A 57,671-nucleotide genomic window follows, 5' to 3' on the forward strand; every position below is an offset into this window, starting at 1 on the left:
GGTGGGCTTGATTGATACCCTATGGGGGTATAGCGTATTTCCCATGGAGGGAGACCTGATGAACCACCACGTGACCCCACAGCCCGAGTACACCTGCCCGATGCATCCGCAGGTGCGCCAACCAGGCCCCGGACGATGCCCGGAGTGCGAGATGTTCCTCGTGCCGGCCGATGGACCGGGCTCCGCCGGTCACCACGAACACAGCCACTGCGCGGAGCCGGCCCATGCCGGCCATGAGTCCGCCGACGCCTCGGGGAACCGCGAGCAGGCACGGGAAGCCGCCGCTGCTGGCGAAGCCGTGGACTACACCTGCCCGATGCACCCGGAGATCCGACAGGACCACCCGGGCAGCTGCCCCCTGTGCGGCATGGCCCTGGAACCGGTCCGGATCACCAAGGACTCCGGCCCCAACCCGGAGCTGGCCGACATGACCCGCCGGACATGGATCTCAGCCGCGCTGGCGCTGCCGGTCCTGCTCCTCTCGATGGTGGTCCCGCTCGTCCCAGCACTGGAGCGAGCCATCCCGATGGGGCTTTCCCAGTGGGTGCAGTTCCTCTTGGCCACCCCCATCGTCTGGTGGGCAGCCAAGCCCTTCTTCGAGCGAGGGTGGGCCTCCTTGAGGCGCCGGTCGTTGAACATGTTCACGTTGGTGTCGATGGGGGTTGGCGCCGCCTACCTGTACAGCTTGGTCGCGCTGTTCGCGCCCAGCCTGTTCCCGGCCTCGATGCGGGTGGATGGTCGCGTCGAGGTCTACTTCGAGGCCGCAGCGGTGATCGTGGCGCTGGTGGCGCTGGGGCAGGTCCTGGAACTGCGCGCCCGCGAGAACACCTCGGGTGCGATTCGGGCGCTGATGGACCTCGCTCCGGCCACGGCCCGCCGGATCGAGACCAACGGCAGCGAGTCCGAAGTGCCTGTGGCCCAGCTGCAGGCGGGGGACCTGGTGCGAGTGCGCCCGGGGGACAAGATGCCGGTGGACGGCCAGATCGTGGAAGGGCGTTCCGCCGTGGACGAGTCCATGGTCACCGGGGAATCGATGCCGGTCACCAAGGAGGCTGGTGACCGGGCAGTGGGTGGCACGGTCAACCAGTCTGGCTCGCTCGTCGTACGTGCCGACAAGCTCGGCTCCGATTCCGTGCTCGCACGCATCGTCGAGCTGGTCACCAATGCCCAGCGCTCCCGCGCCCCGATCCAGAGCCTCGTCGACAAGGTCTCGGGCATCTTCGTCCCCGTCGTCATCGGCATCGCCCTGGTGGCCTTCGTCGTCTGGATGCTGCTCGGTCCTGCGCCTCGCCTGCCACACGCACTCGTGGTCCTGGTCAGCGTGTTGATCATCGCCTGCCCTTGCGCGCTCGGCCTGGCCACGCCCATGTCGATCATGGTCGGTGTGGGGCGCGGGGCCAATGCGGGCGTGCTGGTGAAGGATGCGGAAGCCCTGGAGCAGCTGGAGAAGGTCGACACCATCGTGGTCGACAAGACCGGAACCCTCACCGAGGGGCATCCGTCGCTTGCCCGTGTCATCACCATCGGGCAGCTCGACGAGCAGGAGGTGGTGCGGCTGGCTGCCGGTGTGGAGCGCAACTCCGAGCATCCGCTCGGCCAGGCCGTGGTGACCGCAGCCCAGTCGCGTGGCCTGGACATCCCAGCCTCCAAGGACTTCACCAGCGAGGCAGGAGGCGGCGTCCGCGCCGTCGTCGAGGGCCGGGACGTGAGGATCGGCAATGCAGGCCACGTGCTGGACAGCCAGCACAAGGACCTGCAGGAGCAGGCCGATGCCCTGCGCGCGGACGGTGCCACGGTGGTCTTCCTGTCCGTCGATGACAGCCCGTCGGCGATCCTGGCCATCGAGGACTCCATCAAGCAGACCACCCCACAGGCCCTGGCCGAACTGCGGCAGATGGGCATCGACGTCGTGATGCTCACGGGTGACACCCACGCCACCGCCCAGGCCGTGGCCCATCACCTGGGCATCGAACAGGTGCGAGCCGACGTGCAGCCCGAGGACAAGGCGGCGGTGGTCGACGAACTCACTCGTCAGGGGCACGTGGTTGCCATGGCGGGCGATGGCGTCAATGACGCTCCGGCCCTGGCTGCTGCTGCGGTCGGCATCGCGATGGGCACCGGCACCGACGTCGCGATGGAGAGCGCTGGCATCACCCTGCTGGGAGGAGACCTGACCGGCATTGCCCGGGCACGTCGCCTGTCGCGTGCCACGATGTCCAACATCCGCCAGAACCTGCTGTTCGCCTTCCTCTACAACGCCATCGGCATCCCCATCGCCGCCGGCTTGTTGTACCCGGTGTGGGGCGTGCTGCTCTCGCCGATGCTGGCGGCCCTGGCCATGGCCCTGTCCAGTGTCAGCGTCATCACCAATGCCTCACGTCTGCGCCTGGCGACGGTGTAGCCCACCAGGTCTGCCTCCTGCTCCAGTGCCACCCTCGACGTGGTTGTCGCCAACGACTGACTGAAGCGCCGTCAACCGTTCCACGTGGAACGAGCCCGGCACCTCCGCCCAGTAGGGGCGGGGTGCCGGATGATCGCGAACGCGGCAGTCTCGAGGCGCTTCAGGTCGTAGACGCCTCACAGCTGCCTGTTTCCGGGGCGAACCGCCGTCGTACTAGGGTCAATGCCCCGACCGCCAGTCCCGTGGCACTCTGTGGCGGTCCGACCCAGGACAGGAGCTTCATGACGACGCTGCCCTCGAACCAACCCACCTGGGCGCTGGGCGAAGGCCCCGCCCGTCTGCTTGGCGACGACGGACCGGCACGGCTGCGCATCGAACTCATGGGCACGCTCGAGCTGCGCGATGGGTGGCTGGCCTGCGTCGACCCCTACACGCTGGCTTCGCAGGTCGAGCTGGAGGTCCCCGCGGGGGAGCACGAGGTCTACGTCACCGTCGCCGACGTCTCCGAGGAGCAGGACGGCAGCCACTGCCGCAATTCCGCGCTCAGTCTGCTGCTGGCGCCCCTGGAGGAGGTCCGGACCTCGACGGCGAGCCTGGACGCCCTGCTCGACGAGGACGGGGACGTACAGGCCGTCGGGGTGGATGCCGGGGTGGCCGCGATGATGGACCGCAGCACCTTCCGCAGCCTCCACGAGATGGGCGACCAGCTCGAGCAGGTCAATGATCGCTGGCTCGAGTTGGCCGAGTCCCGGCACGCCACGGTCGACGGCTTCGTCGACGACGTCAATGCTGCCGGACGGGTGGTGGCAGTCGACGCCGGCTGGGGCGACGGGGGTTATGCCGTCGTGCGCGCCTTCGACGCCGACGGACGCCTGCTCGCGGTCCACCTCGACTTCGAGGTGATCGACGGCCCCCGGCCCAAGGAATTGCTGGAGGATGGAGACGACGTCGACGACGAGTTCGACGACGAAGACCAGACCCAACCAACCACCGCCGACAAGCCGAAGACGCCCATGTCAGCGCCCATTCGCGCCTTCGGCGCCGTACTGCTCATCACCCTGTTCACCATCCCCGGCCTGGTGCTCTGGAGCCACCTCCACGGGCGTTCCCCTGGCGCCCTCGCCTGGGCGGCCCTCCTGCCGCCGATCGCGCTGAGCGTCGTGTTGGCCATGGGCCGTCGTCGTCGGGGTGACGACGGGCAGGAGGATGATGACGCCGCCTCCACCATGTTCTGGTTCGCCGGGATCTTCTTGCTGGGCGGAATCCTCCTGCTGAAGGTGTCCTGGCCGGTTCCGGTGCTGCTGCACCTGCTGGCCGGTGGCGCGGCCGGCATGGTGGTGAGCTTCCTGCTGGGGAGCCGGGACGGCACGAGGACCAATGTGCCCCTCTGGGCGCACGGCCCGTTGGCACTGGCAGGCTCGTCGCTGCTGCACCTGGCCGCTGCAGGTCGGTTGTCGTGGAGTCCGCAGCTGGGTGCATGGGCGGCGATCCTGCTCGGACAGGCCTTGCTGCCGGCGTGGCTTGCCCTGAAGCCGCTGACCGTCTTCCCCGAGTTCCGGGAGGAGCTGGGGGAGCACTGGGGAACGGTGGACGGGGTGCATCCCCATGACGCCCTGGTCTGGCACGTCGAGGAGGGACGGCGCGAACCCATGGGCATGTGTTCCCTGGTCCTGGCGCTGGTGGGGGCGCTGGTCGTGGTGCCGCTCAGCATGTCCTGGCCGTGGATCGCCTGGGGATTCCTGGCGGTGGTGCTGGTGGTGACGGTGCGTGATCGCCTCCGACTGGGCACTGCCGAGCGGGCGCTCGGGGAGCGACGCGCAGCCGTCAGGCAGCAGCTTGATCGGCTCTACCCGAACTTGCGGGCGCAATCCCTGGCCACGGCCGTCGCACAGGTGCTCCTAGTGGTGGGCGCGTGCCTGTGCCCCGTCGCACCCTTGGCGACGCTGGGTCTGTACGCCTTGGCCGCGGCCCAGTGGGTGGCCATCTTCCTGCGCGGTGGCCGGAGGGTGTGACCTGACAGGCGCATCGCGGGGGACGTCGTTGCCCCGCTGGCCGGTGATGGTCAGCGGCAACTGTGTGCGTCCCACTCCGGGCGTATTGTGTACACATCGGTACACATGGGAGGTGTCATGACCGCGAGCGTCGGTATTCGTGAGTTCCGGGCGGGGCTGGCGGATTACGTGGCCGGTTCGGAGCCGGTGGCGGTCACCCGTCATGGGGTGACGGTCGGGTGGTTCATCCCGACTCCGGTGGATCGTGTGGCGCAGGTGGAGTCGCTCCGTCTGGCCGGGCAGCGGCTGGACGCGCTGCTGGCTGCTCAGGGAGTCGACGTCGACGAAGTCGTGGACGCCTTCAAGGCCGCTCGCGCCACTCGGTGATGGACCAGTCGAAGAGCATCGTGCTGGATGCCAACATCCTGATCCGCCTGGTACTTGGTCGCCGAGTGCGGGCGTTGGTGCTCGACCACGTCGACCAGGTGGAGTTCTTCACGCCTGGCGTGTGTTTCGACGACGCCCGCAAGTACCTGCCCTCGATCCTGGACCGCCGGGGCGTCGCATCGGATGGGATCCAGGATGCGCTCGAGGTGTTGGACGGCTTCGAGGGCGTGGTGCGTCCACTGGATGAGTCGGTGTACGGCTCGGCGAGGGTGGATGCCTTGGCGCGGATCGCGTCGCGTGACGCGGCTGATTGGCCGATCTTGGCAGTTGAGGATGCTCACACACGCCCGCGCAGCCCTTGGCGTGGACGTTCCCGCCAGCGCCCGGCTGGATACGGAGGCCCGTCGACAGCTGTCGAGATGCAGCGAACTTTGAACGCCGGCCCGCTGCGTACGTTGGACAACCGCCCCGTTCGGCGCGGGCCGTTCAAAGTAGAATGCTGAGAAGACCTCCGGGTTCGGGTGGCCAAAGGATGCACCAAGGGCAACCCTGCCGGCAGCTTGTCCCGCGGACCTGTGGCCGCCTTCGGGGCGCTTTGCGCAGTCAGGGACGCTCGGTCGACGATGAGACGACTGCGGCGGCTGGTGCCGGCGTGGGGTGCCACAGGGGCAGGTCCTGCCAGCCATCCGGGAAGCCTGCAGCGTGTTTCAAACTGACCCGGTCAATGTTGGGGAAGGTGGCCATCACCTCTCGGAATTCGGCTGGCCAGCTAGTTGCAGGGTTTGCGCGGCGGAGTAGGTAGGCGGTCAGAGCGGCCAGGAAGTAGATCTTGTCTGAGTCTGCTGCACGCAGGTGGTGGAGGTCTGTCTGCACCATGCGCGTGTTGATCTTGTCTGGCGGGTAGACGGTGCTCCGGTTCCACAGGCGGGCGTTGTGCGCGCAGTGGTTGCGGGTCACGTTGAGGGCTCGCAGCCAGCCCTCGAACACCTCGGGGCTCTTGACTCCGAACTCCTTGGCCACACGGCGGCGGTCGACCGGGGCCATGAGCCCGAAGAGCGAGATGAGGCAGCCCATGGTCATGAACTCGCAGGCTGCCCAGATGGGAACCTGGCCGTCGTACTTGTGGGTGAAGTGCTTGACGTACTCCTCATTCCTGGCCTTGCTCTGGAGGGCGTCATACTCCGCTCGCCACACGTCGTACGCCGTGCGCGCTCGGTCGTGTCGGCGGCGGGGCGGTCGGCTGCAGGCGGTGGCATCCAGTGAGGTGCGGTCGAGGTGGCCGGTGGGGCTATGTGTGCTCAGGCGGTAGGCGATTCGCGCGCGGAGAGCGACTTCGAGTGATTCGAGACCGGCGAAGATGGTGCACCGCAGCCGCTCGTCGAAGTCGTGCAGGGCAAGGATGGCGTCGAAGGTGGTTCCTTTACGGAATGTGTCCAAGCGCTGGGGCTTCGTGGACGACTTGTCCGCGTCGTCGCCGGCAGAGGCCATCTGCCGGAAAGGGTAGCTGTATCCGGACAAGCGGTAGTAGCCGATGCGTTGCAGCGCTGCGACGGCCGCGGCATCGTCGGGGACGACCATGCCGCGGGACTTGAGCAGCTTCACCTGTTCGTCCCACGGAAGGTGTGGCTTGGTGTACCCCATCGGCAGCCCCCCAGAAAAAGAAAACCGACCCATGCACGACTGGTGGCCTTCGCCGGTAGCCGAGAGAGGGGTCGGTGTTTGTGGAGCTAGTTTCGCACATCCGGGTGCCAGAACCAAGAGCGACGGGCGTGGCTATGTCAACTCCATCCGGCCCCGGGATGACGGGGAGTCACAGCGGGGCCAAACCAAGCTGTCACAGCCATTCCCCAGAGCTGGCGCGTCAATCAGTCTCAGTTGGCCGCGATGAGGTCTTCAGCGACCGTCGTGCGTTCGTAGAGCACGTACCGACCGAAACGTGACGTCTGCAGCAGTCCTGCCGCAGCAAGGGCGCGGAGGTGCTGGTTCGCGGCCGGTGTGGTGACGCCCATGAACAGTGCCACAGCGGTGGATGACGCGGGTTCTTCGAGGCTGAGGAGGAGTTCAGTGCGGGTCCGGCCGAGGATGCCGACGAGGCCTGGCGCCGTGTCCGAATGGTTGTCACTGAGTCGACCTCGTCCGCGGGCCCGGTAGCTGAACACGGCGTCGGCTGCGCTCGAGTTGGGCAGGTTCATGCCCCACTTCACCAGCGTGGGGAGCATCGTGAAGCCGCTGCCTGCCGTGTCCCTCTCGTAGGGGTCCCAGGGCGCGTTGCCCAGTGGCATGAGGATGTCGTGGCCGTCGATGACGAAGTGTGGCTGGACCTCGGCCAGGGCGGCGGCTGGCCCCAGCGCAGCCAGGGTCTGGGCGCGGTAGGTGATGTCGGCGTCCAGCACCTGTCGAAAGCGTGGCCAGTAGCCCTCGAAGCACTCCCGCCAGAAGTCGTCCAGGATGGCCAGCAGGTTCTGTTTCACCTGCGCGTCCGTGCGACCGAGCACATCGGGGATGTCACGCCCCCAGACCTGCTCCACGTCGTGCCGGTAGCGGGCCGCCGGAATGTCGTCGAGGACGCGACGTTCCGATGCGAAGGTCGCGGCCCGCCGGCTCGCCGGACGCATGAACACGTCCACCAGGCTCTTCTCCCGGTTGAGCAGCGCCAGGATGCGCTCCTCGCCCACGACGGCCCTGCCAGCGGCCGTCTCCTCGTACCACTTCGCATGGAAGGGGTGCCGGTGGGGATAGCGCACGATCATCGAGGCGAGGGCACACTCACTGACCGGGTTCGGCGCGAAACGAAGGTTCGCCAGACCGTTCCGGAAGACATGCGCGCGGAGTTCCATGTAGCAAAACGCTACATCCATGGACGTGTCCACAGGAGCCCGGTCAGAGTGCTCGCATGAGCACCGCCATCCGTCTCGACGCCCTCACCCGCACGTTCGGGAGGGGCCAGAACCAGGTGACCGCACTGGACAGGATCAGCCTCGAGGTTCCCGAAGGACAGCTCATTGCCGTCCTCGGCGAGAACGGTGCAGGCAAGACCACGCTCACCAAGATCCTGTCCACCATGCTCTACCCGAGCAGCGGTACCGCCCAGGTCTTCGGCCATGACGTCGTGCAGGCCGCCCGGCAGGTCCGACAGGACACCACCGTCATCTTCGGAGGCGACCGCGGCCTCTACGAGATGCTCACCGTCCGCGACAACCTGGCCTACTTCGGCGCCCTCCATGGTGTTCGCCGACGTGACCTGAGAAGCAGGATCCCCGCCCTGCTGGAACAAGTGGGGCTGGCCGACGCCGGTACCCGCAAGGTACAGACCTACTCCAAGGGCATGCGGCAGCGACTCCACATCGCCGTGGGCCTGCTCACCCGGCCCAGGCTCCTGCTGCTCGACGAGCCCACTGTCGGCCTTGACCCCAACGAGTCTGAACGCCTGCGCGGCGTCATCGCCCAGATGCATGCCGACGGCACGACGGTGCTTTTGACCTCGCACAACCTCCTTGACGTGGAACGGCTGGCCGAGCGGGTCGTCATGGTCAGCCGCGGCGCGATCACGCACGACCTGGGCCTCGCCGAGTTCCGACGTCTGACCGGGCTCGACGCCGTCGTCACCGCGCAGCTCCGCACGCCGGACGGCGCCAGCGAGGTCGTCGTCCCAGTGGAGCGGTGGAGCGCAGACACTCTGGCCGCGCTCGCCAGACGGTTCCAGGACGAGGAACTCGTCGCGCTCGATGTGCGGCCTTCGTCGCTGGAGGATGCCTTCGCGCTCGCCTCCGGCCAGTCCGTCGGCGGGGACGCGCGATGACCGGCTTCTGGGCGATGGCCGAGTCGCAGCTGCGGGTGGTCATGTCGAGACCGATGAACCTGGTCACCGGGGTGGTCAACCCGCTGATGTGGCTGGTGCTCGTGATGGTCCCTCGTCTCGACACCCTGTCACCGGACCAGGCAACACGGGCCTTCACGGGCGTGCTCCTCGCCTCGTTCTGGGGCTCCTCGCTGTGGTCCGGCGCCGGAATCATCCGTCGCGAACGACAGTCGGGAACGCTCGCGGTCTCCTTCACCGGACGGCTCTCGCCGCTGAGCGTGCTCGTGGGCAAGACCTTGGGCGGCGTGGTCTACGACACCGGCCTCATCCTTGCGACCAACACCGTCTTCGTCCTCGCCATGGGTATCCAGCTCAGCGTCGCCTCGCCTGCGGCGCTTGCGGTCGGACTTGCCACCGTGGTGGCCGGTGGTGTCGCGTCCAGCCTGATGATCGGCGCCTGCCTGATGCTCACCAAGCACGCCTTCCAGCTCACCACCGCCGTCGGGGCGCCGGTGCTGCTGTTCGCCGGCACGATCATCCCCTACGACCAACTGCCGCAGTGGATCGAGTGGATCGGCTCGGTCCTCAACATCTCGTGGCTTCAACGGTTCCTGGCCAGCACGGCCACCCATCCCGACTGGACCTGTTGGTTGATCGCCGTCGCCATCTCCCTCGCGTATGCCGCACTGGGCGCCTGGGCCCTCGACGTGCTGCTGCGTCGCGCACGAAAGGACGCCACCCTTGAACTCGGCTGAGATCCTCACCGCGAACACCCAGCTGTGGCGCCGCGTCCAGTCCGACGAACTCCCGCCACGGTTCTGGCTCATGGGAGTCCTGGTGCCACTGCTCTTCCGCAGCCTCGTGTACGTCCTGCTCGGACGCATGATCGGCGGCGCAGACGGGCTGACCTGGACCTACGTCGGCGTGGTCTTCCTTGCCGTCACCGGCTCGACCATCTCCCACACCTCCGACATCCCGATCTACGACGTGTGGATGCGCACCTACCCGGCCGTGAGCCGGGCCTACGCACCCGTCGTGCTGCAGTACCTGTCCCGTAGCGTGGTCCTCATGGGAAGAGCCCTCGTCGAGGCAATAGTCGTCGGCGTCGCCATCGGGCTGGTCACCTCCAACACGTCCCTGATGCTCCCCGTCCTCGAACGAGCATGGATCCTGCTCCCCGCGATCGTCTCGTGCACCGTGTTCGGGCTCGCGATCATCGCCCCCGCCATCGGCAACGGCTCTCAGGACCTCATCCACAACACCGCAGGAACCCTGCTCGTCCTCACCTCCGGCGCACTCCTCACCCCAGGCCTGGCCCCATGGCTGCACACCCTCGGCCACGTGCTGCCCCTGACTCACGCCATCGCCGCCATGCGCGCCAGCCTCGACGGGCGCAGCCCGTGGCCCGGAACCGGCCGAGAACTCCTCGTCGCGGCTGGCTGGCTCTTGGTCGCGACCCTGGCCTACTGGCTCGTCGACCGTCGCACCAAGACAACCGGACGAGGTGCCATGCAGGGATAGACCTACGCCCCGCGCAGGTGTTGCCTGCTGGTCCCTGCTCAGAGGTTCGTTCCACTTCCCCTCGAGTGGGCGTCAGACTGTGACGGTGGCCTCTGTCGTGTGTTCACCGGAGCTGTCGGACCAGTGGACCAGACACTGTGCTTGGCTCTGAGAACCCATGACGAACAGGAGACTGAAGCGGGTCTCTCCATTGGGTGGCATTGTGGCGATGGTTCGCTCGCTGCTTCGATCATGTGCGTCGAACATCTGGCCGGGCGGAAGGTGGAATTCGTACCTGACGTTGTGGACCGGCCCCCCAGTCTGATTGGAGAGCACCAGGTGATGCCGGCGCCGAGTCTTGAGCCGCCCCTTGCTGTCGGTCTCTATATGTTCGGAACTCTCGATACGTGGCCAAACGCCCTTGGAGGGATCTTCAGCTGTCAAAGGGGCAATCGCCCGGTTCTCCTTCTCGATGTCCGCGGAACGTTGGGCCTGGCTTGTGAAGCGCGTGAGGAACGCATCCACATGGTTCTGCAAGGCAGCCATGTCAGCGAACGACAGCACCAGCGCTTGGGGGAAGACATCTGATTCGAAGTGCTTCTGCAGGCGGAGCGACTCAGCAGCTGCATCGCTTCCTTGGAGTGCGGGGCGAGGTGTCAAATCGCGCAGAATCCCCACGGGGCGTCCCCCGCCCGCCAAGCGCTCGATCTCTTCCCACGTTCCCGAGGCTGCATGCCCAGTGGGACTGCCGAGCTTGTCCCGGAAGATGGCCAGACACGCGTCGGCCTCATCGGTGAGTTGTTCATTGATGAGGGCTTGGGGACGGTCGCCGAATGCCGCCACTGCACTGTCAGTCCAAGCCATGGGGATGATGACGGCACTGAAAGCAGCACCGTGCTGGACGTTCCATCGGGCGATGGCCTCGCGAATCTTGGCGAGAGTCTCGTGCGGAACATCGCTGGGGCATGAGATCAGCAGCCTGAAAGCCATGCACTGGTAACTCACGCCGCACCGCCCTGGTCGATGGTGGTGTCGGGGTGGTGCTGGGCGGTGGTCTGCGTCACAAACCGTCCGGTTGGTGCGCTTCCTGCGGCCATGGTGGCCTCCTGTCTCCTCGCGGGCGCGGGGTCTGGTCGAAGCACTGCGTGGCGGGGTACCGTCGGTGGCCTACCTGGCCCGTAGAGCCAGCCCCGGATCCCGTCACCCCGGCGGGTTGCCGGGGTTTGGCGCTTCTGCCGAACACCATAGATGAGCCCTCTGACAGTTTTTCGGGCCATTCGCTAGGGGTAGTGGTCGAGCTGTGCAGTGGCGTCTACATGTTGTAGTCATTGGGCGCGGGTGCTTCTCCGGTTCGGGACACTACTGGGGCGGCGGGACGGGGACGGGTACGCCGTGCGTGGCGGCGAGTGAGGTGTAGCGACGGCAGGGCTGGAGTGCGGGGCATGCGAGGCATAGTTCGGCGAGTCGGTCGAGATGTTGCGCGCGTTGTCGGCGGCCGGCCAGTGAGCTGGGCAGGCGTTCCCAGTCCTGGAAGAGGCCGGGGTCGGTGGTGCAGGGGATGAGGTGCCCGTCGTCCTGGTGGTCTTGGATGGCGTCGGCGAGGGAGTGCCAGGCCTGGGTGACGACCACGGCGATGTCGCGTTTGCGGATGCGGGCTTGGCTATTGGAGGTCATGGCCGGCTTCCGGGGCTGGTGTTGGCGAGTTGTCGGGCGAGGGTTGCGAGGCCGTGGGTGAAGGTGTCGTGGTGTGTGCGCATGGCGGCGGAGCAGAGCCGCGCGGTGCGGATGCCGCTGTCGCCGGGCAGGCCGAGGGCCTCGGCTGCTTGGGCCCAGGTGGTGACGTCGGGTAGGTGTCGGGCGAGGCAGAGGGCGGCGTAGGCGTTGCGGGTGCGGTTGGTGACGCCGGGTAGTGCGGGCAGGTGTCGGGCGGCGAGGGTTTCGGGGATGATCCACGGGATCTGCTCGGCGCTCAGCTCGGGCAGTGCGAGGGCGGTGATACGTCGGCCGGGGCGCCGGCGTACGAGGGCGGCCGCGTTGACCAGGGCGGTGACGTGGTGGTTGGTGGGCAGCCGGTCGCGGGTCCAGGTGGTGAGGGCTTCGGTGCTGCTGGGGATGCGCAGGATCCATGCCTGGAGGGCGTGGGCGGCGCTGTCGGGGTCGGGTCTGGTGAGGATGCTGTGGGCTTCGGCCAGCGCATGGCCACGGATCCATGGGCTGGCAGGTGGGGTGATGCCCCAGCGGGGTCCGCGCACGTCGGTGCGGCGGGTGGCTTCGTCGAGCAGCGCGGTCTGCCAGGGCTGGGTGCGGTCGGGGTTGTGGGTGGTGATGTGGCAGATGAGGCTCGCGAGGGCGCGGTGTTCGGACAGCCAGGTGGCGCCTTGGGCGGGTTGTCCGAGCAGGCGGGGTCGGTGACCGGCCAGGACGTGGTCGAGGGCGTGTTGGTAGGCGCTGGTCTCGGTTGTCATGGCGGGGGTGGTGATGGTGGCGAGGTTGTGCAGGCAGTGTTGCCCGCGCACGTCTTGGGGGTTCTGGCAGGCGGTGCTGGCGCCGTGGGGGCGCAGCGGGCTGTGGCGGGAGTCGCGTAGCGGGCGCTGGCAGCGCGGGCAGGTGGCGGTGAGTGTGCGGTGGTGGCGGGTGCAGCCGATGCTGGCGTAGAGCATCCAGCTGGTTTGCCAGGTGCCGTGCGCGGCGAGGCAGTCGGGGCAGGCCTGGGTGCCGTGGCCCATGACCCAGCCGGTGGCGGCGATGGCCCGGTAAGAGGCTGCGGGGCGGGCGGGTTCGAGGCGGGAGAAGTCTGCGGGGGCGAGCGGTCCGTAGCCGGCCTGGGTGGCGGCGTGCAGCGCGCCGACGTCCTGGCCGGACAGGTCGCTGATGGCTCGGAGGGCTGTCGGGCTGGGTGCGAGGGTGAGGTAGCGCAGTTCTTCGCGGCTCAGGGTGGATTGCAGCACGTTGAGCAGGTCGAAGGGTTCGAGGTGGTTGGCCTCGGCGAGGTGCTCGAGGTAGCAGTCGAGGGCTTGGCCCGGCTGCAGGGGCGGCCGGGTGGGGAGCCTCATGCGAGAAGGCCGTCGGCAGTGACGTGGGCTGCGGCTCGGGTGATTTCGAGGTGGGGGTTGAGGAGGTCTTTGGCGGCGTCGGCCATGTCGAGCAAGGTGGTGGCGTCGAGGCTGTAATGGAAGTCCCAGATGGCGCGGGTGGGGAACCAGCCGGCGGGTTTGGCCCATGGGGGTGCGCTGCGCAGGTCGTCGCCGGTGAGGTAGCACCAGAACCAGCCGTGGCTGAGTGCGGGGTCGGTGCGCGTGGGCAGGAAGTGGTGCCGCTGGACGGGTAGGGCTTTGTTGGCGCGCAGCAGGTGGCGGCGGTGGGCGAGGTCGGGGTTGCTGGCGAGCAGGGGCAGGGCGTCGCGGATAGCGGCGTCGGTGGCGGGGGTGATCTGGCGTCGGGCGAGGTCACGCAGGAGCAGGCTGGGGGCGGTGTCGGGTTCGCCGAAGTGGCAGTGCGCGTCGCACAGCAGGCCGGGGCGTCCTGTGTCTTCGGTGTGTAGCAGCATGTCGACGGCCAGGGCGAGGTCGTGACGCAGCGGCCACTGGTCGGGCGGCGGCATGAATCCGTCCCCGGCAAGGCGCAGCAGGCCGGGGATCTGCCCGGCTGTGACGGTGGCCTGGACGTCGCGCGACAGGTGCCAGAACAGTCGTTCTTGCTGGCTGGTGCGGGGGCTGACGGGTGGGGTGTAGATGCCGCTGCCCGGGTAGTGGGCTTCGGGGCTGGCTCCTGCTTCCCATGCGGTGCGGTACTGGCGTCGGCGGATGGGGCGTTGGCCGCGGCTGGGCGGCGTGGTGGTGTGCGTGGCGAGGCGTCGGGTGCCGTCGATCTGGAGCCAGCGCTCGTAGCTGGGACTGCGGTCGCTGAGGGTGGCGATGAGGACCTCGGCGACCGCGGCCGGGTCTGCCGGGGGCCGATCTGCCCAGGTGCGGCAGGCGGTGTAGTCGTCGAGCAGCCCCGTCGCGGGGCGTGGCGGCCAGCGGGCGTCGATGGTGGCGGCCACCAGGCAACACATGCGGTGCATGCGCCGGAACCGGTACATGACACTGCTGCTGGATCTGGAGCGTTCGAGGCGCCGCAGCAGTGAGTAGCTGAGGTTGAGCAGTTCGGGCGGTGCTTCCACGGGGTCGCCGGCTGGCTGGCCGGGGTGGGTGAGGAGGACTTCGCAGTCGAGGCAGCAGGGGCACAGCCCCGTCTCCCAGGCCTTCTGCCAGGTGCGTCGTCGGGGTTGGCAGACGGGGCAGGTCCACGGGGTGTTGACCAGCCAGCGTTGGCGGCGTCGGGTGCCGACGCCAACGGCCGGGTAGTCGCTCCAGGTCATGGCGCGCAGGGCTTCGGGGCCAGTTCCGGACAGGCGTGACAGTGCTTCCAGCTGGGCTGGGGTGATGGGTGTTGTCGGGGACGACGGCAGCCATGCCGCGAGGGGGAATCCGGCGAGGTCTTGTTGGCGGGTGGCCCAGGAGCCGAAGGCTTCCCCCGGTAGGGGCACCGCCCGCGCCGGCAAGACCTGCTGTGCTGGTCGGGTGGTCATGTTCCGATGGTCATGTCGGCTTCGCGTTGCATGGCCCGGTCGGACAGGGTGATGGCGTTGAGGTGGTCGGTGGTCACTTCGTCCAGGTGGCGCGTGGCGACGTCGAGGATGACGTCAGCGAGCAGTTGGGTGACGTCGCCGGGGAATCCTTGGGTGCGGTCCCAGATGGTCTTGGCATGGGTCGCGGAGAAGGTGCCGGGCGTGATCCAGGGCACCACCGGCAACAGGATCTGCTCGGCGCCGTGCAGGAACCGCTGCCAGGCCTTCGCGCTGGAGGCGTTCTCGATGCGGAACGGGTCGAGGTGGAAGGTGCGCAGTCGTGCCTGGATCTGCGGGTCGGTGGTGATGTCGCTCTCGCGCAGGTCTGCGCCGACGAGCACGAGGGTGCCGTTGCGTTCACCCAGCACGGTGTTGAGGAATTTCAGGTAGTCAAGGGTCTGCCGGGAGGCTTTCTCGCTGCGTTTGATGAGGTGGACGTCGTCGAGGATGATCAGGCGCACCTTGTGGCGCTGCAGGGCAGAGTCGAGCCGAGCCGTGGTGGCGCGGGTGATGCCCTCGCCCGGGTAGCCGAGGAAGGTGAGCAGCTGGGCGTTGAGTTCCTTGATGCCGGCGGCACTGGGCACCGTGATGTAGACCACGGGGGTCAGGTCGGCGGTCACGCCCGGTTCCGGGGACCATTCGGGGCGGCTGTGGCCGGCGCGCCCACCGAGTAGCTGCAGACGGCGTTGGTAGCCCCACTGCAAGGCAAAGGTGCTCTTCCCGGCGCCGTAGGGGGCGCCGATCGCGATGATCGTCTGCGAGCCGGGCGGCCGGCGCAGGTTGCGCTGCATGATGCGCTCCATGGCCACGCCGGTCTGGGTCGCGAGCTCGCGGGGTAGCACCAGGCTGTCGAGCGCGTAGGACAGCATGTCCAGGTAGCTGTCGGGGTACGGGCCGTCGGCGGTCGGGGGCGGCGGCAAGGTGGTGCGCTGGTCGATCACGCGCTGGTACCACAACGTTGTGTCCACGGGTCATTCTCCTGGGTTGGGTTCGTCGAGGGATGGCCACGGCCCGGTGCCTGCCCACCACGTGGTCTGTGCCGGTGCAGTGGGGGCGGGCAGGTCGTGGCTGGTGACGTCTGCGCGGGGCTCGAGAGCCATGCGTTGGTGGGCGGCCATGACCTCGTCGTGGTCGCGTTGGGCTTGTTCCCAGCGCAGGCGGGTTGCGGCCATGTCGGTGGCCCACTCGTCGGCGGTCTTGGGGGTGGTGAGTTGGCCCAGGGCGTCGATGATCTGGTGGGTGGCGGTGCTGCGGCGCAGTTTTCGGCCGTCGCGTTCACGCAGCAGTTCCAGTGCCCTGTCGCGCATGCGGTTGGTCATGGGTGCGTTGAGCAGGTGGCGACCACGCCAGGGAATCTCGTGGATGCGGTCGGTGTCGGGGTCGCGGAACCACAGCCTGGACACGTCGCGGGGGTCGGTGTGGAAGGGCACCTTGCGCGAATGGGGCTGGAACCTGCCGGTCCTCATCACACGCGGCTCGTCGAGGACGGCCGCATCGTAGGTGAGGTTGCGATACTCCACACCGGAATGCCTCGGGGTGAGCCAGACAATCGGCAGGAATTGGTAGATCAGGTCCGGGTGCTGAGGGACGTCGATACGGCCCGTGGCGGCGAGCTGGATGTCGAAGAACTCGATCGGCGTCCACCGGGCGTCTCGCTGCTGCGGAATCAGCAACCCGTCGTGCGGGGCGCGGTGGTAGTCGAGGGCGATGAACTTGTGCAGGTGGGTCTCGAGTTCGCTGGCGGTTAATAGCACCTGTTTGGCGACGAACCGGCCGCGCTCCTTCACATTGCGCCCCTTGTAGCCGGGTAGTTCCTGCAGGGCGCGCTGGAGGGTCTCGTGCCAGCGTTCCACGAAGGAGTTGTCGGTGGAAGCGCCGACCCGTGAGGGCAGGTAGTCGATGGCGAAGTCCCGCAACAGTGCCTGGAAGTGGGCCGAGACGAAGATGGCGCCGTGGTCGGTGCGCACGGCCGTCGGTTCGACGCTGGGGATGTGGTGTTCGCCTTGAAGGTCGGGCCGCATGTTCACATACGAGTGTCCCGTCGAGGCCCGGGTCATCTGCAGCGACTGCGGGAGACCGGCCCAGGCCCAGTCCGTGACCTTGGTGCCCGTCACGTGCAGGGAGAACGGCCGCATCGTGTCGTAGAGCGCCAGACCGGCCTCGACCGATGACGCGGAGCGGGGAACGACCCGGCAGGCCAGGACCACCCGGGTGGAGACGCTCAGCACGGTGATGATCTCGACGCTGACCGGTTTGGCCAGCACCGGGTCGTAGACCAGGTTGTCGGCGCGGGTGACGTCCATGCAGACGTGACTGGGATGGATGGCCGGGAAACTGGTCCGCCCCGCACGGGCACGGACCTTGGTGGCCTTGTGGCCACGCGGATTGTTGCCCAAGGCCTTGTATCGCAGCGAGATGTACTCCTTGGCGAGGCGCTCGGGAACAGCGTCACGTGGAAGGCCGCGCTGTCGCAGACCCAACCACGCGCGGCGTTCGAGCTCCGTGCGATTCACCGTCGACACGTCTCCATCGAAGGGAGTGAGGACATCATCGACAGCGGCCTTGAAGTCATCGGGGAGTCGTTCGAAGTTGCCGACAGGACGAGCTCGTCGGCCGTCCACCAAACCGCGGAGGCCTTCTCGTTCCCAAGCGCGGAGCCACGTGAAGATGGTTCGCTGCGTGACTTTCTGCCCGTGCCGCTCCAGCTGCTTTGCCATCAGCATCCGCTGGGTCTTCTCGTGCGCGCCATAACCCGGCCCGAAGGGTTCGAATGGCTCGCCGGGCTCAGCGAGACTGGCGTGGCCCGACCTGAAGCCGGTCAGGATCTCCAGAACCACCCGCATGCGCTCCAGCGCCTCGGTGCGGGCGGCCTCTGGGAGCCCCTCCCACCACGGGCTCAACGACACCTCTTGGGCTTGGAGCTCACCGTCCGTGAACGGCGACACGACCAAGCTGCCCCAGTCGATGAAGGCATCCTGCCCATGAGGCAGCACGATGGTCACGCCGTCTCGCTCGATACGCTCCACGATGCCGATACCGCGGTTGGTGAGGACCCGCTGTCCCGGGTCGAGCAAGACTCGTGCCGTCATGAGCCGCAGGCCCTGCGCACGCGGCTGTCCTGGTCGAGGGGCTCGTCGAGATCGCAGTCCAGCGCGCCGGTCCAGATGAGGTGCCAGGCGACACGCAAGCGCAGATCAGCCTCGGAGCCGGTGAACAGCCGTCTGAGCGGGACGGGTTCGCTGTCGAGCTCCGCAAGCATCTGATCGGCGATCGATCGGGTCCCTGCGGGTAGGCGCCGCGAATGTGACAGCCACTGCAGATTCAGACGCCGCCGCTCGTGCTCGTCGGAGAAGACCTCATATCCCCAACCCACGCTGCGACAAGCCTCCGCCGTCTTCTCCGCGACCGCACGAAAGCGGGAATCCTGTCGGTGCTCGGGTCTCACGTCCCAGACCGTGACGTCACCGTGGGCGGTGACGGTGAGCAGGTCAGGAGTGTGGTGACTGCCGTCAGGCCAGCGCAGCTTGAGGGGCTGCGACACCAACCACCTGATCGCCGGATCGCAATCCACCGCGCGGAGCAGGTCCGCTTCGAGTCCCGACTCGACGGGGACCAGGTCACCCGTCGTGGTGCAGAAGGGACTCGCCGGTAGGTGCTTCGACAGCGCCCTCGCCACGAAGTCACGGCACGGCTGCATCTCCTGCAACGGTGGTGCTCCATCAACGCACCACCGCCACTGGCGTAGGGCGCCCCGGGTCTTGATCACCCATTGCGGGCACGACGGATCTGGCCCCATGGCGGGGCCACCGATAGAATCGGTCACAGCGGTTCCTTATGAGCTTTGAGACAGGTTCGAACCGCGTGATGGGGTGTCCTCGGGCCAACGGGGGCACCCCATTTTTTGTCCACGACGGCTGTCGACAGTATCCACCGTTCCTCAGCTGTCCGGCAAGTACTCGGGAACTTTTTGATCGCCAGCGACCGTTGGATGATGGCTCGCCTCTCCGTTCCGTGCTTGGCTTGGCGGGCGTCTCGGCGTGTAGGACCGCGCGGGTCGATCAGGGCAAATTGTGATCACTTTGAAGTGATCTCTGCGGGTGTGGCGACTGCTGGTGCACAATTTGTCCCGGGCGCAGGGTTATCCGGCCCAGCGTTCCATCTGCAGGCCTCACCAGCCTGCCAAGCATGAGAGTGGCGCCCGCTTGGGGCCGCACGCTCTGTTGCCTACAGTGCCAACTGCGGAGCCGGCCCGCACATCCAGAACTGGAGACTTGGTATGCCCCAAACCCTCATCAGCGTGCTCAACAGGCGTGAGACGCCCAGCGTTCAAGATGTCATCGAGGCGGAGGACGAGGCGTTCATCAAGGTTCCGGGCAGCTTCACCTGCTTGAACCCCGAATGCCAGCAGATCTGCTCATGGAAGCCGGGGCGAGGCCGCCCCCAAGTGTTCTGTTCACGCCGATGCAAGAAGCGTTACGACGCAGTTCAAGCCCGGCTGATGCAAGAAGTGGAGCGGATCGAGGCGGTGCTGGAGCGCTCGCCGGCCTCGACTACCGCTGAACAGAAGGCCATTCGATCCATGTTGGCCCAGCGCCGCTACGCACTCCGCCACTACGGTATCGACTACCAGGAGTTTCAAGGCGAAGCCAACCAAGGCACCGCCTGACCTTCCTTCACGACGATGGTGCAGGTCTGCTTGGCCCGCGTGAGCGCGACGTAGATCTCCTCTGGCGAATCCAGACGTTCGGGTTGGACGATGATGACGTGGTCGAACTCTAAACCCTTCATTCTCAAGACGCTGCCCACCACGGGACCGTTGCCGGGGTTGTTGCCCATGTGCCGGAGCTGGTTGTCCACGCGGGCCAGAGCAGCGAGCAGCGGGGTCTGCTCCGTCTGGGCGATGCACAGCGCTCGTTGGGCCCGGGATAAGAGTTGAGGGCGGTAGAGATGGGTGTCGGGGTGATCGAGAACGATGTCGATGAGTGCCAGTGCAGCCTCGGGTGATGCCTGCTCTACCAGTTGGTTTGCAAGGGCTGCGAGGGGGGCGTTGGACCGGCTGGGCTTGTTGGTCGCCGCGTTTGCGTGGCAGGAGGTGAAGCCTGGGACCTTCGTTGTGTTCGATGCGCACTGCTTGATCAGCTGCAGGACGGCCAGTGTGCGCCTGCCGGACTCCCACGCATCGGTGAAGTCAACGAGTTCTTTGGGCTGACCCACCTCCAGGACTGTCAGGCGGTTCCAAGGGTGGGTCTTGGCCAGGGTGCTGGGCAGGTTCGGGTTCTTGGCGTCTCCGGCGATAACGGCCCACGAACCGGGGCCACGCATGAGGCGGGACAAGTAGGCGCCGTGCTGCTGGGAGACCCGGTGAACCCGGGTCGACGGGTCGTCAAGCTCGACGGGTGATCCTTCGAGTAGGGCCGTGCGAGTTCGGGAAATCCAAGCGCCTCGGTCAGGTTGGTCGTGCCAGCGCCACGGATAGGTCAGCTCCTCCTGATCGACCCAAGCAGAGGTCTTCGCTTCCCAAGTGGCGGCTTGCGTGGGGTCCAGCAAGTCGAACAGAGACTGCAGCGGATCCCCCAGGGCCAGCGTGGGAAGGAGCGCTGCAAGTGCGTGGAGCAAAGCCACCTGCTTCTTCGAGCAGTCCTGGAACTCGTCCACGACCACTTGGTCATACGAAGCGGCCAATGCCGTCGCCACTGCAGGACTGTGGAGCACCGCGGTGGCGCCTTCTTCGAAGACTCTCCAGTCGGTGGTCTCTGTTGGAACCCCACTCAGCGTGGGGAAGCACAAACACAATCGGCGCGCGAAAGCATCGATGGTCTCCAGCTTCACGCCATGCGGCACTCCTTGGCGTCGGCGGGCGTTGTTGACTGCAACGTGAGTATGGGTCAGGACGAGAACGCGCAGTCCACTGCGGATGATCTCGGAGACGCGGTGGGTCTTCCCATAGCCGGCAGGTGCGACCACGACACCAGCGCGGGGGAGGCTCCCCGTCATCCCGCCATCCATTGCTGAAGGCCCAGAACGGTCTGCTGCATCGTCGAGCCCTCCCGCAGGCTCGGGTACGCGCATGTCAGCAGAAGTTCCCCGGAGGCAATGTTCTTGAACCACTTGTCCTTGTTGGCTGTGGCTCCGAGGGCCTTCCGTAGGGAGGAGGTCGGTTCCGCGGTCCACTGGGCGGTGGTCAAGCAGTCGATCTCGGCTGTGGTGACATTTCGACTGAGGAGCCTCTGGCGAAGCGCTGGCCCTGTCGTCGCCCCCAACTCCGATGCGAGCCGGATGAGTTCACTCATTCCGGTCGGCGAGACATCGGCGAACAGCTGATGTTCGGTTGCGTTGCCATCCTCCGCTGGGAACTTGACGACGTCGGGATTCAGCGAGGCGAGGTTGTCGGGAACTTCGTCCATGTCGAAGACGCAGGCCACGGGGAAGCCCAGGCCAGCGAAGTCGTTTGCCCGCCTCACCAAGTTGCTTCTGCCGCCGGCATCAACGGGTTCGGCGATGACGTACATGGGTGTGCGGGACTCCTCCATCAACGCGATCACAGCACGGACAAGCCCCACCTCAGTCGCGCCCTCGCACACCACCACTCGTGGTGCCAAGAGCCCCTCGGGCGCCGACCGGACGGTGCCCTGGTGCTCGGTCGTCAGCCTTCGGAACTCGACCTGGCCTGAACTGTCTTGACGTGTGAGGACGATGGCGTGTGACGGGAGCTCGCGGATAGCTCGGGGTGAGTGCGTGGTAGCGAGCACTTGGCCGGCATGACCGTCCCGGATCTCACGCTGCAGGGAATGGATGAGTGCTTGAACTCGCTGGGGGGCAAGCCCGTGCTCAAGGTCGTCAAGAAGTAGCAGCGCCGGGGATTCAGAGACCCCCAGCTGCGCCGCGATCGCGACCGTCCGTTGTGTCCCCAGCCCCGCCCGCGAGACGGGGATGCCGTTGTCCCCATGGAGCGTGATGTTGCCCAAACCCCGAGCAAGGCCATCGAGGTCTTCGGCTGCCTCGAGGTGCACACGTTGAGGGATCGCTCGCAGCCGATGCGCAGCAGCTGTAATGGTTGAAGTGGGTGCCGCGAGAGCCTCACGCAACGCCGTGCTCGAGGCGGTGCGAGCTCCTCGCGCGGCTTCACGCACAACGCTGAGGGCCCCCTCTGTGTCCTGGGTCTGGCGTGTCAGGGACGAGCCCCGGCCCCATCGCAGGTCTTGCGGCAAGCCTCTTCCGACGCGTTGCATGCCAAGGGCGGCGCGATCGGTCGTCCGGATCGCTCGCGGCTCCTGCCCGTTCTTGACTACTTCCCAGACGGGCTCCAGATCCCGTCCGATGGTGAGACGGATGTTCAGCGCGGTCAGGTCGCGAGGGTCTCGTGACGGGTCGGGCAGGAGCTCCCCGTCGAGGAAACCCAAGAGATATCCCAAGAACTTGCTGTCGGTCCTCAGGGCCAGCGGTGGGTTGGCCACCCACACATCGATGACGATCTCTTGCTCGAGCCGCCCCATGTGAAAGTCGTTGTCGGTGACTGAAAGGGCGTACAGCGGCCACAAGGCGTACTCGATCGCGGTCAACATGGTCGACTTGCCCGAGTCTCCTGGACCAATGAGGAGGTTGAAGCCAGGTTCTAGCTGGAGCTCAGCCGTCGCGTGAGATCGGAAGTTGGTGGTGCGGACGCGATGCACCCACGGAGCCGGGACTGGCAGGGGCAGGCTGGCTGGACCCTTGGCAAGGACCGACGTCATCACGAACCTCCTAGCATCGAGGGAACGAGGATAACTGACCAACCGGTCAGATTCTCAGAATTTTCCTATGAAACATTCTTGGGGCTCCGTGAAATCTTCGCTGCATCTCGACAACAGCAACAAAGGTGTCGAGATGCAGCGCACTTTGAACGGGCGCACGCTCAGCACTTTGAACAGCTCGGTCTTCGCCGGTTGCCCGTTCCAAGTAGAAAGCTGAGAGAACCCTCGGATTCGGGCGGTGAAGGACGAACCAGGGCAACCCTGCTGGTAGCTCGCCTCGCGGCAAAACAGGACGGGCCGAGGCAAGGGATCCTATGAGTCGCCGCCTTGGCCGCGCACAGCATCGACCACCGCGACGGCTTGGTCCAGGGTGTCCACCACCACTGCGTACCGTTCCCCGGCCTTGGTCTCCAGATCGACACGGGCCTTGCCGCCGGTGTTGAGGCGAACGCCTTGGGGTGATGTCGCCTTCCCCGTGACATACCAGTTGAGGAGGCCACGGTTCAGACCGTCATCTGTGTGTGAGGAGACGCTGGCTACGTCCTGCAGTGGGATCGAGCGCCGGTAGAACGGAGCTCCCAACGTGATCATTCCAGCCTGGCGATCGACATCGACCGTGATCGACTGGCCAAGGGATGCGAAACGGTTTCCTCGGGCGGTGATGCGCAGATCCATTGCTGACCTCCTATGTCGGGATGTCTCGATCATGCACTGAAAACCCACCGCCGTACTCCGTCTCGAGAGGGAACAGAGGCCGTCCGCCTCTCGGCGGTTGAGGGTGCTCACGCACGCCGCGCCGACCTGGGCATGGGCGCTGGCGGGCGTCCGGCTCTCAGGTTCTTCCTATGTTGCATATCGAGACCTGCGTGCAATCTTCGCTGCATCTCGACAAAAGCCGATCAGTGCTGCATGTCCACGAAGCGCGAGTAGTGGCCCTGGAAGGCGGTCACGACGGTGTCGGTGCGGCCATTTCGGTGCTTGGCGACGATCAGGTCGGCCTCGCCGGCGCGGCTGGATTCCTTGTCGTACACGTCATCGCGGTGCAGCAGGATCACCATGTCCGCGTCCTGTTCCAAGCTGTTGTGGACAATGATCCCGTCGGCTATGAAATTGTGAGTCCCAAGCACCGTCGCGTCGTAGACCGGCTGCTCTCCAAGCGGCTCGATGCTCTTGACCGCATCCCAGTAGACATCGCTCGTGGCGTGTCGCTCCAGGACCGGATCGGCCAAGAGCGTGGCGGCCCGGCCCAGTCGTTCGCGACTCGGAGCGTGCTTCCACATTGTCGACCCACAGAACTGGGTCCCCATCGCCTCGGCAAATGCGCGGTGGGTCATGCCCTGATCTGTCAGTCCAGTCCGAACCAGATCCCATACATCGCGAGGCACTGTGTCGAGATTCGTATTGGCGCAGATGTTGGTCAAGGCCATGTAGACCTCGTCGCACTTGGCGCCGCGGGCTCCATGAACGCCGATTCGTTCGGAGAAGGCCTTCTGCTGCTGCGCCCCATTGATGATCACGTGGTAGCCGTCGCGGTATCCGTTCTTGCGAGCTGTCTTGATGCGAGCGACGATCCCGAAGCGGAGCAGGAGCCGCGCGACATCATCAGCCAGACGACGGCTGGTGGACGCGTAGTAGATTCGCCCCTGCCCGGCCTTGTCATCCCAGCGCACAGACCCATCCGTGGCCCACAAGTGCCGCAGGAATGTGGCGACCTGTTCGGTCGGAGCCTGGAAGACCAGGGCGGGAACGAACTTCTCGTGACTTCGTAGGCCGAAGAGTCCAAGATCATCCAGCCAGGCCGCGATGGGATTGCGCCGGCCATGGGTGAGCCGGAAGGGCGCAGGGAGGCGCAGCGTCGTCACGCGTGCAGCTGCATATTCGTCGCGCACTCCCGTGATGCCGAAGCGCCGGGCTGCGGCCTCAGTGACGGCCTGGAGGTTGGCTTCGTCAATCGAGGCGTACCGAATGGGTTGGCGCTTCACGAAGGAGCCGTCACCGGTCAGGTGAGCCAGCAGGACCAGTTCGTCCTCATCCATGGACAACGGATCCAGCGGTTCGGGGGTGATCCGGGGTGTGGCAAGACGCGCTCCGGGAACAAGTTCTCCCAGCGGCATCCACCCGTCCCACGTCAGGAATGGGTGGTTGGCCGTGGCCTCGATCACTCGGCCCGACGTCAGCGTCAGCCGGAAGACGGGCTTGGTTCCGCTGGGGAATGCGTGCGTCATCGGAGCAGCAACGAGCTTGTGCTGCTCGTCCAAGGACCACACGGGGATGTTCTGGGCACCGGATTGCAGAAGTTCACCCATGGTGATCTCGGCGCCCGTGTCAGCCCGGAGCACCCGGGTGTTCGCGGTCAGACAGCCCGACTCGCGAAGGTCGGAGAGCATCGGCTTCTTGTCGGTGCGCTGCTCGGGGCCACGGTTCAGCTGGGAGAGCGCGATCACAGGGATCTGCAGCTCCTTGGCCAGCAGCTTGATCTGGCGGCTGAACTCCGAGACCTCCAGCTGGCGGCTCTCCACCTTCTTGCCGGAGCTCATCAGCTGCATGTAGTCGATGATCACGAGCTTCAGGTCATGCCGCTGCTTGAGGCGACGCGCTTTGGCGCGGATCTCCATCATGGTCAGGTTCGGCGAATCGTCGATGAAGAAGGGCGCCTCGGAGACCTGGGCGGTCTTGCGCACCACCCGGCTCCAGTCCTCCTCGGTCATCTTGCCGCCACGAATGTGGTTCAACGGCACCTGCGCCTCGGCCGAGAGCAGACGCATCACGATCTCGGTCTGGCTCATCTCCAACGAGAAGAAAGCCGTTGTCAGCTTGTGTTTGATGGACGCCGCGCGGGCGAAGTCCAGGGCCAGCGTGCTCTTGCCGACGGCAGGTCGCGCGGCAATGATGATCATCTGACCGGAGTGGAGGCCGTTGGTCAGTTCATCGAGTTCGGCGAAGCCCGTCGGCACGCCGCTCATCTCACCGCCACGGTTCGCAATCGACTCGATCTCGTCGATCGCGGGTTCGATCAGGACGCTCAGCGGCTTGTAGTCGTCGCTGGTCTTGCCCTCACTGACCTCGTAGATGCTCTGCTGGGCCGCATCGACGATGTCGGTCACATCACCCTGGCCCTGGTATCCCATCTGGGCAATCTTGATCGAGGCCTCCACCAGGCGTCGCAGCACCGCCTTGTCGCGCACGATCTCGGCGTAGTACCCGGCATTCGCGGCAATCGAGACGCTGGCCAGCAGGTCCGCCAGGTAGACATGGCCGCCCACCTTGGAGATCTCGCCGCGCTTGCTCAGCTCGTCGGCGACGGTGACCGGGTCGGCTGGTTCACCACGGCCGTAGAGGTCGAGGACGGCGTCGTAGATGAGTTCGTGCGCGGGGCGGTAGAAGTCACGGCCCTTGAGCACCTCCACGACGTCGGCGATGGCGTCCTTGCTCATCAGCATCGCGCCCAAGACGCTCTGCTCGGCGGCAAGGTCCTGCGGCGGCGTACGGTCGATCCCGCCCGCGGGCCGGGCCTCGTGGGATGACTCGCTCATCTGTACTCCTGACCTTCGCCGGCGCCCAGGCGGCGTCGATGGTCCCCATGCTAGGGACCGTCACCGACAGTTCCGGCGAGCCCCCAAAGTACCCCTGCCCTCACGTCTCGACAAGCTCGTCCACGGAAGTTTTCCACAGGCCATGTGGACAACCTGGGGAAAGGTGTGGACCGCCCCGCGGTGTCCTTGTGGAGAACCGGGGATGAACTGTGGGTAATTCAATAGAGCGGTCAACATGAATCGCGGTGGCTACGGGTTTCACTGGTTTTCGCGACCTGTCGACAAATTTCTCGCGTTGACTTTGGTTAACACTTTGTGCGGGGCGGGCGCGTTTGCCTCGCCCCCGGATGTTGCGCTATGGCGGGTTGTCCACACGGCTTGTCCACAGGGGATTGTGGGTATCCCCAGCGAAGATCAACAGCGGCTGACGGCGCGTGTCGGGTCCCGACGGGGAGCCGCTGGTGGGGCGGGATTTGAATTCATACCCAAGGGGGGTACCGTAGCGCCCATGGAACACGCGCACCACGGTTACATCGAGAACAAGGATGCCTACCTCAATCGTCTCAAGCGGATCGAGGGGCAGGCCCGTGGACTGCAGAAGATGGTGGAGGATGAGAAGTACTGCATTGACATCCTCACCCAGATCTCCGCGATGACCAGTGCCCTGGAATCGGTGGCGCTCGGCCTTCTCGACGAGCACCTGAACCACTGCGTGCTGCACGCCGCCCAGCGGGGTGGCCCCGAGGCGGACCAGAAGATCAAGGAAGCCAGTCTGGCCATCGCCCGCCTGGTGCGCAGCTGATCGCCCTGGGCAAGGCCAAGAACGACAGCTGAAAGATCAAGATTCGCAACATCCACACCACAAGGAGAAGACCATGATCACCAATTACGTCGTCACCGGCATGACCTGCGGCCACTGCGTCAACCACGTCACCGAAGAGGTGGAGGCTCTGGACGGCGTCCAGGCCGTCGACGTCCAGCTCGAGGGCGGCACCATGGCCGTCACCAGCGACGCGGAGATCGACTTCGCCGCCATCACGGAGGCCGTCGCCGAGGCCGGGGACTACACCGTCGCCAAGGCCTGAATCCCGCAGGCTGGCCGGCCGATGCCGGCCAGCCGCACCCGGGCTCCCTCGTCAGGAGCCAGAACCTGAACACCTGGAAGGCAACATCTTGAGCACCGGCACCATGACGGCACCAGCCCGCGACGTGCGACAGTCGATCGAACTCGACCTGCAGGGCATGACCTGCGCCTCATGTGCCGCGCGGATCGAGAAGAAGCTCAACAAGGTCGACGGGGTCCAGGCCAGCGTCAACTACGCCACGGAGAAGGCGCACCTGCTCGCACCGCCCGAGGTGAGCGTTCCGGACCTGATCGGCGTCGTGCAGAAGGCCGGATACGGCGCGTCGGTTCCCGTCCCCGACGCCGTCCCCGTCGACCACGCCAGTGATCTCAAGCTGCGGATGATCAGGGCCTTCGTCTGGTCCATCCCGGTGATCCTGATGGCCATGGTGCCGCCCCTGCAGGTGCCCGGCTGGCAGTGGTTCAGCTGGATCCTGGCCACCCCCGTCGTCTTCTGGGCCGGTTGGCCCTTCCACAGGTCCGCCTTCGTCAACGCCAGGCACGGCACCACGACGATGGACACCCTGGTGAGCATGGGAACGCTGGCCTCCTACTTCTGGAGCGTCTACTCGCTGTTCTTCAGCTATGCCGGCTACATCCCGTACAAGCACAGCTTCGAACTGCACCTGGGGCACATGTCCCCGGCCGGCAACATCTACTTCGAGGCCTCCGTGGCCATCATCGCCTTCCTGCTGCTCGGCCGCTGGATCGAGGCCCGCAGCCGTCAGGAGGCGGGTGCTGCCCTGCGCGCCCTGTTGGAGATGGGTGCCAAGGAGGTCTGCATCCTGAGCGACGGCGCCGAGGTCATGCAGCCGATCAGCGCCCTGAAGGTGGGCGACGAGTTCGTCGTGCGCCCCGGCGAGAAGGTGGCCACCGACGGCGTCGTCGTCGAGGGTGCCAGCTCCGTGGACAACTCCATGATCACCGGAGAGTCCGTGCCGGTCGACGTCGCGGTGGACGACGAGGTGATCGGCGCAACCATGAACACCACGGGTCGCCTGGTGGTGCGGGCCACTGCCATCGGCAGCGACACCCAGCTCGCCCAGATCTCCCGCCTGGTGGAGCAGGCGCAGACCGGCAAGGCCCAGGCGCAGGCCCTGGCCGACCGCATCTCCGGCATCTTCGTGCCCATCGTGCTGGGCATTGCCCTGCTCACCCTGGTGGGGTGGCGCGTCTACGGCACCGGCATCGCCTTCGCCTTCTCGGCGGCCGTGGCCGTCCTGATCATCGCCTGCCCCTGCGCCCTCGGCCTGGCGACCCCCGTCGCCCTGCTGGCCGGTACCGGCCGTGGCGCCCAACTGGGCATCATGATCCGCGGCGCGCAGACGCTGGAGCGGGCCCGTGCCATCGGCACCATCATCATGGACAAGACGGGCACCATCACCTCGGGTGAGATGAACGTGACCGCCATCGCACCCGTGGCCGGTGGGGATCCCGACGAACTGCTGCGCATTGCCGGGGCCCTGGAACGGCCCTCCGAGCATCCCATCGCCCAGGCCATCTCGCGACGGGCTGCAGATGCCGGTGCATTGCCCGCTGCCGAGCACTTCATCAACCTGCCGGGCCGCGGCGTGAGCGCCTTGATCGAGGGACGCGAGGCGCTGGCGGGCAACCAGCTGCTGCTGCAGGAGCGTGGCATCAGCATTCCCGAGGGCCTTGGCCGGGCCGTCGAGGACGGCAACGCCCAGGGGCAGACGGTGATCCTGGTGGCATGGGACGGCCAGGCGCGTGGCGCCATCGCCGTCAGTGACACCATCAAGCCCACCAGCAAGGCCGCCATCGCCCAGATGAAGAAGCTGGGCCTTCGCACGGTGATGCTCACCGGCGACAACGAGCGCGCGGCCCAAGCCATCGCCGAGGGTCTGGACATCGACGAGGTGCACGCGAACGTCCTCCCGGCAGACAAGGTGGCCGTCGTCGCCGCCGCCCAGGAGGCCGGCCGAGGGCAGAAGAGTGGCCAGGTGGCCATGGTGGGTGACGGCGTGAACGACGCTGCGGCCCTCACCCAGGCGGACCTGGGGATTGCCATGGGGTCCGGAACGGATGCTGCGATCGCGGCCAGCGACATCACCCTGATGCGCTCGGACCTGATGCTGGCCGCCGATGCGGTCCGGTTGAGCCGCCGCACCCTGTCCATCATCAAGTCGAACCTGTTCTGGGCCTTCTTCTACAACGTGGTCTCCATCCCGGTGGCGGCGGCCGGCTACATGAACCCGATGTTCGCGGGCGCGGCCATGGCCTTCAGCTCGGTCTTCGTGGTGCTGAACAGCCTGCGGCTACGGGCTTTTCGCCCGCTGGCCGGCTGACGGGCGCATCTGTTGCCCACGCAGGCAATGGTCGCACCTCATGGGGTGCGACCATTCGTCGTCTGGGGGTCACCCACGGGTGTCACCCGCGTCACCCGGACAATCACCCGTGGGTGGTAGTTGAACGCAGAACCTGATGACACCATTGAAACGTTCAAGCAGTGGCAGACACTGTGGAAACCTGCGGGACCTCGAAATTGCTCGGGGGAGTGGCGAGTGCTCGCAGTCCTGCAAATGGCCGGATCCAGGCGCGGAGAGCGCAGGAGCCGGCCATTTGTGTTCGCGGGACCACTCGCCGTCGTCCGGCCGGATCACGCGGGCCCGCAACATTGGAAACAGATGCAGAACGACCCCCTCAGTGCATCGGTTGCACTGAGGGGGTCGTTCGGGATCTGTCCCGGATGCGGCCTCCGACGGCTCAACGGCCGTAGGTGGCCTTCGCCTTCTCCAGGGCCGCGACGTAGCCGGCCCGCTCGTAGGCGTCGGCCTGCGCATCGGCCGGCACCGCCAGCAGCCCGCGGGCCTGCTCCAGCGTCAGCTCCTTGCGCTTCAGCCAGGTGGCCAGCCCGTCGTTCAGCTGGGCGGCGTAGCCGGCGCCGTGGCGCACCAGCGACGACGTCGTCATCACGACGTCGGCACCGGCCAGGACGTACTTGACCACGTCATCGGCCGTCTCGACACCCGTCGTGGCCGCCATCGACGCCTGGATCCGCCCGCGCAGCGCGGCGATCCAGGTGCGGGGCAGGCGCGCCTCGGAGGGCTGGGAGAGCTCCAGGCCGGCGACGACCTCCAGCTTCTCGATGTCGATGTCCGGCTGCAGGAAGCGGTTGAACAGCACCAGGCCGTCGGCCCCCGCCTGGTCCAGCTCCACGGCCAGGTGGCCGAAGGAGCTGAAGAAGGGGGAGAGCTTCATGGCCACAGGCACACTCACCGCGTCCTTGACGCCCTGCAGGATGTCCAGGTGCCGCTGCTCCACGTCGCTGCCGGAGGTGCTGACATCACCGGGAACCATGTAGACATTCAGCTCGATGGCCGCCGCACCCGCGTCCTGCATGCGTCGTGCCACGTCCACCCAGCCGCCGTGCGTCGCACCGTTGACCGACGCGATCACGGGGATGTCCAGCTTCTTGGCCCCGGCCTCCAGCAGCTCCAGGTAGCGGCTGGTGATGCCACCCTCGTTCGCCGCGGGGGTGGGGAAGTAGCTCTGCGCCTCGGAGAAGCTCTCCTCGTGCAGTTCGGTCATCGCCTCGGCACGGGCCGCCTCATGCCGCAGCTGCTCCTCGAACAGCGAGTACATGACCACGGCGCCCACGCCGCCGTCCTGCAGCGCCTGCATGCCGTCCACGCTCTGCGAGAGCGGGCCGGCGGAGGCCACCACGGGCGTCTTGAGCTCAAGGCCCAGGTAGCTGGTGGTCAGGTCGATGCCGGTCACCTGCATGCCGGCCGGCGCATTGGCCACCGGGGCAGCGGAGGCCTCCCGGATGGGCACGACTCCCGGCCGCAGCTGGTCGGTGGCATTGGATCCGGCGGCAGCCTTCGCGGCGGCCGAGGCCACGGCGGCCTTCAGGGCTTCACTCATCTCGGGCATGGTCAGGCATCCTTTCGTGCATCGGCAGCGAATTCGGAGGCATGGCGGGTAGCCATCCGTTCGTAGTCCAGCCAGCGACGTTCCACCTGCTCCTGCGCCAGCTCCAGCAGGCGTTGCGCCTCGTCCGGATCTGCGTTGAAGAGCATCTTGAAGCGCAGCTCGTTGGCGTGGTACTCCTTCAGGCTCATGCGTGGTCGCGGGGAGTCCAGCAGGAAGGGGTTGCCCCCCTCGTTGCGGACCACCGGGTTGTAGCGCATCAGTGGCCAGTGGCCGGAGTTCACGGCTTTGTACTGCTGGTCCAGCCCCTTGCGGATGTCGATGCCGTGGGCGATGCAGTGGCTGTAGGCGATGATCAGGCTCGGGCCGTCATAGGCCTCCGCCTCACGGAAGGCCTTCAGCGTCTGCTGCGGGTCCGCGCCCATCGCCACGCGGGCGACGTAGACATTGCCGTAGGCGATGGCCTGCATGGCCATGTCCTTCTTGTTGGTCACCTTGCCACCCGACGCGAACTTCGCGACGGCACCCATCGGGGTGGACTTGGAACTCTGGCCGCCGGTGTTGGAGTACACCTCGGTGTCCAGCACCAGGACGTTGACATTGCGTCCCGACGCGAGCACGTGGTCCACGCCGGCCGAGCCGATGTCATAGGCCCACCCGTCGCCACCGACGATCCACACCGAGCGACGCAGCAGGTGGTCCGCGACGCTGGCCAGATCGGCAACCTTGGGGCCGCTCATCGTCGCCAGCTTCTCCTGCAGGCGTCCCAGCCGCTCCGCCTGCGCAGCAAGATCAATCTCCTGCTTCTGCGGGGCGTTCAGCAGCCCGTCGACGAGCTCGTCATCGGCCAGTTCTCCGCGCAGCTCCTCCAAGCGGGTGCGGGCCAGGTTGGTGTGGAAGTCCGCTGCCAGGCGAAGACCCAGACCGAACTCGGCATTGTCCTCGAAGAGCGAGTTGGACCAGGCCGGGCCGCGGCCCTGCGCATTCTTCGCCCAAGGAGTGGTTGGCAGGTTGCCGCCGTAGATCGACGAACAACCCGTCGCGTTCGCGACACTGGTGCGGTCACCGAAGAGCTGGGTGAGCAGCTTCAGGTAGGGGGTCTCGCCGCAGCCGGAGCACGCACCCGAGAACTCGAACAGCGGCTCCAGGAACTGCGTTCCACGCACCGTCCCGAAGTCGACGCGCGAACGGTCGTTCTGCGGGAGCGTCTCAAAGAAGTCGACATTCTTCTTCTGCTCTGTACGGTCCAGCACCGGCGCCAGGTTGATGGCCTTGCGCTGCGGCTGGCCGATCGGGTTGACCGGGCACGCCTCGACGCACAGGCCGCAGCCGGTGCAGTCCTCGGCATAGACCTGCAGGGTGTAGCGGGTGTCCGGCAGGCCCGCCGCGTTCAGCTCGACGGTCTCGAAGCCCTCCGGGTGCCCTTCCAGCTCGCCGGCGCCGTAGTACTTGGCGCGCAGCACGGCGTGCGGGCAGACGAAGGAACAGTTGCCGCACTGGATGCAGGCCTCCGGGTCCCATACCGCGATCAGGTCCGAGATGTTGCGCTTCTCGTACTTGGTGGTGCCCGACGGGTAGGAACCGTCGATCGGCAGGGCGGAGACCGGCAGGTCGTCGCCGCGGCCGGCCAGCATGGGTGCGGTCACCTTCTGCACGAACTTGGGGGCGAAGTCCGGTACCGGGGCCAGCAGGCCGTGGTCCGAGGTGGTGCTGCCGGGCACCTCCAGCTTGTGCAGCTGGGCCACCGACGCGTCGACCGCCTTGTGGTTCTTCGCGACGATCTCCATCGACTTCTTGGAGTAGGTCTTGGTGATCGCCTTCTTGATCTTCTCGATGGCCAGTTCGCGGGGCAGCACCCCGGAGATCGCGAAGAAGCAGGTCTGCAGCACCGTGTTGGTGCGGCCGCCCAGCCCGGCATCGCGGGCCACCGCATTGGCGTCCACGACGTGCACGTTGATTCCAAGATCAATGATCTTGGCCTGCAACGGCTCGGGCATCCTGTCCCAGACCTCCTCCACCGGGTACGGCGAGTTGATCAACAGGGTGGTGCCCTTGCGGGCGAACTCCAGCACGTCCACGCGCTCGAGGATGGACCAGTGGTGGCAGCCGATGAAGCCGGCCTTGCTCACCAGGTACGGGGCCTTGATCGGGTTCGGGCCGAAGCGCAGGTGGCTGACCGTGCGCGAACCGGACTTCTTCGAGTCGTAGACGAAGTAGCCCTGCGCGAAGGTCTCGGGATCCGAACCGAGGATCTTGATGGTGTTCTTGTTGGCGCCCACCGTGCCGTCCGAACCCAGGCCGTAGAAGACCGCACGCAGAGTGGCCGGGTCCTCGATGTCCAGGTCTGCGTCATAGGGCAGGCTCAGGTGCGTCACGTCGTCATTGATGCCGACGGTGAAGCGTGGACGGGGCTGCTCCAGTGCCAGCTCGTCGAAGATGCCGACGACCATCCCGGGCGTGAACTCCTTCGACGAGATGCCGTAGCGGCCACCGATCACGACGGGCATCGTCTCGCGCTGGCCACGGCTGACGGCCTCGCCCAGCGCGGTCATGACGTCCAGGAAGAGCGGCTCGCCGCCGGCGCCCGGTTCCTTGGTGCGGTCCAGCACTGCAATGCGACGCGCACTGGTGGGGATGGCGGCCAGCAGCTGCTCGGTGGGGAAGGGGCGGTACAGACGGATCTGCAGCATGCCGACCTTCTGGCCCTGCTTGGCCAGGTAGTCGATGGTCTCGCGCACCGTCTCGGCGCCGGAACCCATCACCACCACCACGCGCTCAGCGTGGGGATCGCCGTAGTAGTCCACCAGGTTGTACTGGCGGTGCGTCAGGGCGGCGAAGTTGTCCATCACCTTCTGCACCACCGACGGCGCCCAGGTGTAGAAGGGGTTGGCCGTCTCGCGGGACTGGAAGTGGGTGTCCGGGTTCTGCGCGGTGCCACGGATGAAGGGGTTGGCGGGGCTCAGTGCGCGGGCCCGGTGCTCCCGCACCAGGGAATCCGGCACCATGGCGCGCAGCACCTCGTCGGACAACCGCTCCAGGGTGTTCAGCTCGTGGCTGGTGCGGAAGCCGTCGAAGAAGTGCACGAAGGGCAGCCGGGTGTGCATGGTGGCCACCTGGCTGATCAGCGCCATGTCGTGCGCTTCCTGCACGCTCGCGGAGCTGAGCATCGCGACGCCGGTCTGGCGAACGGCCATCACGTCCTGGTGGTCTCCGAAGATGCTCAGTCCCTGCGTGGCAAGGGAACGCGCGGCGACGTGGAAGACCGTGCTGGTCAGCTCGCCGGCAATCTTGTACATGTTCGGGATCATCAGCAGCAGGCCCTGCGAGGCGGTGAAGGTGGTGCACATGGCACCGCCCTGCAGCGCACCGTGCATGGCGCCGGCCGCGCCACCCTCGGACTGCATCTCGACGACGGTGGGCACCTGGCCGAAGATATTTGTCCGGCCGTGGCTGGCCCACTCGTCGGCCAGTTCGGCCATCGTCGAGCTGGGGGTGATGGGGTAGATGCTGCACAGCTCGTTGAGCCGGTAGGCGACGTCGACCGCGGCCTCGTTGCCGTCGACGATCAGCCGCTCACCGGGCTCGACGGGTGACTGATCGTGTCCGCCGGGCTGGCCGTAGGGCGCGGTGACGCTCTCCGGCATCGGCGGGACGAAGGCTCCGTAGGTGCCGGACCGCTGGTCGCGCACCGGCTCCTGGGGAAACAGCTTGTAGGACTTCTGCTTCTCGGTCATCAGTTCTCCGGAATCATCTCGATGGCATGCACGGGGCACTGGTCGTAACAGCTCGCACAGCCGGTGCACTTGGAGTAGTCGAAGCGGTAGCGGTGGCCGGTACCGAGCTTGATCACGGCATCCTCGGGGCAGGCGCCCAGGCAGCCGTCACACTCGAAGCAGTTGCCGCAGCTCAGGCACCGCTTGGCCTCGAAGACGGCCTGGTCGGCGCTCAGTCCACCGACCACCTCGTCGAAGCTGTGGCGGTCGTCGTCGGCCAGCTCGGGCTGTTCCCGACGGGTGTGATCGGCCCCGAAGTACCACAGGTGCAGGTCGTCGAAGCCGACGACCGGGTGCTTGACCTTGGGCTCGCCGATGTACTGGTTGAGCCAGCGGTCGATCTGCTTGGCGGCCTTCTTGCCGTGGCCGACCCCGATCGTGACGGTGCGGTCACTGGGCACCGCGTCGCCGCCGGCGAAGATGCCGGGAACGTCGGTCATCAGGGTCTCGATGTCCACGTTGACCACGTCGCCGTTGAAGCGCATGCCGGGAATGTTGTGCAGGAAGCGGGTGTCGGCATCCTGACCGATCGCCAGGATGACCGTGTCGGCCTCCAGCTTCTCGAACTTGCCGGTGCCACGGGCCTTGCCGTTCTCGTCGAGCTCCATGATCTCGACGGTGAGGTCCTCCTCGTCCATCGAGCTGATGGTGCGCAGCCAGTTCATCTTGACGCCCTCACGCTCGGCCTCGCTGGCCTCCTCCTCGTGTGCGGGCATCTGCTCCTGGGTGCGTCGGTAGACGATCACCGACTCCTCGGCGCCCAGTCGGCGGGCGACGCGGGCCGCGTCCATGGCGGTGTTGCCGGCGCCGTAGACCGCGACCTTGCGGCCCAGCACCGGACGCTCGCCGGAGGCGACGTCACGCAGGAAGCTGACCGCGTCCACCATGCGGGAGGCGTCCTGGTTGGGGATGTCCACGCGCTTGGACAGGTGGGCGCCGACGGCGACGAAGACCGCGTCGAAGCCACCCTCGGAACGCTCCTTCTCGAGGTCCTCGACGGTGTGGTTGAGGGTGATGGTGACACCCATGTCCACCAGACGCTTCACCTCCGCGTCCAGCACATTGCGGGGCAGGCGGTACTCCGGGATGCCCCAGCGCATCATGCCGCCGGGCTTGTCCCCGGAGTCGCGGATCTCCACCTGGTGGCCCAGACGGGTGAGGTGGTAGGCGGCGCTCAGGCCCGACGGGCCGGCGCCGATGACCAGCACCTTGAAACCGGTGTTGTTGCGGGGCTTCTCGAAGGACCAGCCCTTCTCGATGGCCGTGTCACCCAGGAAGCGCTCCACCGAGTGGATGCTGACCGAGCCGTCGAGCTCCACGCGATTGCAGACGTTCTCGCACGGGTGGTAGCAGACGCGACCGTGGATCGCCGGGAAGGGATTGTCGCGGGTGAGCTGACGCCACGCCGCCTCCTCCTGACCATGCTTGATCAGGCGGAGCCACTCCTGGATGTTCTCGCCGGCCGGGCAACCGGCATTGCACGGCGGGAGCATGTCCAGGTAGACGGGCATCCGGGTCCGCACGGGACCGACGCGCCCTGCGGCACTGGCGAGGTCTGGTAGTTGGGTGATGTCCCGCGCCGGGGCGGGAACCTGGTTGGCCGGGGCGAGTTCCTGCTCGCCCTGCGAGCCCTGTACTGGCTGGGTCATGCTGCGTCCCTTCCACGTCGGACGCGACCGGGTTGCGTCCACTACAGCCGATAGTAACCACGCCGTGGAAAGAGACGATTGTTAAGGGTTGCCTAAGTCATGCAGCGGTCCCCGAGCGTGTCGCTCAACGATCCCCGCGCCTGTCGAGGGGTCACGCCTGCGCGTCGAGCGCCGCCTCCAGCCGCTCCAACTTTCCGGTCATCTCGCCGGTGTGGCCCGGCCGGACATCCGCCTTCAGCACCAGCGCTACGCGGGAGCCGTACTCGCCGACCGCCTCGGTGGCGCGCTTGATGACGTCCATGCACTCGTCCCAGTCGCCCTCGATGGTGGTGAACATGGAGTCGGTGCGGTTCGGCAGGCCGGACTCACGCACGATCCTGACGGCCGCGGCGACGGCGTCGTGGACGCTCGCCTCAGGATTGTCCCCGCCCTTCGGGCCGGTTCCGGACGGTGCAACGCTGAAGGCAACAAGCATGGCGCCAGTGTAGGCCGGGGTGGGGCTCCCGCGGGAAGCCCCACCCCGGCCGGGCAACCGGCCACCGTCAGCTGCAGCAGGACCCTTCGCCGGTCTCCTTCTTCGCCGAGCGCAGTGCGGCGTCGACGATCAGGAAGCCCGCCAGGCTGGTGGCGAACAACGGCGCCAGCCACCACACCGATCCGACGGTGACTGCGCAGTGTCCTGCCGCGGGCGCTCAGGGTTTTGCCGCCGGCGCTGAGGGTTTTGCCGCCGGCGGTCTGGTTGCGGCGTCCCCGCCACCACAGGATCAGCCCGACGAGGGTGATCGGGGCCAGCCACGAGGCGGCCAGTTCGGAATAGATCCGGCCCACATCACCCAGCAGCAGGCGACGGTGCAGCTCGGAGAGCCAGGCGCGCTCCGGGAAGCTCTGGCCGCTGCCGTAGAGCACGGTGTCGCCGCGCACCGCACCGGTGCCGGGGTCGACGAAGACGGCGCGACGGTAGCTGGATGACTTCAGGGTGGCGTCGTCGAACATCACCCGGGTGGTGTCGCCGGGCTTGCCGACGATGACCCCGCTGACCTGCAGGGCCGGGTGCTGCTCCTGCGCCGTGGCGACCTGTCGGTCGAGGGCGACGGTCTGGGCCGTGGAGCTGGCGTGGATCTGGTCGGCATGGATCACCTGCTCGGCCGCCGGCGCCAGCGCGTAGAGGAAGCCGGTGATGGCGGTGACCAGCAGGAAGGGGCCGACGAGGATGCCGGCATGGAAGTGGATGCGTCGTAACAGCTGGATGAATGTGGTGCGCTCGTCGCGCGCACGCGTCGGGGTCTTGATTGGGGCAAGGGTGGCCATGGTGGAACTCCCTGAAATCCCGTGAGGGCTGGTGTGTGGGGTCGTCGTCCCGCGACGGGGCAGGATGCGACGAGGCGCGCGGGCAGGCTCGCGCGAACCACGGATCGGTCACGATCCGTGGAATGGGGTTCTCACACCAGGACGGGGGGTCCGCTTCGGGGCGGCGGGGCAGGCAGGGCCCACCGGCTGGGGCGCATCACCACATGGACGGCCGGCCGGAAGGCGGGTGTGACCATCAATGGGGTGAGCCTGACGGGCTGCAGCCGGTGCAGCCACGCACCGAGCTGTGTGACCAAGTGGCCGAGTACCAGCAGGAGCAGCGCGGAGATCGCGGCCGCGGCGACGTGGTTGACCAGCATCGCGGGTGGCATCGCCAGCGGGCCGGCGGTGCCGTGGTCCATCCCCGCCATGCCGGCGTGACCTGCCATGCCGGCGTGCATCGTGGAGTGGTCCATGGTCTCGGCGAGGCGGTTCATGCCATGCGGGATGGTCGAGACGGCCCCGGGTGAGACCACAACGTCCGGGGGCCCCAGAGTGCCGGCCTGGTAGCCGAGGTGTCCGGCCAGCTGGCCCAAGCACAGGGAGATGAAGGTGCCACCGCGGCGGGGCGCAAGACGGTTCGAGCAGAGCCACAGCAGGGCCATCATCAGCAGCAGGGCCGAGCAGCCGGGAAGGTCCGGCAGTGCCCCGCCCGCCTCCAGATGCGCGGAGGCCGATGTCAGCACCGACAACGCCACCACGGCGGTGGCGTCGAAGGTCTTTCGGCGGGTTGACACCGCGCAAGCCTAGGGGTTCCCGCGGTCAGGAACGCAGGCCCATCACCCGGGCCCGGTCGATCGCCTCGTCGCGATTGGCCACTCCCAATTTCTTGTAGATCCGGCGCAGATGGGTCTTGAGGGTGTTGAGGCTGATGAACAGCTCCTCGGCGGTCTCGCCGAGGGTCTGGGATGAGTCCAGGTTGGCCAGTACATGGCGCTCCGCCTCGGTCAGCGGCACCTCCTTGCGGCTGGCGACGGCCATCCGGGTGTGCCGTGCATTGGGGGTGTTCACCCCCAGGCGGTCGGCCAGCACCCCGGCCCGCTGGAAGGCCTGCAGCGCCTCGTCCCCGCGATGCATGTCGTCGGCGGCCACCCCGAATATCATCAGCGCGTGGAGCGTGTGGCGAGCATTGTCCAGGGCGGAACCGCCCTGCTCCGCGACCGGTTCCAGCAGGCCGTAGGCGGTGCGGGAGTCGCCCTTGGTCAGGGCCAGACGGGCCCGGAGCACCACGAGGCCGGACTTGCCCTCGGGGAGGTCCATGGCCTCCATCCGGTCGAACTCCTGCTGTGCGGCCGCCACATCACCCATCGCCAGGGACGCGTCGAAGGCCGCGCGGGCAATCAGCGAATCGTGCATCACCGTGCTGGTGGGGCGCGGCTGGTCACGGTAGGCGTCCACCAGGCGCCGGGCGCCGGCTGGATCGCCAAGCGCCATCAACAGGTTGGCGTTGGTGTGGGTACGGAAGGCGTCGTTCTCCGCCAAGTGGTCCTCGTGCTGGTTGAGCTGGTCCAGCCAGCGTCGTGCCGCGGCCAGGTCTCCGGTGTCGATGGCCGTCCTGGCCAGTGCCATCAGGGCGAACTCGTCCAGACCATCGGTGGTGAAGAGGGTGTCCGACGAGATGAGGATGGCCTCGTCGGCCAGCCGGTGTGCGTCGGAGACGGCGCCGTGCTCCGCGTGGATGAGGGACAGGGCGGACAGGGTGATCACGATGGCCCACGGCACGTTCACCACACGCGCCATCCCCAGGGCGGACATCAGGACCTCGCGTGCCTCGGACAGCCGGCCCTGGTGGAGCAGCCACAGGCCGTACTCGGTACGCACCACGGACAGCAGGGCCAGGTCCAGCTCGTGCACTCCCGACGAATCCGCTTCGCGGGCGATCTCCAGGGCGCGGCCGATGTCGAACTCGTCGGGGTAGCCCACCCGGCGCACCATGCCGAGCGCGAGTGCCGTGTAGCCCAGCCGGCCCGTGGTGTTGCGTTCGATCATCTGGTGCGGATCCACCGTCGCGATCTGGGCAATCATCGTCTGGGGTGTGGCAAGCCCACGGGAGATGCTGCGCACCATGTCCAGCTCCCAGCCGGGTGGCAGCAGCTCGACGAGCTGCGGCAGGGCGTGCATCAGTTCCGGACGGTTCAGGTGGACGGTGATGAACTCGGCGGCCAGCATCCAGGCCAGGTCCGCCAGCCCCACCGTCATGGCGAGATCGATCGCCTCCAGCTGTTGGCCACGGTTGCGCAACCACAGGGCGGCGCGCTGGCTCAGCTCCGCATGACGATCGGGCCGGTTGCGCGCCAGTTCACGGATCAGGTAGCCGCGCAGCATCGGGTTGAGCTGAATGGTGTTGGCGTCGTCCCAGGTGATGGGCACGCCGTGGGCCTGCAGCCGGCTCAGCTGGGCGGCGGCATCGCCGCGCCCGGTCATCCAGGCGGCGGCCAAGGGGGCAAGGGAGGGCAGCGCCGCGAGTTCCTGCAGCAGGTCGACATCGGCCGACGACAGGCCGGCGAGCACCTCGTCGGCAATGTAGCTGTCGGCCAGCCGGGTCATCTTCGACGTGTGGGACCAGGTCAGTTCCTCCGCGGCGAGCATCGTCACGATCGCGGGCCAGCCCCGCATGCCGGCCATGATCTGGTCCAGCGCCTCGTCCGGGAGGTTCGGGTTGTTCTCCAGCAGGGCCCTGCGCACCTCGTCGCGGGTCCAGGCCAGCTGGTTGGCGTCAAGGTCAACCAGCAGCCCTCGGGCGGCCAAAGTCCCCAGCGGGGCCTCCGGGCGCGAGCGGCCGGTGAAGACCATCCGCAGCCGCGCGTCGCGTTCCGCCAGATCCAGGGCATGGGCGACGAGGGCCTGGTCCGCAATCAGCTCGCCGTGGGCCAGCACCAGGACCAGCAGGTCGTGTCCTTCTTCGTGCCCGGCGACGGCCTCGTCTAGGTCAGTGCTGTCGCGTACCCAGTGGGAACTGAATTCCGGGTGGGTGGAGAGCCAGGCCTCGACCAGGGTGCTCTTTCCGTGCCCTGCGGGAGCGGAGATCACGGCGACGCGGCCACGCAGCAGCCTGTCGAGGGAGCGCACGAGCCGCGGAGGTGTCCCCAGCCCATGCCCGGGGGTGTAGCGGTTGTCCTCCTGCTGCCCCATCCGATGTCCTCCCCTGCGGGCCTGTCGCTCCTTCCGGCCGACGGTCCCGGAACGGATGTCTCATCAGGCTAGCCTTCCGTCGGGACCATGTCACCCGGTGTGTCACCCCTGAATGCGGGCGAGCCTCACCCCCCGGTGTTCCTGTTGGGGGTGTGAGGGGGGAGTCACCGACGGGCGGTGGATCCGGCCCTTGACGGCGCCATCTGCACCACTCGGCTGCACTGCGCCACGACTTCGGGATCGTGCGTCACCACGATGACGGGGGAGTCCCCACAGACTCTCCACAGGTCTTCCATCAGGGTCTCGGCCGTCTCCGCGTCGAGGTGTTCAGTGGGTTCATCCAGAACGAAGACCTGGGCCGTCTGGGGCGTGCCCGGATCACCCGCCAGCAATCGGGCCAGGGCAAGCCTCCGGACCTCCCCACCGCTGAGCGTGGCGCCCTGTTCCCCGACGATGCGGTCGGCGGGCAGGTCCAGCCCTGCCGCGGCCAGTGCGGCCGCCACCCGAGCCTCGTCGGCATCCCGGTTGCCGATCCGCACATTCTCCGCGACGCTCGTCGCGAAGATGTGGGCGTCCTGAGCCAGGAAGCCCACCTGGCCCCGGGTGATGACCCGTCCGGAGAGCGGCGGGATGAGCCCCATCACCGTCGCGGCCAGGGTGGTCTTGCCCACCCCGGAGGGCCCGGTGATCGCCACCCGGTCCCCGCGGCGCACCACCAGGTTGAGGTCTTCGGCCAGCGCGTGACCGCCGGGCCAGCCGATCGTCACGCCGCACAGCTCCAGGCCCGGCTCGTCGCAGGCCTCGGCCGGCGGCCGGTCACCACGCCCGACGCTGGGGGCATCCAGCAGTGACTGGACACGGACCAGGCTGGTGCGTGCCCGGGTCCACGTCTGGGCGGCCTGCGTGAAGGTGGCCAGCACCTCGTGCAGGGCCAGCGGGGTGAGCACCAGCACCGCAAGATTGCGGCCGAGGAGCATGCCGCCGGCCACGGCCCTTCCGCCGACCCACAGGGCGGCGATGACGGCAATGCCTGCGGCCAGCACCTGGCCCGCGGTCGCCAGGCCGCGCGTCCAGGCGGCCCGTCGATCGGCGGTCTCCAACCGGTCCTGCAGTGCCGCCTGCCGGTCCAACCTCGCGCGGCCCCGGCCATAGGCCACCAGGTCCGGGGCATTGCGGGCGAGCTCGTGCATTGCGACGGCCAGCTCCGCCCGCGCCGCCACCGCTCGCGCATCCGCCGTCCGGCTCAGGCGCTGAGCCAGCCACGGCAGCAGGATCCCCGCCGCCAGGGCGCTTGCCAGCAGCACGGCGGCGGAGCCGGGGCTGAAGAAGGCCAGGGCGATGCTGGTCCCCAGCATCACGATGCTCGCCGAGCACAGTGGCACCAGCACGCGCACCACGACGTCCTGCACCGCCTCCACATCGGCGACCAGGCGGGTGAGCAGGTCTCCCTGCCGGGAGCCCAGAAGAGTGGTGCGGCTCAGCCGGTCGTAGGCGTGCAGGCGCAGGGCTCCCTGCATCCGCAGCGCCAGGTCGTGGCCCACCAGTCGTTCCGCATACCGGGCGACGCCCCGCAGGATGCCGAAGAAGCGCACCCCGACGGCCGCAGCCTCCAGGTAGAGCACCGGCGGGTGCTCGGCGGCCCGGCTCAAGAGCCAGGCCGAAACCGCCATCAGGGCCACCGACGCCCCGCTGGCCAGGCTGGCGAGCAGCACTGACAGGGCCAGCCGTCGGCGCCCCCGGGGCACCACGTCGAGGGTCCGCATCACGAGCCTCACCGCACACCCCCAATGGTGACGACGCGGTCCGCGCCCGCCAGCACCGCCGGCCGGTGGCTCACGATGACGGCACCCGCCCCGCTGGTGCGCACGGCATCGATCACGGCCGCCTCCGCCGCGGCATCGAGACCCGCGGTGGGTTCATCCATCACCAGCAGGTGTGCGCCACCGTGGCGGATCCGCAACAGGGCCCGCGCCGTGGCCACCCGTCGCAGTTCGCCCGCGGAAAGGCCCTCCGCCTCGTCGCCCACTGGCCGGTCAAGGTCCAGTTCGGCCCCGCCGGCCAGATCCAGTACCTCACGGAGCCGCTCCCGGCTGGCGCCCGGGCAACCCATCTCGATGTTGGCGGCGATGGTGGCCTCCGGCATGCCGGGCTGCTGACCTACCCAGGCCAGACCCGCTCTCCAGGCTTCGGGGTCCTCGGCGGTGTCAGCTCCGGCGTGGAGCACCCGGCCGGAGTCAGGCGCCAAGAAGCCCATCAGTACGGCCAGCAGGGTGGACTTGCCGCCACCCGACGGTCCCTGGAGGGCGACGACCTCCCCCGGGGCAATCGTCAGGTCCACGTCGTCGAGGACGGGTGCGGGCGCTCCAGGCCACGTCAGGCGAATGCCCTCCAGCGTGACCTGGCCCGGACTCAGCAGAACGGACCGGGACGCCCGTCCAGGAGGCGCGGTCTCGGGGACACCGGACCCCTGGTCGTCTGCCCCGGACCGGCCTGCCGAGTCCATCCGCGAGGCCTCGATGATCCCCAGCGCCTGGTCCGCTGCGGCCATCCCGTCGGCGGCATCGTGGTAGTGGGTGCCCACCTGGCGCACCGGGAGATAGGCCTCGGGGGCAAGGATCAGCACGAACAGGGCGGTGCGCAGGTCCATCTGGGCGAAGACCACGCGAAAGCCCACCGTCACCGCCACCAGGGCGACGCTCAGGGTGGCGAGCAGCTCCAGGGCGAAGGAGGACAGGAAGCTGATCCGCAGCGTGCGCATCGTCTCGTCACGGTTGCGTCCTTCGGTGATCCGCAGGCCCTCCAGCTGGCCGCGCGCCCGGCCGAAGACCTGCAGCGTCGCCAGCCCGGCCACCAGGTCCGCGAAGTGGTTCGCCAGCCGGGTCTGCACCTTCCACCGTCGCTCCACCTGCTGCTCCGTGGTCCAGCCGATCAGGGCCATGAAGACCGGGATCAGGGGCAGGGTGACGGCGATGATCACGGCGCTCGCAGTGTCCTGGCGCAGCACCATGACGCCCACCACCAGCGGAACCACCACCGCCAGCACCAGCTGTGGAAGGTACTTCGAGTAGTAGCCGTCCAGCGCGTCCAGTCCCTGCGTGGCCAGGGTCACCAGCGTCGACGAGCTCACCGAGGCATCCAAGGGACGGGACAGACGGGCGGCCGCCAGGTCTCGTCGGAGGCCGGCCTTGACAGCGGCCGACGCGTGGTGGGCCAGCGTCTGGTGCAACCAACCCAGGGCCGCCCGGAGCAGGAAGACCCCGGCCAGGCCCAGGGTCCAACCCCGCATTCCGTTCAGGTCATGGGTGGCGAAGACGTGGCTGATCGCGTCGGCCAGCAGCTGCGCCTGGGCGACGATGGCGCCGGCCTGCACGGCCCCGACCACGGCAAGGGCGACCAGGAAGAACCTGGTCGCCCTGCCACGTCGCACGAGGCGAGCGTCGATCGGACCTGCCATGGGCGCGAGCCTAGCCAGCCGCCTTCGTCATCCGGCCGTCGACGCTCCGCGGCGCGGCTTCGTGATGGCCATCTGGGGCAGGTTGCCGACACCGAGGCGCTTGCGGAAGACCCAGTAGCTCCATGCCTGGTAGCCCACCACCACCGGCACCGCACAGCCGGAGGCGATGGTCATCAGTTTCAGCGTGTAGGGGGAGCTGGAGGCCGTCGTCATGTCCAGCGGCAGGCCGGTATCGGCGCTGATGAAGCCCAGGTTGCCGTACATCTTGGCGAAGATGTCGATCACCAGGAAGGCGATGGCCAGGCCGGTGAAGGCGAAGGCCCAGCCGTCGCGCTCCTTCTTCACCATCGCAGCGGCGATGAACAAGTAGGCCACCGCCATGAGGCCGAAGACCCAGCAGATCGCCGTGGCGGCGGTGCCCAGCCACGAGGTCTCGGCGGCCGGCCATGCAATGTTCTGCCAGAGCACGAATGCAGCCATCAGCACGGCGCTGGCCAAGGTCGCCTTCAGCGCGAAGCCGTTGGCGCGGGTGCGGATCTCGCCCTTGGTCTTCAGCGCGATGAAGACGGCGCCGTGGGCCAGGAAGAGCACCACGAACAGGACGCCACCCAGCAGGGCGAAGGGATTGAACAGGCTCCAGAAGCCCTGGGCGATCAGCTGGTCCGGGCCCACCTTGATGCCCTTGACGAAGTTCGCGAAGCCGATGCCGAAGACCAGCGAGGGCAGGAAGGAACCGATCGTGGCGCACCAGTCGAGGCCCGCCTTCCACTCCTTGGAGTCCCGCTTGGTGCGGTACTCGAAGGCGATGCCGCGCAGGATCAGGCCCAGCAGCACCAGGAAGAGCGGCAGGTAGAGGCCGCTGAACAGCGACGCGTACCAGCCCGGGAAGGCGGCGAACATGGCGCCACCCGCGGTGAGCAGCCACACCTCGTTGCCGTCCCAGACGGGGCCGATGGTGTTGATCATCACGCGCCGCTCGTCGTCGTCGCGGGCCAGCACGGGCAGCAACATGCCCACGCCGTAGTCGAAGCCCTCCAGGAAGAAGTAGCCGAGCCACAGCACGGCGGACAGTCCGAACCACACCATCTGCAGGGTGGTCGGGTCAGCATGCATCGGGGTCATGGGTGGTCAGCCTTCCTCAGTACGCGAAGGACAAGGGGGCATCCTCGTCCTCGACCATCTCGACGGGGGCCACTTCGGGCAGGCCGGCCCGGTTCCATTTCAGGATCAGGCCCATCTCGATGACGGCCAGCACTCCGTAGACCAGGGTGAACAGCACCATCGTCGTGATGGCCTCACCGGCGCTCACCGACGGGCTGACGGCGGTCCAGGTGGGCAGCACACCGGCCACGATCCAGGGCTGGCGGCCCATCTCGGTGAAGATCCAGCCGAAGGAGTTGGCGAAGACCGGGAGGAAGGGGAGCGTTCCCATGGCGATCATCCACACGCGGCCCGGCATCGGGTTGCGGCCCTTGCGCAGCGCCCACAGGATCCAGGCGGAGATGGCCATGCCCGCGAAGCCGAGGCCCATCATGATGCGGAAGGTCCAGTAGCTGAGGGCCACATTCGGGCGGGCATCGACGGGCAGCGTCTTGAGCACCTGCGCGTACTGCTTCTGCAGCTCGGTCTGGCTGCCATCGTCGCGGATGAAGCCCTTGTCCTTGTACTGGGCCTCCAGGTCGTTGATGCCCTGCACCTGGGAGTCGAAGTTGCCGTGGGCCAGGAAGGACAGCAGCTTGGGCACCTTCAGGCTCCACACCTCCTTGGTCCCGTCGAGGGAGCCGAGGGTGAAGATGGAGAAGTCCGGGCTGTCGGAGGTCTCGTAGTGGGCCTCGGCGGCGGCCATCTTCATCGGCTGCACCTCGGTCATCACCTTGCCCTGCAGGTCACCAGAGCCAACCACGGCCAGCGAGGCGCCCAGCAGGACCAGGGCCCCGAACTTGGCCGCCCAGCGCCAGGTGGTGATGTCACGCTCGATGTGCTCGGCCTTCACGGTGGTGCCGGTGTAGTGGAGGTCCTCGCCGGCGACGGCGTGCAGGCGTGCCTTGTGCAGGCGCGCCAGGTGCCAGCCAGAAAGCCCGGCCACCAGGCCGCCACCCACCATGTAGGAGGCGCTGATCTGGTGCGGGAAGGTGGCCAGGAAGACCGGGTTGGTGAGCAGGGCACCGAAGTCGGTGAGCTCGGCGCGGCCATTGCGGAAGACGGCACCCACCGGGTTCTGCATCCAGCTGTTGGCGGCCAGGATGAAGATGGCGCTGAGCATGGTGCCGATGGCCGCCAGGTAGATGGCCATCAGGTGCAGCTTCTTGGGCAGCCGGTCCCAGCCGAAGATCCACAGCCCGATGAAGGTGGACTCGAGGAAGAAGGCCAGCAGGGCCTCCAGCGCGAGGGGCGCGCCGAAGACGTCGCCGACGAAGCGGGAGTACTCGCTCCAGTTCATGCCGAACTGGAACTCCTGCACGATGCCGGTCACCACACCGGCCGCGAAATTGATCAAGAAGAGTTTTCCGAAGAATTTTGTGAGGCGGAGAAAATTGTCATTCCCGGTCTTGTACCAAATGGTCTGGAGTACCGCGACGAGCATGGAAAGCGAGATCGTCAGCGGTACGAACAGAAAGTGGTAGACCGTCGTGATCCCGAATTGCCATCGGGCGATGATCTGGGCGTCCATGATGCGGACCGTACTACTGGGGGTAGTCAATTGCCTCTCGGCAACTAGGCTCTTCCCATGGCGATTCTGGGTGGGCTTGAGATGCGGATCATGGAGATCCTTTGGCAGCAAGAGAATCCCGTGTCCGTGCGCGAGATCCATGAAGATCTGCTGAAGGACCGTACGTTGGCATACACGACGGTCATGACCGTGCTCGACCGGCTTGCCAAGAAGGGGATCACCCACCGTGATCGGGAGGGCCGGGCCTGGCTCTACGTCGCCGGATTCACCCGCGCGGAACTCGTCGTCACCGCCATGCGGGAGGCCCTGGCCGACTCCGGACCGGAGGAACGGACCGCGCTCACCCGCTTTGCCCAGACCCTGCCGGGGCATCAGCAGGACCTGTTGCGCAGCGCCCTGTCCGGACCGGCCCTGTCCTGACCGGCCCTGTCCTGGCCGGCCCTGTCCTGACCGCTCAGGCCACGGGCTCCGGTTCGGCCTCGCGGATCTCCGCATCGGCGGGCAGCGCCCTGCGGATGGGTGCGCCCAGCACGAAACCCACCAGCGCCAGCCCGATGATGAAGGCCAGGGTGCCCAGTGTCAGCAGCTCGAACTGGCCGAAGCTGACGCCCCAGGAGTCGACGAAGTCGTACTCGACGCCGGCCAGCCGCTCCAGGGTGCCGGGGAAGATCGCCACCCAGGAACCGAGCGCCACCCAGGCGGTGCACACCGTCGCCATCCCCACGAAGACGGCATCGGAGCCCGGCACCCGGAAGGGGCGGGGCTGCCACGGGAAGGCGATCCGCAGCTTCGCCGCGGCGGGGATGATCAACAGGTAGCTGAACAGGTAGGTGGTGATGGAGACGCTCAGCACCACGGAGAAGAGCGACGCGGAGGTGCCCGTCAGCTGCATGGCCGCCAGCATGAAGACCGTCGCCACCAGGCCGGACAGGATGTTGACCCGCACCGGGGTGCCGAGCGTCCGGTGGAATCGGCCGAAGAAGCCGCCGAAGAAGGAGCCGTCGGCCGCGGCCATCGCCTGCATGCGGTCGCTCATGATCATCCACGCCGCACCCTGGCCGGTGTTGGCCAGCAGGAACATCGCCGTCGCCAGGGTCATCATCAGCCCGTGCGCGCCGCCGTAGACGCTGAAGACCGTGCTGGTGGCGGTCATCAGTCCGGACACCCCGTCGATCTTCTCGTCGGGGACCACAAGCAGGATGGTGAGGACCGGCACGATGTACAGCACCGCGGCGCTGGCGGAGCTGCGCAGCACGGAGACCGCCACATCGCGCTGGGCATCCTTCATCTCACCCGACGCCGAGGAGGAGCTCTCGAAGCCCAGGAAGGCGAACAGCAGCAGGGGAGTGATCCCCAGGAAGCCGGCCACTGTCGGGCGCATGTCCCCCAGGCTGAAGGGCTGCAGGCCGTGGCGCGCGGCGTAGACCAGCGCGGTGCCCAGGAAGAGCAGCAGGAAGGAGACCTTGAAGAAGGCGCCGACGGTGGGGATCCACTTCGCCTTCTTCAGGCTGAGCACGGCGGCCAGCACCGTGACCCAGATGAAACCGAGCTTGAAGGCGTAGTCACCGGCGCCCCCCTCGGAGAAGTGCACCAGGTGGGTGCGGGCCGCCTCCGCGCACAGGAAGCTCATCGAGCCGCCCACCCACACCGGCTGGGTGATCCAGGTGAAGGCCGACGCGACGGCCGCCGCGGGCCGGCCGAAGGCCTGGCGGACCCACAGGTAGACGCCGCCCTCCCCGACGAAGGCGGACCCGGTCTCCGCGAAGACCAGGGCATAGGGCACCAGGAAGAAGACCGTCAGCACCAGGAGCCAGGTGAAGGTCTGGCCCCCATAGGTGGACACCGAGCCCAGCATCTCCAGGCCGACGACGGCGGAGATGATGAGGAAGATGATGTCGAAACGCCCCAGGGTGCGATGCAGCAGTGCCACCTGTTCCTCTGCGTAGGCGGTACTGGTGGTCTGTGAGACCTCACTCATGCCATTCCCCTTGAAGATCTTGCGCTGGGGCGGGTTGTGGGGGCCTCGGACAAGAAGTCCTACGTCTCTACCGCCGCGCACACGCTACCGGGGTGGGCGGCTGACTCCTTCACCGGGTCATCCTTCGAGCGTCCGGTAGCGGCCCCGCAGGTGGTGCAGGGGCGCATCGTCGGCTCCGGTGTGGGCCTCGTTGACGGTGAAGGTGAGCCGACGGGACCAGCCGAGGTCGTCGGCCGCCTCCAGGCCGAGCAGCGCCCAGTTCTCCGCGGCCACCAGGCGCGGCCCAGCGCTGGTCTGTTCCCATGCGGCCAGCCGGAAGATGCCGCCGGGGGCCGGCGCCAGCCCGGCGAAGGCGTCGGCGAGGTACTCGTCGCCGCTGCCGAGCAGCTGCAGGACGGCGCTTCCGGTCTGCTCGATCCGCTCGCACAGGTCACTGTCCGGGTCCACCAGGGCCAGCGCCCGCCATGGGTCGCCGTCGGCCAGCAGGAGCGAGCTCACCGTCCAGCCCGCCCGCTCCCGCCCAGCTCCCGCCGTCAGCAGGCCCACACGGGAACCCAATCGGCCGCGCAGCTGGCGGGCGGCGTCGCGATCCGGATTGGCGAAGGGGTGCTCGGCGTGGATGGTCATGCCCCCATCTTGCCGTCCGCGACGAGTTCGGCGGAAAACCGGCTCTTCACAGAAGTGAGTGGATCAGGGGTCTGAACCCGCCCGCGTCGAGGACGCACCGAGCGACGTAGTTGACGATGCTGCGGAACCCGCGCGCTGTCCCGCGAAGGTGCTCCAGCAACCCATTCACGGCCTCGGTAGGACCGTTCGATGTGCCTGGATGATCGAAGAACGCCAGGATGTCATCGCGGCGACGCTTCATCGTCTGCCCCAGCGACCGCAGCTCATCGAGGCCAGTCGGAACCCCGCTCTGGAGGCTGCTGATCAGCCGGGTCATGATCTTCTTTCCTTCGGCCGGCTGCTCGGCTTGGTAAGAGTCGATCACGTTCTGGTAGACGCTCCAGGTGACCTCGAACGCGACATGCCGATCATCGGTGAACACCTTCGAGAGCCGGTGCTGCTGCTTCTCGGTCAGCAGCCCAGCCCTGGTCCGGGCGACGCGGCGGATGCCGTAGAGCGGGTCACCGGAGCGGCCCCGATGCCCCAGCGTCTCCTGCTGGACGCGCTGCCGGCAGCGGTCCAGCTTGTCCCCGACCAGAGCCACCACATGAAATGGGTCCATCACCGTGACCACGGTGTCGATCGCTTCGACGGCCGCGGTCTTGTAGCCGGTGAACCCGTCCATCGCCACCAACCTGCAGCGCAATCCCGCTGCCGCTGCCCACCCGAAGCACTCCGCGGCCATCGCCACCTGGTACTGGGCGACGCTGCGTCCAACCAGCAACCAGGCCGCCGACAGGTTCGACATGGGCCGGGTCAGCCGCAATGTCGGCTACGCCTACAGCGCCCGTGAGGACCGTGAGCGCTGCACCGACTTCAAGCGCGCCTACAAGGTGCTCTCCGGGAAGAACGCCCCGGCGAGCACGGTCTGCGCCCGTCACTGAGGCTGCACGACCCAAAGACGCTCGGGTTCCTGCGATCCGCGTGTGTGGCAACACACGCGGATCACGGGAACCCGAGCGCCTTTGTGGCTCAGGCCGAGCATCTCAGGCCGCGTCGTCCTCCAGCGGCGCCGCGAACTGCGCCTGGTAGAGGTCGTGGTAGTGCTCCTTGGCCTCCAGCAGCTCGTGGTGCGTGCCCTGCTCGACGATGGCGCCGTGCTCCATCACCAGGATCAGGTCCGCGTCGCGTATGGTGCTCAGCCGATGGGCGATCACGAAGCTCGTCCGGTCACTGCGCAGTGCCGCCATCGCCTGCTGGACGAGTACCTCGGTGCGCGTGTCGACGGAGCTGGTGGCCTCGTCCAGGATCAGCAGGGATGGGTCGCTGAGGAAGGCCCGGGCAATCGTGATCAGCTGCTTCTCGCCCGCGGAGACATTGGAGCCCTCCTCGTCGATCACCGTGTCGTAGCCGTCGGGCAGCGAGTGCACGAAGCGGTCCACATAGGCGGCCGTCGCGGCAGCGATGATCTCCTCCTCGGTGGCACCGGGCCTGCCGTAGGCGATGTTCTCCCGGATGGTCCCGCCGAAGAGCCAGGTGTCCTGCAACACCATGCCCATCCGGTCACGCAGCTCTCGTCGAGGCACCGACGAGATGTCGACGCCGTCCAGGGTGATCCGCCCGCCCTGCAACTCGTAGAAGCGCATCAACAGGTTCACCAGTGTGGTCTTGCCGGCGCCCGTCGGGCCGACGATGGCGACCGTCTGGCCGGGCTCGGCCACCAGGTCCAGCCCGTCGATCAGCGGACGCTCGGGCAGGTAGCGGAAGCGGACGTCCTCGAAGACAACCCGGCCGCTGATCGGCTCCGGAAGCGAACCAGTGGCCTCCGGCGACTGCTCCGGGGCATCCAGCACCTGGAAGACGCGCTCGGCGGAGGCGACGCCGGACTGCAGCAGGTTGCTCATGCTGGCCACCTGGGTGACCGGCTGGGTGAACATCCGTGAGTACTGGATGAAGGCCTGCACGTCGCCCAGCTGCATGCTGCCGTGGGCCACCTTCAGGCCACCCACGACGGCGATCACCACATAGTTGAGGTTCCCGACGAAGAACATCACCGGCATGATGATGCCGCTGATGAACTGGGCCCCGAAGGCGCTGCGGAAGAGTCCGTCATTGTGCTGGGCGAAGACCTGCTCCACCTCCTTCTGGCGGCCGAAGGTCTTTACCAGCGCGTGGCCGGAGTAGGCCTCCTCGATGTGGCCGTTCAGCTCACCGGTGGACTTCCACATCTGCGCGAAGAGCTTCTGGGAACGCTTGCCGATGATGCCGGCCAGCACCCCGCTCACCGGGATGATCAGCAGCGTGACCAGGGCAAGCTGCCAGCTCACCCAGAACATCATCGCCAGCACGCCCACCAGCGTCAGCAGCGCATTCAGCAGCTGGGAGAGGGTCTGCTGCAGGGTCTGCGAGACATTGTCGATGTCATTGGTCACGCGGCTCAGCAGCTCGCCGCGGGGCTGCTTGTCGAAGTAGCTGAGCGGCAGGCGGTCCAGCTTGGAGCTGACCTCCTGGCGCATCCGGTAGATGGAGCGCTGCACGACGCCGTTGAGGAGCCAGCCCTGCGCGAAGCCCAGCAGGGAGCTGCCCACGAACAGGGCGAGCGCCAGCAGCAGCCAGTGCCCCAGCCGGTCGTAGTCGATGCCGACGCCGGGGACGGCGCCCATCTTCTCCACCATGTCCGCGAACTGGCCGCCGCCCCCGGCTCGCATCCGTTCGACGACGACGCTGGTGGGCGTCCCGGCCGGGAACTGCTGGCCGAGCATCTGCCCGATCGCGCCGGTGAAGATCACGTCGGTGGCCTTGCCCAGGATCTTGGGTCCGACGACATTGGCCCCCACACCCACTGCGGCCATCAGGATGACGCCGCCGATCAGGGGGCGTTCGGGACGCAGGTGCCCGAGCAGGCGCCGCAGGGAGACGCCGAAGTTCACTGGCTTCTCCCCTCCCATGGACATTCCCATCGGGCCCTGGGCGCGCCCGCCGTGCTTGGGGCGTGCGGGTGCGGTCTGCGCGTCGACGGCCGCGGCCGCCGCCTGGTCCGCATTCATCCCCTCGGCGGGCTCGGGGAGCGTCGTGCCGGGGCTGTCCTTGATGTCGGCCGAGCTTGTCGAAGCCTCCGGCAGGGCGCGGCGTGGGGTGTGTTCGGGGGTGCTCATGCTGCCTCCTCGGCGCTCAGCTGGGAGTCGACGATCTCGACATAGGTGGGGCAGCTCGCCAGGAGCTGGTCATGGGTGCCGCGGCCGACGATCCGGCCGTCCTCGAGCACCAGGATCTCGTCTGCCTCGCGGATGGTGCTCACCCGCTGGGCGACGATCAGCACCGCGGAACCGGTGGTTTCCTTGGCCAGGGCCGCGCGTAGCCGGGCATCGGTGGCGACGTCCAGTGCGCTGAAGGAGTCGTCGAAGACGTAGATCCCGGGCTTCTTCACCAGGGCCCGGGCAATCGACAGGCGCTGGCGCTGCCCGCCGGAGACATTGGTGCCACCCTGGGCGATCTCCGCCTCCAGCTGGCCGTCCATCTCGCGCACGAAGTCCGCGGCCTGGGCGGTCTCCAGTGCCGCCCACAGCTCGTCGTCGGTGGCATCCGGCTTGCCATAGCGCAGGTTGCTGGCGACGGTGCCGCTGAACAGCCAGGGCTTCTGCGGAACCAACCCGACCCGGGCCCAGAGGGTGTCCGGGTCGATCTCCCGCACGTCGATCCCGTCGACGAGCACCTGCCCGCCCGTGACGTCGAAGAGGCGGGGGATCAGGTTGACCAGGGTGGACTTGCCGGAGCCCGTGGAACCAATGATGGCGGTGGTGCGGCCGGGGGCGAGCTGCAGGTCCATCTCGTCGAGCACGGGCACCTCGGCGCCCGGGTAGGTGAACTCGACGTCGCGCATCTCCAGCACGCCGCGTCCGGCCAGCTCGGTGACGCCCTCCTGGGGCGGGATGACACTGCTGGAGGTGTCGAGGACCTCCATGATGCGGCCGGCGCAGACGGCGGCGCGCGGTGCGAAGACCAGCATCATCGTCGCCATCATCACGCTCATCAGGATCTGCATCAGGTAGGTGAGGAAGGCCGTCAGCTGGCCCACCTGGATGTGACCCTCGGCAATCCGGTGGCCGCCGAACCACATCACGCCCACGGATCCCAGGTTCATGATCAGCATCACGAAGGGGAACATGAAGGACATGTGGCGCCCCAGGCTGGTTGCGGTCTGCGTGAGGTCCGCATTGGTCTGCTCGAAGCGCTTGGCCTCGTGGGGTTCGCGGACGAAGGCGCGCACCACCCGGATGCCGGTGATCTGCTCGCGCAGTACCCGGTTCAGGTTGTCGATCCGGGTCTGCTGGATGCCGAACAGCGGGGTGACCCGCCAGATCAGCAGCACGACGCCGGCGGCCAGGGCCGCGACGGCGGCCAGGATGAGCCAGCTCATCCCCGGGTCCTCCCGGACGGCCATGATGATGCCACCGACCATGGTGATGGGGGCGCTGATCATCATCACGCAGGTCATCAGCACCAGCTGCTGCACCTGCTGCACGTCATTGGTGGTGCGGGTCAGCAGGCTGGGGGCGCCGAAGTGGTTGAGTTCGCGGCTGCTGAAGCCCAGCACCCGGTGGAAGATGGCGTCGCGGACGTCGCGGCCGAACTGCATGGCGGCACGGGCGCCGAACCAGACGGCGGCAATCTGCGCGGCCACCTGGACCAGGCTGACGCCGAGCATCCAGGCGCCGTGGACCCAGATGTAGTGGGTGTCGCCGCGGGCGACGCCCTGGTCGATGATCCGGGCGTTCAGGTTGGGCAGGTAGAGCGACGCGATGGTCGCCACCAGTTGCAGGGCGAGGACGGCCCCGATCAGGCCCCAGTAGGGCTTGATGTGGCGGTTGATGAGTTTGATCAGCACGGGTCTTCCTTGGTCATGCCGTGCAGCAGGAGCTGCGCGATGCGTGCGGCGTCGGTGAGCCGACGGTCCGAGATGTGGGGATGGCTGGTGGCGAAGGCCATGCCTCGCACCAGGCTGGCGGCCTCTTCAGGGCTGCAGGTGAGCCGTTGGGCGTCGGTCTCCAGGACGCGGACGATGGCGGCGTGGAGCTCCTGGGCGCGGGCCTCGTGGAGGGCCTGTCCCTCGGGGGTGTGTTCCTTGGGCTTGTGGCGCAGCTCGTCGGCCTCGGGGCTGGGTATCTGGAAGAGGGCCGCGAAGACGGCCGAGACCTCGTCGATGCTGCGTTGCAGCCTGCCGACGGTGAGCATCACGCGTGTCTCGAGGCCGGCGGTGCGATCGATTGCGTCGAGGTCCCGCACGATCACCGTGGTGTCCATCGCATCGGCGATCACGGCCTGCATCAGGTCTCGCTTGGTGGGGAAGACGCGGAAGAGGGTGCCCTCCGCGATCCCGGCCGCCTCGGCGACCTGCTTGGTGGTGAAGCTGCCGCCCAGCTCCAGCAGCAGGGGGCGGGCGGCGCGCACGATCTCGGCGCGGCGTTCGTCGGGGGGAAGTGATGGTGCTCGTGGTGTCACGTCGACGAAGCCTAGTGAGTGAGTACTCACTCATTCAAATGCACCTTGTGGAGTGGCAAGGCCTGACCGGCGCTCGTGGCAACCTTCTGTCATGTCCACCCAGCACACCCCCGACCCACGCGACGTGGACACCGCGGCCCGCATCCTCGGCCAGGCCTTCTGCGACTATCCCGTCTTCACCGCCACCCTCACCGACCCGCTGCGCCGACAGGCCGCCTTGCCGCTGACCTTCCGGTCCCCCTGATCCGGCAGTTCGCGCCCCGTGGCGGGCTGGACCTCTTGGATCGGGAGGGCGAACCCGTCGGAGCTGCCCTGTGGGCGGACGGCACCCAGGACGAGGCAGGGCTGCTGGTCTCGCTGCGCAGTGGGCAGCTGAGCTTTGCGCTGGCCGCCGGCCTGCGCGACGCCGTGGCGCTGATGCGCGTCCAGGAATGCAACGTCCGCGTGCACCGGGAGATCATCCGGGAGCCGCACGCCTACCTGCTGGCACTGGCCGTCGCTCCCGGTCACCAAGGAACCGGCGCCGGCAGCGAACTGCTGGAACGTGGGCTGGCGCGGGTCGACGGGGCCGGTCTGCCCGCCTACCTGGAGACCAACCTTCCCCAGAATGTGAGGCTCTACCGCTGCCACGGCTTCGTCGTCGTCCGGGAGGGCCGGGGCCAGGGTTACGACAGCTGGTACATGCTTCGCCCTGCCCGCTGAGCCCTGCCCGCTGAGACCTGCCCGCTGAGACCCTGACGGCGCCGGGAAGGCCGAAGAGGGCCGCTGGGCTCGTGTCAGGATGGGGACATGGCCAGCGATTCCCTGCAGGGACGGCACTTCGACGCCGTCATCTTCGACGTGGACCAGACCCTCGTCGACTCCGCCCGCACCCTCGGCGAGGTCTGGGGGCGGTGGATGGCGGAGTACGACGTCGAACCCGACACCTCACGCAGCTGGCACGGCTGGACCAGTGAGGCCATCATCCGGCTCTGCCTGCCCGAGGAGCGCGTCGCGGAGGGCCTGCGGCGGATCGAGGAGTTGGAGACCACCATCACTGAGGGCATCACCGCCCTGCCCGGCGCAGCAGAGTCTCTCGCGGCGCTGCCTCCCGAACGCGTCGCGGTGGGCACCAGCGGCACCGCCGCCGTGGCTCGCGCCCGGCTCGCCGCGGCAGGCCTGGACTGCCCCCCGGTCCTGGTCAGCGCCGACGACGTCGAGCATGGCAAGCCGGCTCCGGACGTCTTCCTGGCCGCGGCCCACGGGCTGGGCGCCGACCCCACCCGGTGCCTGGTGGTGGAGGATGCCGCCGCGGGGCTGGCAGCTGCCCGTGCCGCGGGGATGGCCACCCTCGCGGTGATGACCAGCACCCCGCCGGACCAGCTCGACGCCGACGCCCGGGTGCGTGACCTGTCAGAGGTGGCCTGGCGCGTCGACGAGGCGGGGATCGCCGTGGAGCTGTGAGCGGGAAGCGCGGGTGGGCAGGGAAACGGGGCGGCGCCCCCACGGCACCGCCCCGTCCGGCTCCGCACACCCCACGTGTGCTTGTCGAGAGACCCTACTTGTCGTAGGGGTCATTCTGCGCGTTGTCGATCAGGCTGCGGGCATTGCCCTCCCCGCGGTCCGCGGCCTCACGCGCGGCAGCCGCCTGTGCATCCAGACTGGCGACGTCCTGGGGAGCGCCCTCGGTGGTCACGCCCTGGTTCCGGGTCACCACCGTGTCGTCCTTGTGGGCCATTCGGTTGTCCGGGTCCTCACGGCCGAAGTGATCCGCGCTCTCACGGGCGTCGCGGGTCACCTGCGCCTCACGCAGACGGTCTGCCTGCGAGTCATCCTGCACAGGTTCGCCGACGGCCTCGATGGGGTCCGGGGCCACGTCATCGCCGGTGGGCTGGGCGTCGATGGGCTCGACGCGGTCCGGGTCCTGATCTGCGTCTGGCGCGAAGCGGTTGTTCTCGCTCATCACTGTCTCCTGGTCCCTGCTGCCGGTACTTTGGAGTCTCCACCGTAGGAGCTCGTGGTGCTCCCCGTCACGCGGATTCGCTGGCCGCTGAATGACCGCAATGCTCACGATAGGCTGTGACGGTGAGTCAGAAGAGCCAAGACCAGTCCGCTGCCCCCGCCGTCGAGGGGCCCTCTGTTTCCGAGCAGATGCAGGTTCGGCGCGACAAGCGCGAGCGCATCCTGGAGGCGGGCAAGCAGGCCTACCCCGCCGATCTTCGTCGCAGCCACACCCTGACAACGGTCCGCGCCACCTGGGGGCACCTGACCGCCGGTGAGGAGACCACCGACGAGGTGACCATCGGTGGCCGCGTCGTGTTCATCCGCAACACCGGCAAGCTGGCCTTCGCCACGCTGCAGGACGGCTTCACCCATGCCGATTCTGGTGAGCGGCTGCAGGTGATGCTGAGCCTCGCCGAGGTGGGCGAGGAGGCCCTGACGGCATGGAAGGCCGACGTGGACCTGGGCGACTTCGTCTGGGTGCGTGGCCGCGTGATCTGCTCCAAGCGCGGTGAGTTGTCCGTGATGGCCGCCGAGTGGCGGATGGCCTCCAAGGCGCTCCGCCCGCTCCCGACGCTGCACAAGGAACTCTCCGAGGAGGCCCGCGTCCGCCAGCGC

The 57,671-nt window shown here is 67.5% G+C and carries 45 protein-coding genes and 3 pseudogenes (1 of these 48 only partly in view); 17 read left to right on the forward strand and 31 right to left on the reverse strand.

All coding sequences use genetic code 11. The annotated features are described in order from the left end of the window. Positions 1–43 precede the first annotated feature (43 nt). The 4 genes from EDD41_RS11625 to EDD41_RS11640 all read left to right on the forward strand — a co-directional run bounded on the left by EDD41_RS11625 (position 44) and on the right by EDD41_RS11640 (position 5,282). Positions 44–2,401 (forward strand): copper-transporting P-type ATPase, encoded by a 2,358-nt coding sequence (locus EDD41_RS11625; RefSeq protein ID WP_211336647.1) that lies wholly within the window; start codon positions 44–46, stop codon positions 2,399–2,401. Between the two features lie 281 nt (positions 2,402–2,682). After that, positions 2,683–4,413, forward strand: coding sequence for a DUF4241 domain-containing protein (locus EDD41_RS11630; RefSeq protein ID WP_123576011.1), 1,731 nt, complete (start codon positions 2,683–2,685; stop codon positions 4,411–4,413). 117 nt (positions 4,414–4,530) lie between these two features. Then, positions 4,531–4,779, forward strand: coding sequence for a type II toxin-antitoxin system Phd/YefM family antitoxin (locus tag EDD41_RS11635; RefSeq protein ID WP_123576012.1), 249 nt, complete (start codon positions 4,531–4,533; stop codon positions 4,777–4,779). Between the two features lie 20 nt (positions 4,780–4,799). Continuing rightward, positions 4,800–5,282, forward strand: coding sequence for a PIN domain-containing protein (locus EDD41_RS11640; RefSeq protein WP_170165352.1), 483 nt, complete (start codon positions 4,800–4,802; stop codon positions 5,280–5,282). Positions 5,283–5,382: 100 nt separating this feature from the next. Here EDD41_RS11640 and EDD41_RS11645 read toward each other — a convergent pair whose 3' ends face one another. Then, positions 5,383–6,420 (reverse strand): Abi family protein, encoded by a 1,038-nt coding sequence (locus tag EDD41_RS11645; protein ID WP_170165353.1) that lies wholly within the window; start codon positions 6,418–6,420, stop codon positions 5,383–5,385. 230 nt (positions 6,421–6,650) lie between these two features. Then, entirely contained in the window at positions 6,651–7,616 is a 966-nt protein-coding gene (locus EDD41_RS11650; RefSeq protein ID WP_123576015.1) for a hypothetical protein, read from the reverse strand. Between the two features lie 56 nt (positions 7,617–7,672). On the opposite strand from EDD41_RS11650, the gene EDD41_RS11655 reads away from it, so the two are divergent. From EDD41_RS11655 to EDD41_RS11665, 3 genes are read left to right on the forward strand one after another with little or no spacing between them, the layout of a single operon-like run. Continuing rightward, complete coding sequence (locus EDD41_RS11655; RefSeq protein WP_123576016.1) at positions 7,673–8,578, forward strand: ABC transporter ATP-binding protein; 906 nt, start codon at positions 7,673–7,675, stop codon at positions 8,576–8,578. Further along, positions 8,575–9,333 carry an ABC transporter permease gene (locus tag EDD41_RS11660; RefSeq protein WP_123576017.1) on the forward strand — a complete coding sequence of 253 codons (759 nt, stop codon included), beginning with the start codon at positions 8,575–8,577 and terminating at the stop codon, positions 9,331–9,333. Before EDD41_RS11655 ends, EDD41_RS11660 begins: the two co-directional genes overlap by 4 nt. Further along, positions 9,320–10,099 carry an ABC transporter permease gene (locus EDD41_RS11665; protein WP_170165354.1) on the forward strand — a complete coding sequence of 260 codons (780 nt, stop codon included), beginning with the start codon at positions 9,320–9,322 and terminating at the stop codon, positions 10,097–10,099. Before EDD41_RS11660 ends, EDD41_RS11665 begins: the two co-directional genes overlap by 14 nt. A 72-nt stretch (positions 10,100–10,171) precedes the next feature. Here EDD41_RS11665 and EDD41_RS11670 read toward each other — a convergent pair whose 3' ends face one another. The 7 genes from EDD41_RS11670 to EDD41_RS11695 form a co-directional block, all read right to left on the reverse strand. Then, on the reverse strand, positions 10,172–11,083 hold the full coding sequence (locus EDD41_RS11670; RefSeq protein ID WP_123576018.1) for a hypothetical protein: 912 nt from the start codon (positions 11,081–11,083) through the stop codon (positions 10,172–10,174). A 354-nt stretch (positions 11,084–11,437) separates the two neighbouring features. Continuing rightward, the gene (locus EDD41_RS11675) at positions 11,438–11,752 is read right to left on the reverse strand and encodes a hypothetical protein (protein WP_123576019.1); all 315 of its coding nucleotides are present in this window, start codon (positions 11,750–11,752) and stop codon (positions 11,438–11,440) included. Next, the gene (locus tag EDD41_RS17870; RefSeq protein WP_170165355.1) at positions 11,749–13,131 is read right to left on the reverse strand and encodes a TniQ family protein; all 1,383 of its coding nucleotides are present in this window, start codon (positions 13,129–13,131) and stop codon (positions 11,749–11,751) included. The genes EDD41_RS11675 and EDD41_RS17870 overlap by 4 nt, the downstream gene beginning before the upstream one ends. After that, the gene (locus EDD41_RS16925) at positions 13,128–14,648 is read right to left on the reverse strand and encodes a TniQ family protein (RefSeq protein WP_170165356.1); all 1,521 of its coding nucleotides are present in this window, start codon (positions 14,646–14,648) and stop codon (positions 13,128–13,130) included. Before EDD41_RS16925 ends, EDD41_RS17870 begins: the two co-directional genes overlap by 4 nt. Continuing rightward, complete coding sequence (locus EDD41_RS11685) at positions 14,645–15,655, reverse strand: TniB family NTP-binding protein (RefSeq protein WP_123576021.1); 1,011 nt, start codon at positions 15,653–15,655, stop codon at positions 14,645–14,647. Before EDD41_RS11685 ends, EDD41_RS16925 begins: the two co-directional genes overlap by 4 nt. Positions 15,656–15,658: 3 nt before the next feature. Further along, on the reverse strand, positions 15,659–17,776 hold the full coding sequence (locus EDD41_RS11690) for a DDE-type integrase/transposase/recombinase (RefSeq protein ID WP_123576022.1): 2,118 nt from the start codon (positions 17,774–17,776) through the stop codon (positions 15,659–15,661). Then, a complete protein-coding gene (locus tag EDD41_RS11695) occupies positions 17,773–18,510 on the reverse strand; it encodes a TnsA-like heteromeric transposase endonuclease subunit (RefSeq protein ID WP_123576023.1) in 738 nt (245 codons plus the stop codon). The genes EDD41_RS11690 and EDD41_RS11695 overlap by 4 nt, the downstream gene beginning before the upstream one ends. A gap of 453 nt (positions 18,511–18,963) precedes the next feature. Here EDD41_RS11695 and EDD41_RS11700 point away from each other — a divergent pair, with 453 nt between their 5' ends. Next, entirely contained in the window at positions 18,964–19,353 is a 390-nt protein-coding gene (locus EDD41_RS11700; protein ID WP_123576024.1) for a hypothetical protein, read from the forward strand. Here EDD41_RS11700 and EDD41_RS11705 read toward each other — a convergent pair. The 4 genes from EDD41_RS11705 to EDD41_RS11720 form a co-directional block, all read right to left on the reverse strand. Beyond that, entirely contained in the window at positions 19,323–20,756 is a 1,434-nt protein-coding gene (locus tag EDD41_RS11705) for a UvrD-helicase domain-containing protein (RefSeq protein ID WP_123576025.1), read from the reverse strand. The two genes, EDD41_RS11700 and EDD41_RS11705, sit on opposite strands and share 31 nt — an antisense overlap. After that, complete coding sequence (locus EDD41_RS11710; RefSeq protein ID WP_123576026.1) at positions 20,678–22,417, reverse strand: ATP-dependent nuclease; 1,740 nt, start codon at positions 22,415–22,417, stop codon at positions 20,678–20,680. Before EDD41_RS11710 ends, EDD41_RS11705 begins: the two co-directional genes overlap by 79 nt. A gap of 312 nt (positions 22,418–22,729) precedes the next feature. Then, positions 22,730–23,092 carry a hypothetical protein gene (locus EDD41_RS11715; protein ID WP_245995635.1) on the reverse strand — a complete coding sequence of 121 codons (363 nt, stop codon included), beginning with the start codon at positions 23,090–23,092 and terminating at the stop codon, positions 22,730–22,732. A 224-nt stretch (positions 23,093–23,316) separates the two neighbouring features. Next, positions 23,317–25,950 carry a replicative DNA helicase gene (locus EDD41_RS11720; protein WP_123576027.1) on the reverse strand — a complete coding sequence of 878 codons (2,634 nt, stop codon included), beginning with the start codon at positions 25,948–25,950 and terminating at the stop codon, positions 23,317–23,319. A gap of 508 nt (positions 25,951–26,458) precedes the next feature. On the opposite strand from EDD41_RS11720, the gene EDD41_RS11725 reads away from it, so the two are divergent. From EDD41_RS11725 to EDD41_RS11735, 3 genes are all read left to right on the forward strand, one after another. Then, positions 26,459–26,752 (forward strand): metal-sensitive transcriptional regulator, encoded by a 294-nt coding sequence (locus tag EDD41_RS11725; protein ID WP_094765053.1) that lies wholly within the window; start codon positions 26,459–26,461, stop codon positions 26,750–26,752. 73 nt (positions 26,753–26,825) lie between these two features. Then, entirely contained in the window at positions 26,826–27,035 is a 210-nt protein-coding gene (locus EDD41_RS11730) for a heavy-metal-associated domain-containing protein (protein WP_123576028.1), read from the forward strand. A gap of 88 nt (positions 27,036–27,123) precedes the next feature. Next, positions 27,124–29,379 carry a heavy metal translocating P-type ATPase gene (locus EDD41_RS11735; RefSeq protein WP_342769273.1) on the forward strand — a complete coding sequence of 752 codons (2,256 nt, stop codon included), beginning with the start codon at positions 27,124–27,126 and terminating at the stop codon, positions 29,377–29,379. A gap of 418 nt (positions 29,380–29,797) precedes the next feature. Here EDD41_RS11735 and EDD41_RS11740 read toward each other — a convergent pair whose 3' ends face one another. The 11 genes and pseudogenes from EDD41_RS11740 to EDD41_RS11790 all read right to left on the reverse strand — a co-directional run bounded on the left by EDD41_RS11740 (position 29,798) and on the right by EDD41_RS11790 (position 46,990). Continuing rightward, entirely contained in the window at positions 29,798–30,817 is a 1,020-nt protein-coding gene (locus tag EDD41_RS11740) for a dihydroorotate dehydrogenase-like protein (protein WP_245995753.1), read from the reverse strand. Positions 30,818–30,969: 152 nt separating this feature from the next. After that, positions 30,970–34,608, reverse strand: coding sequence for a pyruvate:ferredoxin (flavodoxin) oxidoreductase (nifJ, locus tag EDD41_RS11745; RefSeq protein ID WP_123577067.1), 3,639 nt, complete (start codon positions 34,606–34,608; stop codon positions 30,970–30,972). Further along, a pseudogene (locus EDD41_RS11750) lies at positions 34,538–36,308 on the reverse strand (NAD(P)-binding protein). Before EDD41_RS11750 ends, nifJ begins: the two are co-directional and overlap by 71 nt. A 229-nt stretch (positions 36,309–36,537) precedes the next feature. Beyond that, on the reverse strand, positions 36,538–36,861 hold the full coding sequence (locus tag EDD41_RS11755) for a thiamine-binding protein (protein ID WP_094765057.1): 324 nt from the start codon (positions 36,859–36,861) through the stop codon (positions 36,538–36,540). Between the two features lie 173 nt (positions 36,862–37,034). Further along, positions 37,035–37,694: pseudogene (locus EDD41_RS17590) on the reverse strand (PepSY-associated TM helix domain-containing protein); the annotation flags it as partial. Positions 37,695–37,825: 131 nt separating this feature from the next. Further along, positions 37,826–38,470, reverse strand: coding sequence for a hypothetical protein (locus tag EDD41_RS11765; RefSeq protein WP_123576031.1), 645 nt, complete (start codon positions 38,468–38,470; stop codon positions 37,826–37,828). A gap of 25 nt (positions 38,471–38,495) precedes the next feature. Then, the gene (locus tag EDD41_RS11770) at positions 38,496–40,865 is read right to left on the reverse strand and encodes a winged helix-turn-helix domain-containing protein (RefSeq protein ID WP_123576032.1); all 2,370 of its coding nucleotides are present in this window, start codon (positions 40,863–40,865) and stop codon (positions 38,496–38,498) included. Between the two features lie 164 nt (positions 40,866–41,029). Further along, entirely contained in the window at positions 41,030–42,628 is a 1,599-nt protein-coding gene (gene cydC / locus EDD41_RS11775) for a thiol reductant ABC exporter subunit CydC (protein ID WP_123577069.1), read from the reverse strand. A gap of 8 nt (positions 42,629–42,636) precedes the next feature. Beyond that, positions 42,637–44,319, reverse strand: a complete 1,683-nt coding sequence (cydD, locus tag EDD41_RS11780) for a thiol reductant ABC exporter subunit CydD (protein ID WP_123576033.1) — start codon at positions 44,317–44,319, stop codon at positions 42,637–42,639. A gap of 27 nt (positions 44,320–44,346) precedes the next feature. Then, positions 44,347–45,441, reverse strand: coding sequence for a cytochrome d ubiquinol oxidase subunit II (gene cydB, locus EDD41_RS11785; RefSeq protein WP_094765063.1), 1,095 nt, complete (start codon positions 45,439–45,441; stop codon positions 44,347–44,349). A gap of 16 nt (positions 45,442–45,457) precedes the next feature. Further along, positions 45,458–46,990, reverse strand: coding sequence for a cytochrome ubiquinol oxidase subunit I (locus EDD41_RS11790; protein WP_094765064.1), 1,533 nt, complete (start codon positions 46,988–46,990; stop codon positions 45,458–45,460). Positions 46,991–47,047: 57 nt separating this feature from the next. Here EDD41_RS11790 and EDD41_RS11795 point away from each other — a divergent pair, with 57 nt between their 5' ends. Next, the gene (locus tag EDD41_RS11795; protein ID WP_123576034.1) at positions 47,048–47,410 is read left to right on the forward strand and encodes a BlaI/MecI/CopY family transcriptional regulator; all 363 of its coding nucleotides are present in this window, start codon (positions 47,048–47,050) and stop codon (positions 47,408–47,410) included. Between the two features lie 34 nt (positions 47,411–47,444). Here the strand turns inward: EDD41_RS11795 and EDD41_RS11800 are convergent, their stop codons facing one another. The 3 genes and pseudogenes from EDD41_RS11800 to EDD41_RS11810 form a co-directional block, all read right to left on the reverse strand. Beyond that, entirely contained in the window at positions 47,445–48,968 is a 1,524-nt protein-coding gene (locus EDD41_RS11800) for an APC family permease (RefSeq protein ID WP_123576035.1), read from the reverse strand. A gap of 117 nt (positions 48,969–49,085) precedes the next feature. After that, positions 49,086–49,595 (reverse strand): flavin reductase family protein, encoded by a 510-nt coding sequence (locus EDD41_RS11805; RefSeq protein ID WP_094765066.1) that lies wholly within the window; start codon positions 49,593–49,595, stop codon positions 49,086–49,088. 46 nt (positions 49,596–49,641) lie between these two features. Beyond that, positions 49,642–50,271 (reverse strand): annotated as a pseudogene (locus EDD41_RS11810) (ISL3 family transposase); the annotation flags it as partial. On the opposite strand from EDD41_RS11810, the gene EDD41_RS16930 reads away from it, so the two are divergent. Next, entirely contained in the window at positions 50,246–50,518 is a 273-nt protein-coding gene (locus tag EDD41_RS16930; RefSeq protein ID WP_170165359.1) for a hypothetical protein, read from the forward strand. The pseudogene EDD41_RS11810 and the gene EDD41_RS16930 overlap by 26 nt on opposite strands. A gap of 102 nt (positions 50,519–50,620) precedes the next feature. Here EDD41_RS16930 and EDD41_RS11815 read toward each other — a convergent pair whose 3' ends face one another. The 3 genes from EDD41_RS11815 to EDD41_RS11825 all read right to left on the reverse strand — a co-directional run bounded on the left by EDD41_RS11815 (position 50,621) and on the right by EDD41_RS11825 (position 55,103). Continuing rightward, a complete protein-coding gene (locus EDD41_RS11815; RefSeq protein ID WP_123577071.1) occupies positions 50,621–52,621 on the reverse strand; it encodes an ABC transporter ATP-binding protein in 2,001 nt (666 codons plus the stop codon). Between the two features lie 104 nt (positions 52,622–52,725). Beyond that, positions 52,726–54,459, reverse strand: a complete 1,734-nt coding sequence (locus EDD41_RS11820; RefSeq protein WP_123576037.1) for an ABC transporter ATP-binding protein — start codon at positions 54,457–54,459, stop codon at positions 52,726–52,728. Then, positions 54,453–55,103, reverse strand: a complete 651-nt coding sequence (locus tag EDD41_RS11825) for a TetR/AcrR family transcriptional regulator (protein ID WP_123576038.1) — start codon at positions 55,101–55,103, stop codon at positions 54,453–54,455. The genes EDD41_RS11820 and EDD41_RS11825 overlap by 7 nt, the downstream gene beginning before the upstream one ends. A gap of 61 nt (positions 55,104–55,164) precedes the next feature. Here EDD41_RS11825 and EDD41_RS16935 point away from each other — a divergent pair, with 61 nt between their 5' ends. The 3 genes from EDD41_RS16935 (at position 55,165) to EDD41_RS11835 (ending at position 56,516) form a co-directional block, all read left to right on the forward strand. Beyond that, the gene (locus tag EDD41_RS16935) at positions 55,165–55,317 is read left to right on the forward strand and encodes a hypothetical protein (protein WP_170165360.1); all 153 of its coding nucleotides are present in this window, start codon (positions 55,165–55,167) and stop codon (positions 55,315–55,317) included. A gap of 35 nt (positions 55,318–55,352) precedes the next feature. Further along, positions 55,353–55,775: a GNAT family N-acetyltransferase gene (locus tag EDD41_RS11830; RefSeq protein WP_211336648.1), complete on the forward strand. Its 423-nt coding sequence runs from the start codon at positions 55,353–55,355 to the stop codon at positions 55,773–55,775. A gap of 87 nt (positions 55,776–55,862) precedes the next feature. After that, on the forward strand, positions 55,863–56,516 hold the full coding sequence (locus EDD41_RS11835; protein ID WP_123576039.1) for an HAD-IA family hydrolase: 654 nt from the start codon (positions 55,863–55,865) through the stop codon (positions 56,514–56,516). A 94-nt stretch (positions 56,517–56,610) separates the two neighbouring features. Here EDD41_RS11835 and EDD41_RS11840 read toward each other — a convergent pair whose 3' ends face one another. Further along, on the reverse strand, positions 56,611–57,015 hold the full coding sequence (locus tag EDD41_RS11840; RefSeq protein WP_094765072.1) for a hypothetical protein: 405 nt from the start codon (positions 57,013–57,015) through the stop codon (positions 56,611–56,613). Between the two features lie 188 nt (positions 57,016–57,203). On the opposite strand from EDD41_RS11840, the gene lysS reads away from it, so the two are divergent. Next, a protein-coding gene (gene lysS / locus EDD41_RS11845) for a lysine--tRNA ligase (protein WP_123577075.1) crosses the window boundary here: on the forward strand, positions 57,204–57,671 show its 5' portion. It continues 999 nt past the right edge of the window; the window shows 468 of its 1,467 coding nt (coding positions 1–468); it begins with the start codon at positions 57,204–57,206; the stop codon falls past the right edge of the window.

Origin of the sequence: Luteococcus japonicus (assembly GCF_003752415.1) — a bacterium.
Classification (GTDB): domain Bacteria; phylum Actinomycetota; class Actinomycetes; order Propionibacteriales; family Propionibacteriaceae; genus Luteococcus; species Luteococcus japonicus.

What these genes read in the sequence shown, in the direction of transcription:
- EDD41_RS11625 (WP_211336647.1), top strand. Translation starts at nt 44, where the DNA reads ATGGAGGGAGACCTGATGAACCACCACGTGACCCCACAGCCCGAGTAC.
- EDD41_RS11630 (WP_123576011.1), top strand. Translation starts at nt 2,683, where the DNA reads ATGACGACGCTGCCCTCGAACCAACCCACCTGGGCGCTGGGCGAAGGC.
- EDD41_RS11635 (WP_123576012.1), top strand. Translation starts at nt 4,531, where the DNA reads ATGACCGCGAGCGTCGGTATTCGTGAGTTCCGGGCGGGGCTGGCGGAT.
- EDD41_RS11645 (WP_170165353.1), bottom strand. Translation starts at nt 6,420, where the DNA reads ATGGGGTACACCAAGCCACACCTTCCGTGGGACGAACAGGTGAAGCTG.
- EDD41_RS11650 (WP_123576015.1), bottom strand. Translation starts at nt 7,616, where the DNA reads ATGGAACTCCGCGCGCATGTCTTCCGGAACGGTCTGGCGAACCTTCGT.
- EDD41_RS11655 (WP_123576016.1), top strand. Translation starts at nt 7,673, where the DNA reads ATGAGCACCGCCATCCGTCTCGACGCCCTCACCCGCACGTTCGGGAGG.
- EDD41_RS11660 (WP_123576017.1), top strand. Translation starts at nt 8,575, where the DNA reads ATGACCGGCTTCTGGGCGATGGCCGAGTCGCAGCTGCGGGTGGTCATG.
- EDD41_RS11675 (WP_123576019.1), bottom strand. Translation starts at nt 11,752, where the DNA reads ATGACCTCCAATAGCCAAGCCCGCATCCGCAAACGCGACATCGCCGTG.
- EDD41_RS17870 (WP_170165355.1), bottom strand. Translation starts at nt 13,131, where the DNA reads ATGAGGCTCCCCACCCGGCCGCCCCTGCAGCCGGGCCAAGCCCTCGAC.
- EDD41_RS16925 (WP_170165356.1), bottom strand. Translation starts at nt 14,648, where the DNA reads ATGACCACCCGACCAGCACAGCAGGTCTTGCCGGCGCGGGCGGTGCCC.
- EDD41_RS11690 (WP_123576022.1), bottom strand. Translation starts at nt 17,776, where the DNA reads ATGACGGCACGAGTCTTGCTCGACCCGGGACAGCGGGTCCTCACCAAC.
- EDD41_RS11700 (WP_123576024.1), top strand. Translation starts at nt 18,964, where the DNA reads ATGCCCCAAACCCTCATCAGCGTGCTCAACAGGCGTGAGACGCCCAGC.
- EDD41_RS11705 (WP_123576025.1), bottom strand. Translation starts at nt 20,756, where the DNA reads ATGCGCGTACCCGAGCCTGCGGGAGGGCTCGACGATGCAGCAGACCGT.
- EDD41_RS11710 (WP_123576026.1), bottom strand. Translation starts at nt 22,417, where the DNA reads ATGACGTCGGTCCTTGCCAAGGGTCCAGCCAGCCTGCCCCTGCCAGTC.
- EDD41_RS11715 (WP_245995635.1), bottom strand. Translation starts at nt 23,092, where the DNA reads ATGGATCTGCGCATCACCGCCCGAGGAAACCGTTTCGCATCCCTTGGC.
- EDD41_RS11720 (WP_123576027.1), bottom strand. Translation starts at nt 25,950, where the DNA reads ATGAGCGAGTCATCCCACGAGGCCCGGCCCGCGGGCGGGATCGACCGT.
- EDD41_RS11725 (WP_094765053.1), top strand. Translation starts at nt 26,459, where the DNA reads ATGGAACACGCGCACCACGGTTACATCGAGAACAAGGATGCCTACCTC.
- EDD41_RS11730 (WP_123576028.1), top strand. Translation starts at nt 26,826, where the DNA reads ATGATCACCAATTACGTCGTCACCGGCATGACCTGCGGCCACTGCGTC.
- EDD41_RS11740 (WP_245995753.1), bottom strand. Translation starts at nt 30,817, where the DNA reads ATGCAGGTGACCGGCATCGACCTGACCACCAGCTACCTGGGCCTTGAG.
- nifJ (WP_123577067.1), bottom strand. Translation starts at nt 34,608, where the DNA reads ATGCCGGAGAGCGTCACCGCGCCCTACGGCCAGCCCGGCGGACACGAT.
- EDD41_RS11755 (WP_094765057.1), bottom strand. Translation starts at nt 36,861, where the DNA reads ATGCTTGTTGCCTTCAGCGTTGCACCGTCCGGAACCGGCCCGAAGGGC.
- EDD41_RS11770 (WP_123576032.1), bottom strand. Translation starts at nt 40,865, where the DNA reads ATGGGGCAGCAGGAGGACAACCGCTACACCCCCGGGCATGGGCTGGGG.
- cydC (WP_123577069.1), bottom strand. Translation starts at nt 42,628, where the DNA reads ATGCGGACCCTCGACGTGGTGCCCCGGGGGCGCCGACGGCTGGCCCTG.
- cydD (WP_123576033.1), bottom strand. Translation starts at nt 44,319, where the DNA reads ATGGCAGGTCCGATCGACGCTCGCCTCGTGCGACGTGGCAGGGCGACC.
- cydB (WP_094765063.1), bottom strand. Translation starts at nt 45,441, where the DNA reads ATGACCCCGATGCATGCTGACCCGACCACCCTGCAGATGGTGTGGTTC.
- EDD41_RS11790 (WP_094765064.1), bottom strand. Translation starts at nt 46,990, where the DNA reads ATGGACGCCCAGATCATCGCCCGATGGCAATTCGGGATCACGACGGTC.
- EDD41_RS11795 (WP_123576034.1), top strand. Translation starts at nt 47,048, where the DNA reads ATGGCGATTCTGGGTGGGCTTGAGATGCGGATCATGGAGATCCTTTGG.
- EDD41_RS11800 (WP_123576035.1), bottom strand. Translation starts at nt 48,968, where the DNA reads ATGAGTGAGGTCTCACAGACCACCAGTACCGCCTACGCAGAGGAACAG.
- EDD41_RS11805 (WP_094765066.1), bottom strand. Translation starts at nt 49,595, where the DNA reads ATGACCATCCACGCCGAGCACCCCTTCGCCAATCCGGATCGCGACGCC.
- EDD41_RS11815 (WP_123577071.1), bottom strand. Translation starts at nt 52,621, where the DNA reads ATGAATGCGGACCAGGCGGCGGCCGCGGCCGTCGACGCGCAGACCGCA.
- EDD41_RS16935 (WP_170165360.1), top strand. Translation starts at nt 55,165, where the DNA reads ATGTCCACCCAGCACACCCCCGACCCACGCGACGTGGACACCGCGGCC.
- EDD41_RS11835 (WP_123576039.1), top strand. Translation starts at nt 55,863, where the DNA reads ATGGCCAGCGATTCCCTGCAGGGACGGCACTTCGACGCCGTCATCTTC.
- EDD41_RS11840 (WP_094765072.1), bottom strand. Translation starts at nt 57,015, where the DNA reads ATGAGCGAGAACAACCGCTTCGCGCCAGACGCAGATCAGGACCCGGAC.